The following is a 56,146-nucleotide window of genomic DNA, read 5'->3' on the forward strand; positions in this document are numbered from 1 at the left end:
ACGCGCGACAGCCCCTCTCCCGGCGCAATCCCGCCCGGGAAAGGGGCTGCCGAACCGATCCGCTGCCGGGTCCGGACCTGAATCCGGAACCGGCACCGGACTTGGCGCCGGATCAGGCGCTGCAGGAAGTGGTGCTGGTCGTGCTGGAGCAGGTGGAGGTCGAGGAGGAGGACGTCGAGCCCGCGAGGACGACCTCGACCGCGTCCGAGTAGTCCGAGATCTCGAAGGTCTCCGACTCCAGCTCCAGGATCTCGTCGGCGAGGGTGGCGAGCTCGGTCTTCGGGGCCATGGTGTTCTCCTTCGGTCACCGGGGCCCGCCGGCTCCTCCGGCGGTGCTCCCTTGCGCCGCCCCATTCCAGCCGCGCCCGCTGTCAGATCGGCCCGCCGGTCGCTGTCATCCCGCTGTCACCCGGTGACAGCGGGCAGACGCACCCCTGGGGACCGCGTAGCGCACCCTCGCGAAGAGGCTCCCCGCAGGCCCCGTCACCGCCGTCCGCCCGCCCGAAACGGAGGACCCCGTGCCGCACACCCCCGCCCCCGCCCCTGCTTCCGTCCCGACCCCGGACCCCCCTGACCCCGCCGCGCCCCCCTCCCTCCCGGCCTCCCTCTCCCTCCCCGCCGAGGTGCTGCGCCCCGCCCTGGAGTTCTACCTCGACCTGCACCTTCACCCCGAACTCTCCGGCGACGAGCACCGCACCGCGGGCCTCCTCGCCACCTGGCTGGAGCACCACGGCTGTGAGGTGGCCCGCGGGGTGGGCGGCGGCCACGGCGTCGTAGGCGTCCTGCGCAACGGCCCCGGCCCCACCGTCGCCCTGCGCACCGAACTCGACGCCCTCCCCGTCACGGAACGCACCGGCCTCCCGTACGCCAGCACCGTCCCCGGCGTGATGCACGCCTGCGGCCACGATCTGCACCTCGCCGCCGCGGCCGGAGCCCTCGCCCGCCTCGCCGCCGCGCGGGACGCCTGGCGGGGGACCGTCCTCGTGATCGGCCAGCCCGCCGAGGAGACCCTGGACGGCGCCCGGACGATGCTCGCCGACGGCCTGTACGAACGGTTCGGCACCCCCGCCGCCGTCCTCGCCCAGCACACCGCCCCGCTGCCCGCCGGGACCGTCGCCCACCCCGGCCCCGGACCCCTGATGCCCGCCGGCGCGACCCTCGATGTCGTCATCCACGGGCGCGGCGGCCACGGCGGCACCCCGCACCTCACCGTCGACCCGGTGCTGACCGCCGCGTCCGCCGTCGTGCGGCTCCAGTCCGTGGTGGCCCGCGAGACCGCCCCGGCCGAGCAGGTCGTCCTCACGGTCGGCGCCCTGCACGCCGGCGAACGGGCCAACGTCATCCCCGACCGCGCCGAACTCGCCGTTTCCGTACGGGCCTTCGACGACGCGGCCCTCGACCGGGTGCGGGCCGCCGTGGAACGGATCGTGCGCGCGGAGTGCGCGGCCTCCGGCTGCCCGGCCGGGCCCGAGTTCACCGTGACCTCCCGCTCGCCCGCCCTGACCCCCGACCCGGCCCTCACGGCCGCCGTGCGCGGCGCCCATGAAGCCGTCCTCGGGCCCGGCCGGGTGGCGACCGCCCCGCCCCTGACCGCCGTCGAGGACATCGCCCACTTCCGCCGGGACGGCGTCCCCCTGGCGTACTGGCTCCTCGGCGTCACCGGCGCGCGCCGGCTGCGGGAGGCCGCGGCCACCGGGGAGCCCGTCCCGTCCAACCACTCCCCGGAGTTCGCCCCCGAGGTGCGCACCGCCCTGCCGACGGGCATCACGGCCCTGACCACCGCCGCGCTCCATGTCCTGGACCCGGCCCGGTCGGAGGGCCCGGTATGACCTACGTCGACGTGGTCGCCGTCCGCCACGACGGGAGCGCCCCGGCCGGCCAGACGACGGTGATCCGGCTGCTGGGCCTCCTCCCGGCGCACTGGTCCTGCACCCCGGAGGTCAGCACCGACCGGGTCTGCCTGCGGATCGTTCCCGACGGCCGCACCGACCGCGCGGCGGTCCGCCGGGCGGTCGCCCGGGTGCTGGCCGACACCGCCCTCTGCGGCTGGTCCGAAGAACCCTGACCGCCCCTCCCCCTCCCTGTCTCCCTCCCCCTCCCTAGATCCAGCCGCGCTCACGGGCCAGCAGAGCCGCCTGCGCCCGGCTGTTGGCCCCCAGCGTCTGGAGCAGCTCGGCCACATAGCGCCGGTACGTGCGCACCGAGACCTCCAACTCCCGTGCCCCGGCCTCGTCCTTCCCGCCCGTACACATGAACACCAGGACCCGGCGCTCGCGTTCGGTCAGCTCCGACTCCGCCGCGCACCCGTCCCGCCGGTCGATCTCGGCGAGGTCCTCGGCCGCGTCCCAGATCTTCTCGAAGAGCGCGATGATGTTGGTGACCAGCCCGCTCCGGTGCGCGAGCAGCGCGCCGCGCGCGGTGTTCCGCGGGTCGAGGGGCACCAGCGCGGTGCTGCGGTCGTACACGATCATCCGCTCCGCCGCCTCACTCGTCACCCGGATCTCGGCCCCGTGCGCGGTGAGTTCCCTGAGATAGTCCGCGGTCGGCCCGTCCTCCAGCGCGCTGCGCACCACGACGTTCCGGATCCGCAGCCCCCGCCCCAGACAGCGCAGATCCAGCGGCCGGGACCGGGCGATGTTCTCGGGGGAGAGGCGGGGGTACGTCTCGACGGCCAGGATCTCGTCCCGCGCGAAGAAGGCGAGATCGTCGATCCGGTTGCGGATGTCGGCCAGCCCCTCCAGCTGCTCGATCCCGGCCGCGGTCTCCGCCCGGGCGGCGAACTCCGCGCGTAGACCGTCAACGACGTGCCGCGATCGGGTGACGCGGCGCAGCTCCTCGTGCAGCTCGTTGAGCCGCCGGTCCACCAGCCGGGCGAGCGCGCTGTCGGGGTCCGCCGGCGTCACCAGACCCTCGGGCCCCGGGGGATGGAGCAGCCCGAGCTCGGTGAGCCGGTCGAGGCATTCGCGGGTGTCGGCGGGGTCGGTGCCCAGCAGCAGATGCACGTCGTCGGCCGGGGTGGCGGGGTTCCGCAGGAAGTGCCGGTAGAACTCCTCCTCCAGCGCCGAGACCCCGAACACGCCCATCTCGTTCCCGGCCACGTCGGCACCGCCCCCTGAGAGTCGTCCCCCGGTGGCGTCGCGGGTCTCGCGGTGGGCCACCGATGTGGTCGTCCGAACACTAGAGGATCACCTGACAGTTGGGGACCCGCTGTGCGCAGGGCATGCGGAAGCGTGGATGAACTGTCGGTGCCGGCGGGGCGCGCCTGCGGCGGGAGCGCCACCGGGTCACCCACCCGTTCTCCCTGGGCCCGCGGGCCCGCATGCGGGGCGCGACCGCCGCCCTCGTCCTGCTCGCGGCCCTGCTCGGCTGGGCCCTCGACATGAAGGGCGGGGTGGTCCTCGTCGCGGCGGCCCCGTTCGTCGTCGCCTGGTTCGAGAACCAGCGCACCGCCTTCCAGTTCGACCCGGCCGGCGTCCGCGTCGGCGACGTCCTGCTCCCCTGGACCGACGTCACCCACCTCGTCGCCTCGACCCCACCGGACTCCCCCCACGCCCTCCTCGGCGTCCACCTCCGCCCGGGCACCGCCCTTCCTCCGGGCGCCACCCTCCCCCCCACCCCACCCGGACATGCCGGCGCCCCTGTACGTCGCGGTCCAGCGCCACAAGTTCGCCCTCCCCAAGCTCCTCGCCAAGTCCCGCAAGTACGCCCCGCCCCACATCCCGGTCACCCACGCGGACCGCACGGGGGAGCGGGGGGGGGGGCCTCGGTTGGCGCTCTCAGGACGCTTCGCACCCGATCCCGTCGCCGTTGCTGTCGAGCCGGTGCGGGTCGTCCTCGCCGACCCAGACGGGGCCGGAGAGATCCGAGCAGTCCAGATCGGGCACACCTGCCGGGGGCCCGGGAGGCAGTCCCGGAGGCCGGCGATTCGGCTCCGAGGTGTCCGGCGTCGTCTCCTCGGGAGTCTCCTTGGTGGTGGGAGTGGGGTCGCAAGCCGACCAGAGACCGGCATCCTCCTGCCGAGCGTCTGCCTGTGCCCGGGAGATCCGAGGCCAGTACTTGTCGTTGGGCGGGTACAGCACGCTCTTGGCGTGCCCACCCCGGACCAGTGACTCATTGACGAACACGCCGTCCTCATTCCACATGTACAGCAGATAGCGGCGGTACCGGTCCTTCAGTTCGTCGTCCCGTTCCACCCGTGCTGTGCTTCCCGGGGGCAGCAGGGACCGCAGTCGTGCCGTTGCGTCGCGGCTGAAACAGGCACCCTTCTCCGGGGAGTCGATCGCCAGCAGCCGGACCTTCGCGGTCGTCCCGGCGGGGATGATCGTGCCGTCCCCTCGGACCTCTACCGTGTCGCCGTCGATCACGTGCGTTATTACAACGGTGCGCGGGGCGGCCTCGGGATCGGGCTCCCGGGTGGGGGTGGCACGGTCGGGGGAAGACGGCTTCCCCGTGGGTGTCGGTGTGATCCGGGATTCCTGGCCGGAGGTCGACTCCGCGGCGGGGGTGGACTTCTGCTCTGCTTCCTTCGGCAGGTCGGCTTCTGGCCTTGGAGGATCCGCCGCGTCCGCCGTCGTATCCGCCGGGTCGGTCGTGTTCGTCGCGGTCGACCGGGACTCCTGGACATCGCTGCTTTCCCTGCCCAGGAGCGCTCCGAGCCCGAAGAGGAGTGCGAGCGAGAGAAGTACCCCCAGGACCACGGGGTGTTTCGGACGGCGAGAGCGCCGAGGAAGTGGCGAAGCCGACTCCGACGCCTGCCGCCGCCAGGCATCCCGGTCCGGCGAGGCCGGATCACCGGCAGGGCGCTCCTGGCGGGATCGGCGGCGCCAGGCGTCCGGATCGTGTGAGGGGGAGGGACTCATGACGTCCCCTCTCTGCATATGCCACCAGTACAGCACCTGCAGTTGGGGTTGTCTCGGTGTGCCAGACCTGTCCCAGGCAGCAGTCGAGGTGAGGTCAGCGCGAGATCTCGCGTCGGGAGTCAGACCTTGACGACGACGACACGCGGGCCACAGAGCGCGGCCAGGTCCTCGGCGTCCGAGGTGAGCACCGTCACGGGCCCCGGCGCGGCAAGGGCGGTCGCGCCGAGCATGGCGTCGATGGCGTACTTGTGGCCGTGCAGGCCGGCTTCCGCGAGCAGCTCGGCCGCGTGGCGGGCGATCGGCTCGGTGACCGGCTCGACGACGAGGCGGGACAGCGTCCACTCCAGAGCGGGCCGGTTGATACGCGGATGGACCACTTCCACCAGGGTGGCCGCGGACGTGATCACCCGCAGATCGTCGGCGCGGGCGAGGGCGAGCCATGCGGTGACCGTGCGGTCGCGCAGCACGGCCTTGGCGAGCCCTTCGCTGTCGAGCACCAGCGTCCCGCCCGGCGCGGCGGAGGAACGCGTCACGCCGCACTCTTCCCGTCCGCGTCCTGTTGCGCACGCGCCTGGTGGAGCTGGTCGCGCAGGGCCTGGATCTCCCCCTCGGTGACGGGCCCGTGTTCGGCCTCGGCGACCTGGATGAGCTCGTTGAGATTGTCGCGCTCGATCTGCCGGGCGACGGCAGCCGCCACATACGCCGAGAGGCCTGAGGGGCCACCACGGGCCCGGGCGGCTTCGGCGATGTCCCGGGGCATCGTGATCGAGTACTTCTGGGTGGGCTCGCTCATGCTCCTTATGCTACCTCTGGTACCACCAGCCCGCGTGTCATTGCGCTGGGCCGCGACTCTCGCCGTACCGCCCTGGTGGCCGCACCGCGCGGGGGGCAGCCAGCGGTGCGGCCGGTGATCACTCGCGATCGACCTGCTTGATCTCTTCGCGCACGGCGCGAACAGACCGGATCGCTGTGATCATCTTCTGCGACAGCGCCGGAACTTGGTCACAGAGGTGTCCGACAACGGTGACACCTCCCATGACCGCGCCCAAAGCGACTGCCGCCCAGCCCGCGATTTCCATTCAGCTCCTTCCGAGAGAGACCAGCGAAGGCGACCGCACCGGGTCGGCAGCGCCCCCCGTGGGTCCGCCACCCCGATGCCGGGCCTTCGTCAGGCCGGTCTCGATCTCGTTCAGAACTGTGCTCATCGTGGGCTGACTTCGAGCGTATCCGCACCGTCGGCCGCCTGTCCCCGGTTCAGGCTGGTTACTGCGCAGCCCGCTCGGGAGGCGACCAACCTTCCGAATGCGCGAGCGGCGAGAAGACCACGGGGCTCACGCTCCAGGTGACGAGTGTGCGGGCACGGGCGACCGACACCGTCCAGTTGTTCGCCTCGGCTTCGGTGTACGCGTCGTAGCAGCCGACGAGCGTCGGCGGCTCTTCGTCGCCCACGTGCCGCGTCCAGCATTCGCACCAGAATGCCGGATCTTGTCGTCGCCGTCAGCACGGGTGCCCGTGGGGAAGCCCGTCGGTGGACAGTTCCGCGGTGACGGTGTGGCCGGTGGCCGGCCTGGCAGCGCGGGATGACGCCCCGGCGCGCAGGGGAGTTGGCCATGCCGGGTCTGCGGCCGTGCTCGGCGTTCCGCCCTCGTAGACCGCCATGTGCAGCGGGTTCGGCCTAGACGAGCTTCACGCCGTCGTGGGCGCGGACAGCCGGCGGGGACATCGCGTCGAGCGCGTCCAGCACGCGGGGCGCGTATGCCTCGTCGGCGAGTCCGGAGACTTCCTCATGGGTGACCCAGCGCAGGGCGCGGGTCTCGTCCCCGGTGGTGGGGCGTTCCGTCGGCGACTTCGCAGCGGAAGACCAATGAAACGATCAGGCCGGTCATGTTCTTGTAGACGCCGGTCAGAGTCGCAGGGAGTGCGATCTTGATGCCGGTCTCTTCCAAGACTTCGCGTTGCAGGGCCTCCGGAATCGTCTCCTCACGTTCGAGGACACCACCCGGGGGCTCCCACTTGCCGTTGTCCCGGCGCTGGATCAGCAGGGCCCGGCCCCGGTCGTCCACGATGACTCCGGCCACGCTCACGGTGAAGTAATTCACCGTGAGTATGAAGGTTACATCTACGGGCAGGAGGGAGTTATGAATGAGAGAATAGAGACGGAGCGCAATCGGCATGCTTGAAGTGTCGACGCTCCGGTGTGAACTTTCGAGAATGGTGCTTGGTCTGCGAATCTTGGCCCCTGATCAGTGCGCACCAAATATCCTGACGGGGACGGTGGTCTCATCCACGATATTCCAGCCTGAACCAGTTTGGATTCTGGGATCTAGATGGATACTCCGCATCGCGGTCTCGCTTACCTCTCGCTCCGTCGGCATTCTTCCGGGTGAGCCTCGGTGTGAATTGAGCAGAATTGCATCAAAAGCCTCGCCGATGGCATCCGAGACGCGTTTTCCGTCGTCGATGGCCGGAAAGGTAAACGAAATCGAACCGAAGTCCACGAGCATGTGGATGAGAAGCTCTCGCGCATTTCGATTCAGGTAGCTGTCGCGCCACAAGGCGGGAATTTTTACATCTCTGGAGAGTAGTAGGAATGTTGCCTTCCAGATAGCTCCGCGAGTCCCCGTGACTGGTGCGCCCCGTGTCGGACGTTGGCCAGAGGGTCGGAGAGAGTAGGAGAGGTGGAAGTTCACCTCGTACTGGTCGCGAGCATGATTGATCAGCCGTTGGGCAGTTTCGTGCTCTCCTCGCCCCCAGGCGGCAACTACCGGGTCGTCAAGTTTGCTATCAGCTACCCGGTCCTCGTTGTAAGTTGAGTAGGCGGTAAATGCCCCTCCCTCGAGATCTCTCAGGGTTTGCTCCAGCCTATTTAGATCATCTGGGTGTGGTCGGCGTAGGTGACCCAGACGATTCCTGATGGACGTCAGTTCAGGGACGCGAGAGAATAGCACATCCTTGTCCATCAGTGAGGGCTCCACGAGATCCCAGTTGGCTTCTAGTAGAGGGAAGAGCTTGCTCACGTCGAGATAGCTGAGAGGGTCTTCCCAGTCGGCAGTAGCCATGTACCGGCGTGCCTTATCCTGTTCGCGTCGATGCGTGGCTCCCTGACCGATGTGGTTTATCCATTCCACGCCGTGACTGGCTCGCAGTTCGACGTAAAGCAAGGAACGTAGATAAGTTTCCAATTGCCACCAGCGGGAGTACAGTGCCAGTACTTCCTGTGGCATACCGCCAGCGTAAAGGGCACTATTGATCGCGGCTTTAGTTTCTCCATCGAATCGTTGCCACGTGCTACGGGCGCGCATCTTTTCCCTCGGTTCTGCGGAACCTGCTCTGACCGTGAATCAGAGGGTAGCCCGGGCGCCCCATGCCTTGCGGCAGTTTTGCTGGCAGCCAGGAGCACCTTGGGGCGCTACCAGCCACGTCGGTTGGCGCAGGTACACGTTTGTGGCTCTATCTCAGGTCTATCGCGATCGGCGCTCAGCAACGACAAGAGCCGGACCCAGCTTGACTGGGTCCGGCTCTCGATGTCTGGCACTTCCGCAGGTCAGCGGGTTGATCACGCTGGTCCGGCTTCTGTGCCCCCGGCAGGATTCGAACCTGCGCACACGGCTCCGGAGGCCGTTGCTCTATCCCCTGAGCTACGGGGGCGTGTGCCGCGCTGGTGCGTGGCGACGGGTAGAACCCTACCAGCTCTCGGAGGGTGTCCGTGAACAGGTATTTCGGGTGGCGCGGACACGGGGCGGAGAGGCGCGTGTGCGAGGCGTGAGGGGGCCGGGCGGGGCCAACGGCCCGGTCGGGTGCGGAGCTTGGGCCAGGGCTCGGGTTACGGGGAACGCGCCCGCGCGCCCCCGGCGCACTCCCGTGTCGCTCGCACGGGTCGGAAGTCGGGAAATCCCGGACGCGGGGGCGTCGGTCGACCTACTCTCGAGTTGTGTCCGGCGTGCCGCGCCGAGTGCTCGTTGTCGATGACAACCGGGTGATTCGGCAGTTGATCAGGGTCAACCTCGAGCTGGAGGGCTTCGAGGTCGTGACCGCGGCCGATGGTGTCGAGTGTCTGGACGCCGTGCACCGTGTGCAGCCCGACGTCGTCACGCTCGACGTGGTGATGCCCCGCCTCGACGGGCTGCGGACCGCCGCCCAGCTGCGGTCCGATCCGCGCACGAGTCACCTGCCGCTGGCGATCATCAGCGCGTGCACCCCCTATGAGGTCGAGAGCGGTGTCGGCGCCGGCGTCGACGCCTTCCTCGCCAAGCCCTTCGAGCCGGCCGAGCTCGTGAGGGTGGTGCGCCGGCTCGCGGCGGGGGAGGGGCGGCAGCGGGCGGAGGGACAGGACGCGCCCCCGCCGTCCACGGACGACGCGCAGAAGCCAGCCGCCCCCGATGAGCCGGGCGACGACGACTCCGCCGCCGGCCCCGCCGACCACGCCGGACGCACCCTGGGCTGAGCCCGGCCCCGGAGGGCACGCGGCCCTCCGCCCACATGGCGAAACCGGTTCGCGAGCCCACCCCCCTCCTCCCATACGCTGGTCCCGTGACTCCCGCAGAGCTCTCCCGGACCGTCCGGCACGCCGTGTGCCGTGCGGTCGAGGACGGTGCCCTGCGGGTGAACGTGCCCGAGGACGTCAAGGTCGAGCGGACCCGCCCCGGCGGGCGTGGCGACTGGGCCAGCAACATCGCCCTGCGGCTGGCCCGGGAGGCGGGGCAGCCCGCCGTGCGCGTCGCCGACGTGCTGCGCCAGCGGATCGCCGCCGAGGCCGCGGGCCCGGCCGGGGGGATCGAGAGCGTCGAGGTCACCGGCCCCGGCTTCCTCAACTTCACCCTCGCGGGCAGCACACAGCAGCGCCTCCTCGCGGAGGTCCGGGCGCAGGGGGACGCGTACGGGCGGCCCGCCGCCCCCGGCGGCCCCTTCGGCCACGCCGACGAGCTCCGGGCCCGGGTCTGGGCCGAGGCCCTCGTCGCCCTGGGGGCTGGAGGGAAGTGGGAAGGGCAGGGGGAGGGGCAGGGGAACGCCGGGGAACGCCCGGCTCAAGGAGCCCGCCCCGCGCCCGCCGACCGTGCCAACCCCGCCAACCCCGCCGACCGTGCCAACCCCGCCAACCCCGCCGACCGTGCCAACCCCGTCGACCGGGCCAACCCCGTCGACCGGGCCCGCCCCGGAGACCGCCCCGCACCCGCGCACCCCGACCGGCCCACCCCCACCCCCACCCCCACCCCAGAAACGATCGCCGTCACCCCCGCCCCCCTCACCGTCACCCCCTCCACCCTCGGCCCCGACGCCACCCGCTGGGCGCTGCTCGCCGCCGCCGCGCACGACCGGCCCCGCACCGAGGGGTTGCTCGTGCAGCACGAGCGCAATCCGCTCTTCCGGGTGAGATACGCGTACGCCCGCACCCGCGCCCTCACCCGGGCCGCCGCCGCGCTCGGCTTCGCGTCCGCGCCCGAGGTGCACGTGGACGCCCCCGCCCTCACCGCCGCCGTCGCCGACCACCCCGCCGTGGTCGAGGCGGCGGCCCGGCTGCGCGCCCCCGACCGGGTCGCGCGGCATCTGGAGGCCACCGCGGACGCCCTGCTCGCGTTCCAGCACAGGGTGCTGCCCCTCGGGGACGAGAAACCCTCGGCCGCCCACCGCTCCCGGCTCGCCCTCGCCGAGGCCGCCGGGACGGTGCTCGCCGGCGGCCTGTCCCTGCTCGGCATCAGCGCACCCGAACACCTGTGAGATGTGAGAAGAGACGATGAGCCGATCCGCCCACCCCGCCGGGCCCCGTCACGCCGACGTCCTCCCCGAGGGCCACTACACCGCCCCGCCGGCCGACCTCAACACGCTCGACGAGAAGGTCTGGTCGCGGACGGTCGCGCGGGACGCCGACGGCGTCGTGACCGTCGGTGGGATCCAAGTGACCCGGCTGGCCGAGGAGTTCGGCACCCCGGCGTACTTCCTGGACGAGACCGACTTCCGGGCCCGCTGCCGCGCCTGGGCGGAGGCCTTCGGCAAGGACGCGGACGTGTTCTACGCGGGGAAGGCGTTCCTCAGCCGGGCCGTGGTGCGCTGGCTCACCGAGGAAGGGCTCAACCTCGACGTCTGCTCCGGCGGTGAGCTGACCACCGCCCTCGACGCCGGGATGCCCGCCGAGCGCATCGCCTTCCACGGCAACAACAAGTCCGAGCAGGAGATCCGGCGCGCGGTCGAGGCGGGCGTCGGGCGGATCGTGCTCGACTCCTTCCAGGAGATCGTCCGGGTCGCGCACATCGCACAGAGCCTCGGGCGCCGCCAGCGGGTGCAGATCCGGGTCACCGTGGGCGTCGAGGCGCACACCCACGAGTTCATCGCGACCGCGCACGAGGACCAGAAGTTCGGGATCGCGCTCGCGGGCGGGCAGGCGGCCGAGGCGGTGCGCCGGGCGCTCACCCTGGACGGCCTGGAGCTCATCGGCGTCCACTCCCACATCGGCTCGCAGATCTTCGACATGGCCGGCTTCGAGGTCTCCGCCCGACGAGTCGTGCAGCTCCTCGCGCAGGTCCGCGACGAGCACGGCGTCGAGCTGCCCGAGATCGACCTCGGCGGCGGCCTCGGCATCGCGTACACCTCGGACGACGACCCGCGTGAGCCGCACGAGATCGCCAAGGCGCTCGGGGAGATCGTGAGCCGGGAGTGCGAGGCGGCCGGGCTGCGCACCCCGCGGATCTCGGTGGAGCCGGGCCGGGCGATCGTCGGCCCGACCGCGTTCACGCTCTACGAGGTGGGCACGGTCAAGCCGCTGGAGGGCCTGCGGACCTATGTCAGCGTGGACGGCGGGATGTCGGACAACATCCGCACCGCCCTCTACGACGCCGAGTACAGCGTCGCCCTCGTCTCGCGCACCAGCGACGCCGAGCCGATGCTGAGCCGGGTGGTCGGCAAGCACTGCGAGAGCGGTGACATCGTGGTCCGGGACGCGTTCCTGCCGGCCGACATCGCGCCGGGCGACCTGATCGCGGTCCCCGCGACCGGTGCGTACTGCCGCTCGATGGCCAGCAACTACAACCACGCGCTGCGTCCGCCGGTGGTCGCGGTGCGCGACGGCGAGGCGCGGGTGATCGTCCGGCGGGAGACGGAGGAGGATCTCCTGCGTCTCGATGTCGGATAGCTGAGATACTTGTCTCGTATGCCGGACAGAGGACAGAAACTCCGGTCCGGTGGGTGAGACTGGTCCAACCGTAGAAGTGAAGGAAACGAGGTCGGATGATGCGTACGCGTCCGCTGAAGGTGGCGCTGCTGGGCTGTGGAGTGGTCGGCTCAGAGGTGGCGCGCATCATGACGACGCACGCCGACGACCTCGCCGCGCGGATCGGCGCCCCGGTGGAGCTCGCCGGGGTCGCCGTGCGCCGCCCCCAGAAGGTCCGTGAGGGCATCCCCGCCGAGCTGATCACCACCGACGCGACCGCCCTGGTCAAACGGGGCGACATCGACGTCGTCGTCGAGGTCATCGGCGGTATCGAGCCCGCCCGCACCCTGATCACCACCGCCTTCGAGCACGGCGCCTCCGTGGTCTCCGCCAACAAGGCCCTGCTCGCCGAGGACGGCGCCACCCTCTACGCGGCGGCCGAGCGCCACGGCCGCGACCTCTACTTCGAGGCCGCCGTCGCCGGGGCCATCCCGCTGATCCGCCCGCTGCGCGAGTCCCTCGCGGGCGACAAGGTCAACCGGGTCCTCGGCATCGTCAACGGCACCACCAACTTCATCCTCGACAAGATGGAGCGCACCGGCGCCGGCTACACCGAGGCGCTGGACGAGGCGACCGCCCTCGGCTACGCGGAGGCCGACCCCACGGCCGACGTGGAGGGCTTCGACGCCGCAGCCAAGGCCGCCATCCTCGCCGGGATCGCCTTCCACACCCGTGTCCGCCTGGACGACGTCCACCGCGAGGGCCTGACCGAGGTCACGGCCGCCGACATGGCCTCCGCGAAGCGCATGGGCTGCACGGTCAAACTGCTCGCGATCTGCGAGCGGGCCGCCGACGGCCGCTCGGTCACCGCCCGCGTCCACCCGGCGATGATCCCGCTCAGCCACCCGCTGGCCTCCGTGCGCGAGGCGTACAACGCGGTCTTCGTCGAGGCGGAGGCCGCGGGCCGACTGATGTTCTACGGACCCGGCGCGGGCGGTTCGCCGACCGCGTCCGCGGTGCTCGGCGACCTGGTCGCCGTCTGCCGCAACAAGCTCGCCCGGGCAACGGGGCCCGGCGAGTCCGCCTACACCCAGCTGCCGGTCAGCCCGATGGGCGAGGTGGTCACGCGGTACCACATCAGCCTCGACGTGGCCGACAAGCCGGGTGTCCTCGCCCAGGTCGCGACGGTCTTCGCCGAGCACGGCGTGTCCATCGACACGGTGAGGCAGCAGGGCAAGGACGGCGAGGCCTCCCTCGTCGTCGTCACCCACCGCGCGCCCGACGCCGCCCTCTCCGGGACCGTCGAGGCGCTGCGCAGGCTCGACACCGTGCGCGGTGTCGCCAGCATCATGCGTGTTGAAGGGGAGTAAGGGACCCAATGACCACCAACGGAACCCACCAGTGGCGCGGCATCATCGAGGAGTACCGGGACCGCCTTCCGGTCACGGACACGACGCCCGTCGTCACGCTCCGTGAGGGTGGTACGCCGCTCGTCCCGGCCCAGGTCCTCTCCGAGCGCACCGGCTGCGAGGTGCATCTGAAGGTCGAGGGGGCGAACCCCACCGGGTCCTTCAAGGACCGCGGCATGACCATGGCCATCACCCGGGCCAAGGAGGAGGGGGCGCAGGCCGTCATCTGCGCCTCCACCGGCAACACCTCCGCCTCCGCCGCGGCCTACGCGGTGCGCGCCGGGATGGTCTGCGCGGTCCTCGTCCCGCAGGGCAAGATCGCGATGGGCAAGATGGGCCAGGCCCTCGTCTACGGCTCGCGCATCCTCCAGGTCGACGGCAACTTCGACGACTGCCTCGACCTCGCCCGGGGCCTCTCCGAGAACTACCCGGTCGCCCTGGTCAACTCGGTGAACCCGTACCGCATCGAGGGCCAGAAGACCGCCTCCTTCGAGATCGTGGACGCCCTCGGCGACGCCCCGGACATCCATGTCCTCCCGGTCGGCAACGCGGGCAACATCACGGCCTACTGGAAGGGCTACAAGGAGTACGCCCACCCGTCGCCCACCACCGCCCCTGCCGGAGGCGCTGCGCGCCCGCCCCTTCGCGGCGTCTCCACCCGGACGCCCCGGATGTGGGGCTTCCAGGCGTCCGGTTCCGCGCCGCTGGTGCGGGGCGAGGTCGTCAAGGACCCGTCGACGATCGCCACCGCGATCCGGATCGGCAACCCGGCCTCCTGGACGCAGGCGCTGGCCGCGCGCGAGGAGTCGGGCGGCTTCATCGACGAGGTGACGGACCGTGAGATCCTGCGCGCCTACCGGCTGTTGGCCTCCCAGGAGGGCGTCTTCGTGGAGCCCGCGTCGGCCGCGTCCGTCGCGGGTCTGCTGAAGGCCGCCGGGCAGGGCAAGGTCGACCCGGGGCAGCGGATCGTCTGCACCGTGACCGGCAACGGCCTCAAGGACCCGGACTGGGCCGTGGCGGGCGCGCCGCAGCCGGTCACCGTCCCGGTCGACGCGGCCGCGGCGGCGGAGCGCCTCGGCCTCGCCTGAGCCGTAGCCCCGCCCCGGACCCAAGCCGTCCGCCCCGGCCCGGTCCCGGAGCGAACCCTCCGGGACTCGGCTCAAAAGACGGTTGCGCGCGCATGGTTGCCCCGCCCCGGTGCGGGGCAACCATGAAGGCAGCCCGGTCGGGGGCATGGCAGGCGAGCGACACGCATCGTGCGCCTCCCGTGCGCCCTGTGTCGCAGGTGAACCTTCCTTCGATAGGCTGTGGCCGAGCCCGTCCCACCGCATGTGCCGTGGTGATGTCGCCGTCCAGGCCCGGGCGTTCCCCCCGAAATCCCGTACACCCCGCACGTATCGGAGCACCGCGCGGTCCAGAGCAACGCGCGGTTCAGATCAGAGACGTACCGAAACAAGGAGAGTCGTCGAGCGATGGCCGGTCCCGCGTTCCGCGCCGCCGCCGTCCGGGTGCGCGTTCCCGCCACCAGCGCCAACCTCGGTCCGGGCTTCGACGCCTTCGGACTGTCGCTCGGCCTGTACGACGACGTCGTCGTCCGGGTCGCGGACTCCGGGCTGCACATCGACATCGCCGGCGAGGGCGCCGACACCCTCCCGCGCGACGAGAGCCATCTGCTCGTGCGCTCCCTGCGCACCGCGTTCGACGTGCTCGGCGGGCAGCCGCGCGGCCTGGAGGTCGTCTGCGCCAACCGCATCCCGCACGGCCGGGGCCTCGGCTCCTCCTCCGCCGCCATCTGCGCCGGAATCGTCGCCGCCCGGGCCGTGACCATAGGCGGGGACACCCGGCTGGACGACGCGGCCCTGCTGGAACTGGCCACCGAGATCGAGGGCCACCCCGACAACGTCGCCGCCTGTCTCCTCGGCGGCTTCACCCTGGCCTGGACCGAGGCGGGCGGTGCCCGCGCCATCCGGATGGACCCCACGGACGCCGTGGTCCCCGTGGTCTTCGTCCCGGCCAACCCGGTGCTCACCGAGACCGCCCGCGGCCTGCTGCCGCGCACCGTCCCGCACGTCGACGCGGCCGCCAACGCGGGCCGCGCGGCCCTCCTCGTCGAGGCGCTGACCAGGCGTCCCGAACTGCTGCTCGCCGCCACCGAGGACCGTCTCCACCAGGAGTACCGGGCCCCGGCGATGCCGCAGAGCACCGATCTGGTCGCCAGGCTGCGCGCCGACGGCGTCCCCGCGGTCATCTCCGGCGCCGGACCCACCGTGCTGGCCCTGGCCGAGGACGGGGTGGCCGACAAGGTCGCCGCGCTGGCGGGGGAGGGCTGGGCCGCCAACCGGCTCGCCTTCGACGCCGCGGGAGCGAGCGTTCTGCCGCTGGCCCCGCAGTGACACACGATTGCCGGTCAGTGAGAGGGGGAATGTTTGTTGGAGCCGGTAGTGTTAACCTCATGTCTGCAACCGTCGTCGAAGCGGCGCGGTGCTGCGAGTCCCCTGTCGGGACCACCATTCTTCCGAGAGCCTCCCACACTGCCTGAGCAGCCCGCCTGAGCAGTTTCGAGCACGCTCCGGAACCGGCACGACACTCCCGCCCAGCCACCAGCGGGTCGAGCGGGGGGATCTCGCGCCGGACTTGCACGTCTTGCATGTACACCTCTCCGCCGTTGGTTCCGCACCGGCGGGACCATCGCTCCGACACGGTCCGTACCCCGGACCCGCTGCCGGACAGCACAACCGGTCGCCGAGCCAGAAGGCCGACGTCCGCTCCAGGGAAGGACCCTTCGTGAGCGACACCACCGATCTGATGGGCGTTACTGCCGACAACACCGTCGACACCGACGCGCCCGCCGCAGGTGCTGCCTCCGGCACCACCGCACGGCGCCGCCGCTCCGGCACCGGCCTCGAGGGCATGGTCCTGGCCGAGCTGCAGCAGGTCGCGTCCGGCCTCGGTATCAAGGGCACCGCGCGGATGCGCAAGAGCCAGCTGATCGAGGTCATCAAGGAGGCCCAGGCGGCCGGCGGCGCCCCCGCCAAGGCCGCCGACGCGGGCGCCGAGGCGCCCGCCAAGCCGAAGCGCCGCGCCACCTCGAAGGCCCGTACGGGTGACGAGGCCGCCGCGCCCGCCGCGGAGAAGGCCGACAAGGGCGACAAGGCCGAGAAGGCCGTCGCCCAGCAGCAGATCGAGATCCCCGGCCAGCCGGCCGGCGGCTCCCAGGCCGGCGCCGCGGGCGACGAGCAGCCGGCCGGTGAGCGCCGCCGCCGTCGCGCCACCGCGCAGGCGGGCAGCCCGGACACCCGTACCGAGGGCGGCGAGGCCCGCGCCGACGTGCGGACCGATGTGCGCACCGAGACCAAGGCCGAGCCCCAGGCCGACGCCAAGGGCGAGTCCGCCGGCGGACAGGACGGCGAGGGCCGCCAGGGCCGCCGCGGTGAGCGTGGCGACCGCGGCGAGCAGCGCGGCGACCGCCGTGACCGCCAGCGCGACCGCCGCGGCAAGGGCGACGACCAGCAGGGCGGCGGCGGGCAGCGTCAGCAGCAGCGCCAGGGCGGCCAGCAGGGCGGCCCCCAGGACGACTTCGACGACGACGGCAGCGGCCGCCGCGGCCGGCGCGGGCGTTACCGCGACCGCCGCGGGCGCCGCGGGCGCGACGACTTCGCGAGCGGCGAGCCGCAGGTCTCCGAGGACGACATCCTGATCCCCGTCGCGGGCATCCTCGACATCCTCGACAACTACGCGTTCATCCGGACCTCCGGCTACCTGCCCGGCCCGAACGACGTGTACGTCTCCCTCGCCCAGGTCCGCAAGAACGGCCTGCGCAAGGGCGACCACGTCACCGGTGCGGTGCGCCAGCCCAAGGAGGGGGAGCGCCGCGAGAAGTTCAACGCGCTCGTCCGCCTGGACTCGGTGAACGGCATGGCCCCCGAATCGGGCCGCGGCCGCCCCGAGTTCAACAAGCTGACCCCGCTCTACCCGCAGGACCGGCTCCGCCTGGAGACCGACCCGGGTGTGGTGACCACGCGGATCATCGACCTGGTGTCGCCGATCGGCAAGGGCCAGCGCGGTCTGATCGTGGCCCCGCCGAAGACCGGCAAGACCATGATCATGCAGGCGATCGCCAACGCGATTACCCACAACAACCCCGAGTGCCACCTGATGGTCGTCCTGGTCGACGAGCGTCCGGAAGAGGTCACCGACATGCAGCGGTCGGTCAAGGGCGAGGTCATCTCCTCGACCTTCGACCGGCCGGCCGAGGACCACACCACCGTCGCCGAGCTGGCCATCGAGCGCGCCAAGCGCCTCGTGGAGCTGGGTCACGACGTGGTCGTCCTGCTGGACTCGATCACCCGCCTCGGCCGCGCGTACAACCTCGCGGCCCCGGCCTCCGGGCGCATCCTCTCCGGTGGTGTCGACTCGACCGCGCTCTACCCGCCGAAGCGCTTCTTCGGCGCCGCGCGCAACATCGAGGACGGCGGCTCGCTGACCATCCTGGCCACCGCGCTGGTCGACACCGGCTCGCGGATGGACGAGGTGATCTTCGAGGAGTTCAAGGGCACCGGCAACATGGAGCTCAAGCTCGACCGGAAGCTCGCCGACAAGCGCATCTTCCCCGCGGTGGACGTCGACGCGTCCGGCACCCGCAAGGAGGAGATCCTGCTCGGCAGCGACGAGCTGGCGATCACCTGGAAGCTGCGCCGTGTGCTGCACGCGCTCGACCAGCAGCAGGCGATCGAGCTGCTGCTCGACAAGCTCAAGCAGACCAAGTCGAACGGCGAGTTCCTGCTCCAGATCCAGAAGACCACGCCGTCGGCCGGCAACGGCAACGACTGACCCGCCGTCCCGCGTCCTCGCCCCCGGGCGAGGGCCCCCCGGGGCGGCCGGGAGAGCTTCACCACAGCCGAGGGGCCCGTTCGCGGGCCCCTCGGCGCGTTCCGCCTCCCGGTGAAAGCCCTGGTGAGCGCCGTGGTTCCCGGCTTGTGGCGCCCGCCGCGCACCGCGTGGCGGGCGCCACGCGGTCTCAGGGCGCTTTGAGGGGCACGTGCAACCCTGATGGGCGCTCCGCCGTCTCCCCTGACGGAAACCGGGAGAGCCGAAGGGCCGGAGAGCCGACGAGCAGCAGCGCAGCAGAGCCGAGGAGAGCATGACCGAGCAGAGCAGCAGCAAGGGTTCCGGCGGCCGAATACGCGGCGGCGGGAAGCGCCGCAAGCCGCCCGGCCCCGCGCGCCGGGTCCGGACCGTCGTCGCCTGGTCCGCCGCCGCTCTGGTCCTCACCACCGGCGCCGGCCTCGGGTACGCGTACATCAAGTTCAACGGGAACCTGGACGGCGTCGACATCAACCAGGCCCTCGGCACCGAGCGCCCCAAGAACCTCGACAACGGCTCCATGGACATCCTGGTCCTGGGCTCCGACTCCCGCGCCGGCGCCAACGGCGAGTACGGCGAGGACGAGGGCGCGGCCCGCTCGGACACCGCGATGGTCGTCCACGTCCACCAGGGCCGCGCCAAGGCGTCCGTGGTCTCCATCCCGCGCGACACCCTCGTGGAGCGCCCGGACTGCACCCGCGCCGACGGGACGAAGGCCGCCGGGCAGCAGCGGGCGATGTTCAACACCGCCTACGAGACCGGCGGCCCGGCCTGCGCCGTCAAGGCCGTCGAGGCCATGTCCGGCATCCGCATGGACCACTACCTGGAAGTCGACTTCACCGGCTTCAAGAAGCTCATCGACGAACTCGGCGGCGTGGAGATCACCACCACCGAGCCCATCGACGACTCCGGCAGCCATCTGCGCCTCGCGCCCGGCACCCACCGGCTCGACGGCGAGGAGTCCCTCGGCCTGGTGCGCACCCGCAAGAGCGTCGGCGACGGCAGCGACCTGAGCCGCATCCAGCTCCAGCAGGCGTTCATCAAGGCCTTCATCGACCAGGTGAAGAACGTCGGCGTGCTGACCAGCCCCACCAAGCTGATGGACCTGGCCGACACCGCCACCAAGGCGATCACCCCGGACTCCGAACTGGACTCGGTGAACGAGCTGGTCGGCTTCGCCCGGGGCCTGGGCAGGCTCGGCGCCGAGGACGTCGACATGGCGACCCTGCCGGTCCGCTACGACCCCCGGGACCCCAACCGGGTCGTCCCCGTCGAGTCCGGCGCCGACCAGGTGTGGCGGGCGCTCAAGCAGGACCGGGCGATCCCGGCCTCCGCGTTCAAGGACTCCGCGGGCGACAAGGGCGACGCGGGCGAGCTGGTGCGCGAGGGCTGAACCCCGGGCGCGGAGGGTGACCGGACGGGCACCCGCCGAAGCGTCCGCCGCCGGGCCGCCGCCGTGGAATATCCGGGCCGCCACCCCGGTTTTGGGAGATACGGCCGGTCCTGGCAGACTGGTACGTCGGCCCCGGTTCACGCACCCGCATCCCGCGCGTGCGACCCGGCGCCCTCCGGAACCATGGGAGACACCTTGAAGCGCGACATCCACCCCGAGTACGTCGAGACCCAGGTGAGCTGCACCTGCGGCGCGGCGTTCACCACCCGCAGCACGATCGACGGCGGCACCATCCGTGCCGAGGTCTGCTCCGAGTGCCACCCGTTCTACACGGGCAAGCAGAAGATCCTCGACACCGGTGGCCGTGTGGCCCGCTTCGAGGCCCGCTTCGGCAAGGCTGCCGGCTCCGCCAAGAAGTAGCGAGCCACTGCGCCGGTCCTCGGCCGCCCCGTGTCAGGGGCGGCCGGGACCGGCGCTTTGTCCGTTCCGAGCGGCCACCCCGCGCACGCCGCGGTCCGCACCACCCCCGCGCACGCAGCCCGCGCCCGACGCACCGAAGCACGCGTACACAGACCAGGAGCCCGACAATGTTCGAAGCGGTCGAGGAACTGATCGGCGAGCACGCCGATCTGGAGAAGAAGCTCGCCGACCCTTCGGTCCACGCCGACCAGGCGAACGCTCGCAAGCTCAACAAGCGCTACGCCGAGCTGACGCCCGTCGTCGGCACGTACCGCTCCTGGAAGCAGGCCGGCGAGGACATCGAGACCGCGCGTGAATTCGCCGCCGACGACCCGGACTTCGCCGCCGAGGTCAAGGTGCTGGAGAAGCAGCGCGAGGAGCTGACCGAGAAGCTGCGGCTGCTGCTGGTGCCCCGCGACCCCAGCGACGACAAGGACGTGATCCTGGAGGTCAAGGCGGGCGCGGGCGGCGACGAGTCCGCCCTGTTCGCCGGCGACCTGCTGCGCATGTACCTGCGCTACGCCGAGCGCGTCGGCTGGAAGACCGAGATCATCGACGCCACCGAGTCCGAGCTGGGCGGCTACAAGGACGTCCAGGTCGCCGTGAAGACCAAGGGCGGCCAGGGCGCCACCGAGCCCGGCCAGGGAGTCTGGGCCCGGCTGAAGTACGAGGGCGGGGTGCACCGCGTCCAGCGGGTGCCCGCGACCGAGTCCCAGGGCCGCATCCACACCTCCGCCGCCGGTGTCCTCGTGACGCCCGAGGCCGAGGAGATCGACGTCGAGATCCACGCCAACGACCTGCGCGTCGACGTCTACCGGTCCTCCGGTCCCGGCGGCCAGTCCGTGAACACCACCGACTCCGCCGTGCGCATCACCCACCTGCCGACCGGCATCGTGGCCTCCTGCCAGAACGAGAAGAGCCAGCTCCAGAACAAGGAGCAGGCCATGCGCATCCTGCGCTCCCGGCTGCTCGCCGCCGCGCAGGAGGAGGCCGAGAAGGAGGCCGCGGACGCCCGCCGCAGCCAGGTCCGCACGGTCGACCGCTCCGAGAAGATCCGGACGTACAACTTCCCGGAGAACCGCCTCTCGGACCACCGGGTCGGCTTCAAGGCGTACAACCTGGACCAGGTCCTCGACGGGGACCTCGACGCGGTGATCCAGGCGTGCGTGGACGCCGACTCCGCCGCCAAGCTGGCCGCCGCGCAGTAGGACCGCGCCGCCCGGCCCGCTCCCGTACCCCATACACCCGCACCACCGCACCGGAGGACCAGCGTGCAGTCATCCTCTGGGGGGCGACCTCCAGGCCCCCGCAGTCTGCTGCTTGCCGAGGTGGCGCAGGCCACCCAGCGGCTGGCCGACGCCGGCGTGCCCTCGCCGCGTTTCGACGCGGAGGAACTCGCCGCCTATGTGCACGGGGTGAAGCGGGGGGAGCTGCACCAGGTCAGGGACGGCGACTTCGACGCCCGCTACTGGGAGGCGATCGCCCGGCGCGAGGCGCGGGAACCCCTCCAGCACATCACCGGCCGCGCCTTCTTCCGCTACCTGGAACTCCAGGTCGGCCCCGGGGTGTTCGTACCCCGCCCGGAGACCGAGTCGGTCGTCGGCTGGGCGATAGAGGCCGTCCGCGCGATGGACGTCGTCGAGCCCCTGATCGTCGACCTGTGCACCGGGTCGGGCGCCATCGCCCTCGCCATGGCGCAGGAGGTGCCCCGCTCCCGGGTGCACGCGGTGGAGCTGTCCGACGACGCCCTGAAGTGGACCCGGCGCAACGCCGAGGGCTCCCGGGTCTCCGTCCACCAGGGCGACGCGCTCAGCGCCCTCCCGGAGTTGGACGGCCAGGTCGACCTGGTGATCTCCAACCCGCCGTACATCCCGCTCACCGAGTGGGAGTACGTGGCGCCCGAGGCGCGTGACCACGACCCGCAGATGGCCCTCTTCTCCGGTGAGGACGGACTCGACACGATCCGCGGCATCGAGCGCACCGCGCACCGCCTGCTGCGGCCCGGCGGCCTGGTGGTCGTCGAGCACGCGGACACCCAGGGCGGACAGGTGCCGTGGATCTTCAACGAGGAGTCCGGCTGGGCGGACGCGGCCGACCACCCCGATCTCAACAAGCGGCCGCGCTTCGCGACCGCGCGCAAGGCGATGCCATGACCAGGCAGCAGCACGAGGAGGCTCGTTAGATGGCTCGGCGATACGACTGCAACGACACCACGGACCGTGCGACCGGGCTGCGCGAGGCAGCGGCGGCCGTGCGCCGCGGCGAGCTCGTCGTGCTGCCCACCGACACCGTCTACGGCATCGGCGCGGACGCCTTCACCTCCGAGGCCGTGGCCGACCTGCTGGCCGCCAAGGGCCGCGGCCGGAACATGCCCACGCCCGTCCTCATCGGCTCCCCGAACACCCTGCACGGTCTGGTCACCGACTTCTCCGAGCAGGCGTGGGAGCTGGTCGACGCCTTCTGGCCCGGCGCGCTGACCCTCGTCACCCGGCACCAGCCGTCCCTCCAGTGGGACCTCGGCGACACCCGGGGCACGGTCGCCATCCGGATGCCCCTGCACCCGGTCGCCATCGAACTGCTCACCGAGACCGGCCCGATGGCCGTCTCCAGCGCCAACCTCACCGGGCACCCCGCGCCCGAGGACTGCGACGCCGCCCAGGAGATGCTCGGCGACTCCGTCTCCGTCTACCTGGACGGCGGCCCGACCCCGGGCATCGTGCCCTCCTCGATCGTCGACGTCACCGGCGCGGTCCCGGTGCTGCTGCGCGAGGGCGCCCTCTCCGCCGACGAACTGCGCAAGGTCGTACCCGACCTGGAGGTGGCGCCGTGACGACGGCACACCCCTGGGGGCAGGCACGGTGACCGGCCCCGAGGAGCGTGGCATAGCGGACACCGCCGGCCCGGCCCCGAGCTTCCGCATCCTCCACGTCAGCACCGGCAACGTCTGCCGCTCGCCCATCACCGAGCGGCTGACCCGCCATGCCCTGACCGCCCGCCTCGGGGACCACCTCGCGGGCGGGCTCGTGGTGGAGAGCGCCGGCACCTGGGGCCACGAGGGCGCGCCGATGGAGGCCAACGCGGAGCTGGTCCTCGCGGACTTCGGCGCGGACGCGACCGGGTTCACGGGACGGGAGCTGCTGGACGAGCACGTCATCCGCGCGGACCTGGTCCTGACCGCGACCCGGGACCACCGGGCGCAGGTGATCTCCATGGGGCACTCGGCCGGTCTGCGCACCTTCACCCTGAAGGAGTTCACCCGCCTGGTGCGGGCCATAGACCCGGCGACCCTGCCCGACCCGCGCGAGGAGGGCGTGGTGGAACGCGCCCGCGCCCTGGTCCGCGCGGCCGCGGCGCTGCGCGGCTGGCTGCTGGCTCCCAGCCCGGACGCGGACGAGGTCTTCGACCCGTACGGGGCGCCGATCACCTTCTTCCGCTCCATCGGCGACGAGATCCACCAGGCACTGGACCCGGTCGTCACGGCGCTGACGGGCGTACCGGCGGAGCACTGACGCGGGGCGCGCCGGCGCGCGCGGACCGGGCCCCGGCGCGGGCTGACCGGGGCGCCGACCCGGGCCCGGGTGCCGGGGGCGCCGACCCGGTGCGTGGGCACCGACCCGGGTGCCGGGGGCGCCGGCTCGGGCGTCGAGGGCGGCCGGGTGCGCGGCGGAGCCGGACGCCGACGCGGGCTCTGACCCGGCAGCGGCGGGGTTCTGGCGCGGCGCCGACCCTCCGGCGCCCGGGTGCGCGGGCACCCGGGCGCCGGTCCGGGCACGACAGGAGCGCCGGTCCGGGTGCCGGGGGGCCTGGCGCGGCGCTGAGCCGGGGCAGCTGTAGGCGCTGACCCGGGCATCGACGGCAGCCGTGTGCGGCGTCGCCCCGGGTAGCGGCGGCGGCCGGATGTGCGGCAGGGCCGGTCCGGGGCAGGACCGGTCGGCTCCCGGGCGGGCCCGGACCACCCCCGGACCGCGCCCCGCGCGGAAACCGCGTGCGCACAGAGCGCGCACCGGGGGCCGCGGTCCTACATTGGAGGTGCCGCAGCTCCCTCCGAGGCCCGGAGCCGTCATGTCCGTTTCCCCCGAGGTCCGTCCCGCACCGGCCGCCCACGGCGGCCCGTCCCTCCCGGCCCCGTCCTTCGAGGTCGCCTCCTTCGCGGCGCTGCGCCGCCAGGACCCGCAGGCCGCCGACCTCCTCCTCGGCGAGGCCCGGCGGCAGGCGGAGGCCCTCCAGCTGATCGCCGCCGAGAACTTCACCTCGCCCGCGGTCCTCGCCGCCCTCGGCTCGCCGCTCGCGAACAAGTACGCCGAGGGCTACCCCGGCGCCCGCCACCACGGCGGCTGCGAGTACGCCGACGCCGCCGAGCGCCTGGCGATCGAGCGGGCGAAGGCCCTGTTCGGCTGCGAGCACGCCAATGTGCAGCCGCACTCCGGTTCCTCCGCGGTCCTCGCCGCGTACGCGGCCCTGCTGCGGCCGGGCGACACCGTCCTCGCGATGGGCCTCCCGTACGGCGGGCACCTCACCCACGGCTCGCCCGCGAACTTCTCGGGCCGCTGGTTCGACTTCGTCGCCTACGGGGTCGACGCCGAGACCGGGCTCATCGACTACCGGGCGCTGCGGGAGCTGGCCCGCCAGTGCCGACCGAAGGCGATCGTCTGCGGTTCGATCTCCTACCCCCGCCACCCCGACTACGCGGCCTTCCGCGAGGTCGCCGACGAGGTCGGCGCCTACCTCATCGCGGACGCGGCCCACCCGGTCGGCCTGGTCGCCGGGGGAGCGGCGCCCAGCCCCGTCCCGTACGCGGACGTGGTCTGCGCGACCACCCACAAGGTGCTGCGCGGCCCGCGCGGCGGGATGATCCTGTGCGGCGCGGACCTGGCGGACCGGATCGACCGGGCGGTCTTCCCCTTCACCCAGGGCGGGGCCCAGATGCACACCATCGCGGCCAAGGCGGTGGCCTTCGGGGAGGCGGCGGCGCCCGGCTTCGCGGCGTACGCGCACCGGGTGGTAGCCAACGCGCGCGAACTGGCCGAGGGCCTGGCGGCGGAGGGCCTCGCGGTGCTGACGGGCGGCACGGACACCCACATCGTGGGGGCCGACCCGGCCCCGCTGGGCGTCGACGGCCGCACCGCGCGGGGCCGGCTGTCGGCCGCGGGCATCGTGGTGGACACCTGCGCCCTGCCGTACGGGGAGGGCCGCGGCATCCGCCTCGGCACGGCGGCGGTCACCACCCAGGGGATGGGCCCGACGGAGATGGCCCGTATCGCCCGCCTCTTCGCGGCCGCGATCCGGGAGGACGGGCGGGTGCGCGAGCAGGTGGCGGAGATGACGGCGGCGTTCCCGCCGTACCCGGCGGGCGGCTGAGCGCGGCGGGTACGGCGCGGGAGGCGGGCGGGAGCGCCGGGGGGTGGGCGGCGCCCGGGGCGCGCGTGTGGCTTCCGGAGTGAACCGGTGAAGGCCGGGTAGGCGAGGGCCGGCCCGTGCAACCGTCGGCCGTTCACACCCGTCTCATGTCCTAAGGTGTGGATCGGCGCGTCGTCCCATCACATGGAGATTCAGTGCGCGAGTACCTGCTGACGCTCTGTGTCACGGCAGCGGTGACCTATCTGCTGACCGGGCCGGTGCGGAAGTTCGCCATCGCAGCCGGCGCGATGCCGGCGATCCGTGCGCGTGACGTGCACCGGGAACCGACCCCGCGGCTCGGCGGCATCGCCATGTTCGGCGGCCTCTGCGCGGGTCTGCTGGTGGCGGACCATCTCGTCAACCTCAACGACGTCTTCGAGCTGTCGAACGAGCCCAGGGCGCTGCTCTCCGGAGCGGCGCTGATCTGGCTGATCGGCGTCCTGGACGACAAGTTCGAGATCGACGCGCTGATCAAGCTCGGCGGGCAGATGATCGCGGCCGGTGTGATGGTCGCGCAGGGCCTGACCATCCTGTGGATTCCGGTCCCGGGCGTCGGCACGGTCTCCCTCACCGCGTGGCAGGGCAATCTGCTGACGGTGGCCCTGGTGGTCATCACCATCAACGCGGTCAACTTCGTGGACGGCCTCGACGGCCTCGCCGCGGGCATGGTGTGCATCACCTCGGCGGCCTTCTTCCTCTACGCGTACCGGATGTGGGTCGGCTACGGCATCGAGGCGGCGGCCCCGGCGTCCCTGTTCGCGTCGATCCTGGTGGGCATGTGCCTGGGCTTCCTGCCGCACAACATGCATCCCGCGCGGATCTTCATGGGGGACTCGGGCTCCATGCTCATCGGGCTGGTGCTGGCGGCCGGCGCGATCTCCATCACCGGCCAGGTCGACCCGGACCGGATCGCGAACAGCGTGGGGTCGGAGCGGGACGCGGTGCACGCGATGGTGCCGGTCTATATGCCGATCATCATTCCGCTGACGATCGTCGCGATCCCGATCGCGGACCTGGTCCTGGCGATCGTGCGCCGCACCTGGAAGGGGCAGTCGCCGTTCGCGGCCGACCGCGGGCATCTGCACCACCGGCTGCTGGAGATCGGCCACTCCCACAGCCGGGCCGTCCTGATCATGTACTTCTGGTCCGGCCTGATCGCCTTCGGCGCGGTGCTCTACTCGGTGCACGCGTACTCGACGTGGATCGTCCCGATGATCGTGATCCTCAGCGCGGTGGGCCTGGTCCTCCTGCTGATGCCCCGCTTCCGCCCGAGGGCGCCGCGCTGGGCGGAGTCCTTCGTCCCGCCCCGCTACCGCCGTCGCCGCCGCGCCTCGACGGTGGCCGCGGGGGGCACCCCGCAGCCCGCCCCCGCCCCGGACGCGCCCTCCGACGACGAGGAACGCATCCCGGTCGGCGTCGGCGTGAGCGGCGTCAACGGCGCGACAGCGATCGGCGGACGCTCACGCTTCGGCGACCGGCGGGTGGGGCGCTGACGCCCGCACCGTCCCGATCGCTGCTACCGGCTGATGCGAAGCATCAGCGTTTCGGACGCATAGTGACGCGAAACAGGCAGCGATCGGACATTGGCACTCCGTAGTCTCGATCTTGAGCGGCCGACCACCGCTCCTTCAAGATTGCGGAACTTGAGAGTGACTGCCACGTCTGCAATGAAGCGCACCGGTGTCGTCGCGGTAACGGCTCTGCTGGCCGGCGCCTTGGGCGCCGGCCCGGCATCGGCTCGGGCCCACAACTGCACCGGGGGCGGGAGTAACTGCATCACGGTGTCGGGCTCCGGACTCAGGGTGACCGACATCAGTGCCAGCTACACCCCGGCGCCGCGTACCGAATCGGGACGCATCGCGAAGCTGAAGATCGAGATTCCGGGCCAGCGGGCGAAGACCCACTGGGAGAATGCCAGCACTCGCCAGGGCCGTCCCGTCAGCCACGACTGGGGCCACTATGCGAAGCGGTACCCCAACGGCACCAAGCTGTGCACGGGCTGGAAGTTCACGAGCGGTCTGGCGTGCGCGACCGTTCACAACTGACGCACTAGCTTGATCGCAGGCGCCCGGCCCGACGGCTGGGCGCCTGTTGTGCTCAGTGCTCGTGCTCCGGGCGGGTGGGCGGTGCGCAACGGTGGGTCAACGGCGCGACAGCGATTGGCGGACGCTCGCGCTTCGGAGACCGGCGGGTGGGGCGCTGACGCGGGGGTGAGGGCGGGCGGTTGCCCGCCCGTGCTCGTGAACTCGGGGGCGATCTTGAGCCATTGAGCCAAGGTTTGCATGCGCACCGGAATCGGATGGACACCTAGAGCGCGCGCGTCATACGGTCTGATCACCCAGGGCGACGTGAAATGACCGTCCGTCGTCTCCGATTCAACCTTCTCAGGGGGAAGTATGCGCAAGGCAGCAGGTGCCGTGGCGGCCGCGGCCGTCGCCTTCGGCTCGATGGTGTTCACCGCCCCGTCCGCGATCGCCGCACCGCAGGGTCCGCAGGAGACGGCAGCGGCGCCGGCCAAGTGCGTCAAGGTGGTCCGCTTCTACAGCAAGCGTTTCAACAGGCTGGTCGAGGTGGAGAACACCTGCGCCCGCAAGGCCTGTTTCAGCGTGACGGTGGCTGCCCGCCGGGACCCGGAGTTCGCCATCGGGGCGAACAAGAAGGAGTCCTTCCGGTACGGCGGCACCCTGTGGACGCAGGGCACCGGCATCAAGAACATCGGCTGCTGAGCAGGCGGTGAACGGCGGGCCCCGCGCTTCGGCGTCGGGGCCCGCTTTGCATGCGCAGGCGGGCCCACTAGCAGACGCCGCCTTTTGTTCGTGTGCACACACGCGCGCGGTCACTCTCATGTGTGACAGTTGGCACACCTGCGGGTAAAGACCTCATCAAATAGTTTGTGATACCGTTCACGAGAACCGGAGACAGCGCCGAAGGACCGTAGTGCGACGGTCTGTTGGCCCGCCGAGGCCCAACTCGGCACCGGTCCATGCTCGTCCATGACGACACCACTGCCCCCACCCAGTTAGCGGAGATGCCGCCATGCCGTCCAACGACGCACGCACCCTTCTTGAGGCTGCCGTACCCACCGCAGCCGCAGGTGCCGTTGCGGCCGTAGTCGGCGCGATCTTCGCCGGCGGAAAGGGCGCCGTCGGTGCCCTGGTGGCGGCTCTGGTCGTGATCCTCTTCATGGGGATCGGGCTGTACGTCCTTCAGCGCGTCGCCAAATCACTGCCGCAGCTGTTCCAGGCCATGGGTCTGATGCTCTACACGGCACAGTTGCTGCTGCTGTTCGTCTTCGTCGCGGTGTTCAAGGACACCACGCTGTTCGAACCCAAGGTCTTCGCCATCACCCTGGTCGTGCTGACCCTTGTCTGGATCGGCGCACAGACGCGATCGCACATGAAGGCCAAGATCCTCTACGTCGACCCCGAATCCTCCAAGGGCGACAAGCCCGGGGGCAAGGGGCAGTCGTCGTGATACGTAGGGCCGGTATAAGTGCCTGTTCGGGATCCTGCTATCGTCCGGTGCCAACTGCGGCACTGCGGGCGCGGGCATCCGAGCTGACGCCTGTTCCGACGCGAGGCTCATCGCCTGACAGCCGCCCTCACATCCGTAACACCAGTCCAGTGCCGAATCGCGGCTGCGCGCCGCGCCGACACAACGAGGTTGCCGTACCTATGCGCCACGCTGAAGGAGCCCGCGGTGAGTGCTGACCCGATGACGCTCGCCTTCGAGGCTGACTGTCAGATCTTCTCCGGTTGCGGCTTCCCGGCCCCCAGCCTGTGGTCGTTCATCTTCGAGCCCATCGCCGGGGACGCCGACAGCTGGTACTTCAACAAGCCGATGCTCCTCGCCCTCCTGGGCACCGTGATCATCATCGGCTTCTTCTGGGCTGCGTTCCGCAAGCCGAAGATCGTCCCCGGCAAGCTGCAGATGGTCGGTGAGGCGGGCTACGACTTCGTCCGCCGCGGCATCGTGTACGAGACCCTCGGCAAGAAGGAGGGAGAGAAGTACGTCCCCTTCATGGTGGCGCTCTTCTTCTTCGTCTGGATCATGAACGTCTGGTCGATCGTCCCGCTGGCCCAGTTCCCGGTGACCTCGATCATCGCGTACCCGGCGGCGCTGGCCCTGATCGTCTACGTCATCTGGATGTCGCTGACCTTCAAGCGTCACGGCTTCGTCGGCGGCTTCAAGAACCTCACCGGCTACGACAAGAGCCTCGGCGCGGTGCTGCCGCTGGTCATGGTCATCGAGTTCTTCTCGAACGTCCTGGTCCGGCCCTTCACGCACGCGGTCCGTCTCTTCGCCAACATGTTCGCGGGTCACACCCTGCTGGTCCTCTTCACGATCGCCAGCTGGTACCTGTTCAACGGCTGGGGCATCCCCGCCGCGGGCGTGTCCTTCGTCATGGTCCTCGCGATGACGGTCTTCGAGCTCTTCATCCAGGCTGTCCAGGCGTACGTCTTCGTCCTCCTGGCCTGCAGCTTCATCCAGGGCGCGCTCGCCGAGCACCACTGACGCCCGTCTCCAAGCCCCCAATCGTCCGGTGGCCAACCCCCACCGGTCCGCACATGAAAAGGAAGAATCAGCATGGCTGCCACTGAGACCCTTGCTCAGGTCACCGGTTCTCTCAGCTCTGTCGGTTACGGTCTCGCGGCCATCGGCCCCGGCGTCGGCGTCGGCATTATCTTCGGTAACGGCACCCAGGCCCTGGCCCGTCAGCCCGAGGCCGCCGGCCTGATTCGTGCCAACCAGATCCTCGGCTTCGCCTTCTGTGAGGCGCTCGCCCTGATCGGTCTGGTCATGCCGTTCGTCTACAACTAAGACGAGCAGCGACCAGCAGTTCCGACGAAAGGCACTGATGTGAACCCTCTGGTTCAGCTCGCTGCGGAAGAAGCCCAGAACCCGCTCATTCCGCCGATCCCTGAGCTCATCGTCGGCTTCGTCGCCTTCCTCATCGTCTTCTACTTCCTCGCCAAGAAGCTCCTCCCGAACATCAACAAGGTTCTGGACGAGCGCCGCGAGGCCATCGAAGGCGGAATCGAGAAGGCCGACGCGGCCAAGACCGAGGCCGAGAGCGTCCTGGAGCAGTACAAGGCCCAGCTCGCCGAGGCCCGGCACGAGGCCGCGCGGCTGCGCCAGGAGGCGACCGAGCAGGGCACCGCGATCATCGCCGAGATGAAGGCGGAAGGCCAGCGGCAGCGTGAGGAGATCATCGCGGCCGGCCACGCCCAGATCGAGGCCGACCGCAAGGCCGCGGCCAGCGCGCTGCGTCAGGACGTGGGCAAGCTCGCCACCGACCTGGCCGGCAAGCTCGTCGGCGAGTCCCTTGAGGACCACGCCCGGCAGAGCCGCACCATCGACCGGTTCCTCGACGAGGTCGAGGCGAAGGCCGAGGCCGCCCGATGAACGGAGCCAGCCGCGAGGCGCTGGCCGCCGCGCACGAGTCCCTCGACGCGCTGACCGACTCCACGTCGGCCGACGCGGCGAAGCTCGCCGGCGAGCTGGCCGCCGTCACCGCGCTGCTCGACCGTGAGGTGTCGCTGCGTCGGGTCCTCACCGACCCGGCGCAGGCCGGCGAGGCCAAGGCCGAGCTGGCCGGGCGCGTGCTCGACGGGCAGATCGGCGGCCAGGCCGTCGACCTGGTCAAGGGCATGGTCCGCGCACGCTGGTCGCAGTCGCGCGACCTGGTCGACGCGCTGGAGGAGCTGGCGGCCACCGCCGAGCTCACCGCCGCGCAGAAGACCGGCCGCCTCGACAACGTCGAGGACGAGCTGTTCCGCTTCGGGCGGATTCTCGCCACCAGCACCGAGCTGCGCTCGGCGCTGACCGACCGGTCCGCCTCGGCGGCCGCCAAGGGCGAGCTGGTCGGCCGGCTCCTCGGCGGCAAGGCCGAGAAGGCCACCGAGCGGCTGATCACCAATCTCGTCACGCATCCGCGGGGACGTAGCCTGGAAGCGGGGCTCGACGCCCTGTCCAAGCTCGCCGCGGCGCGGCGGGACCGGATGGTCGCGATCGTGACCTCCGCGGTGCCGCTCACCGAAGCGCAGAAGACGCGCCTCGGTGCGGGTCTCGCGCGGCTCTACGGCCGTGAGATGCACCTCAACCTTGAGGTGGACCCCGAGGTCCTCGGCGGCATCTCGGTGCGCGTCGGTGACGAGGTCATCAACGGCACGGTCGCGGACCGTATCGACGAGGCCAAGCGCCGGATCGCCGGCTGACCCCGGTCGCCGGAGACAGTCGACAGCACAACAGCACAGGCAACACCACGGCAACACCAGCGGCCCGGTTGGGCCGTGCAGAGATTGCAGAAGATTCCTGGGGGTCGGCCCCCAGACCCCCAAAGAAACTTCGGGCCCAACAAGGAGAGCAGGGAACCCAGATGGCGGAGCTCACGATCCGGCCGGAGGAGATCCGGGACGCGCTGGAGACCTTTGTCCAGTCGTACCAGCCGGACGCGGCCTCGCGCGAGGAAGTCGGCACGGTCAGCCTGGCCGGCGACGGTATCGCGAAGGTGGAGGGTCTTCCCTCCGCCATGGCGAACGAGCTGCTGAAGTTCGAGGACGGCACCCTCGGCCTCGCCCTCAACCTTGAGGAGCGCGAGATCGGTGCCATCGTCCTCGGCGAGTTCAGCGGTATCGAAGAGGGCCAGTCGGTCACCCGCACCGGCGAGGTCCTGTCCGTCGCGGTCGGCGAGGGCTACCTCGGCCGCGTGGTCGACCCGCTCGGCAACCCGATCGACGGCCTCGGCGAGATCGAGACCTCGGGCCGCCGCGCCCTCGAACTGCAGGCCCCCACGGTCATGCAGCGCAAGTCGGTGCACGAGCCCATGGAGACGGGCTACAAGGCCGTCGACGCGATGACGCCGATCGGCCGCGGTCAGCGTCAGCTCATCATCGGCGACCGCCAGACCGGCAAGACCGCGCTGGCCGTCGACACGATCATCAACCAGCGCGACAACTGGCGCTCGGGCGACGTGAACAAGCAGGTCCGCTGCATCTACGTCGCCATCGGCCAGAAGGGCTCCACCATCGCGTCCGTCCGCGGCGCGCTGGAGGAGGCCGGCGCCCTGGAGTACACGACGATCGTGGCCGCCCCGGCGTCCGACCCGGCCGGCTTCAAGTACCTCGCCCCCTACACCGGCTCGGCCATCGGCCAGCAGTGGATGTACGAGGGCAAGCACGTCCTGATCATCTTCGACGACCTGTCGAAGCAGGCCGACGCCTACCGCGCCGTGTCGCTGCTGCTGCGCCGCCCGCCGGGCCGTGAGGCCTACCCGGGTGACGTCTTCTACCTGCACTCGCGTCTGCTGGAGCGCTGCGCCAAGCTCTCCGACGAGATGGGTGCCGGTTCGATGACCGGTCTGCCGATCGTCGAGACCAAGGCGAACGACGTGTCGGCGTTCATCCCGACCAACGTCATCTCCATCACCGACGGCCAGTGCTTCCTGGAGTCCGACCTGTTCAACGCCGGTCAGCGCCCGGCCCTGAACGTCGGTATCTCGGTCTCCCGTGTCGGTGGCTCCGCCCAGCACAAGGCCATGAAGCAGGTCTCCGGCCGCCTCCGTGTCGACCTCGCCCAGTTCCGTGAGCTGGAGGCGTTCGCCGCCTTCGGTTCCGACCTGGACGCGGCCTCGAAGGCGTCGCTGGAGCGCGGCAAGCGCATGGTCGAGCTGCTGAAGCAGCCCCAGTACCAGCCGATGTCCACCGAGGACCAGGTCGTCTCCGTCTGGGCCGGCACCACCGGCAAGATGGACGACGTCCCCGTCCAGGACATCCGCCGCTTCGAGAAGGAGCTGCTGGAGTACCTGCACCGTGACGAGAGCGGTCTGATGGCGTCGATCCGCGAGGGCGGCAAGATGTCGGACGACACCCTCACCAAGGTCGCGGACTCGATCGCCGACTTCAAGAAGCAGTTCGAGACCCACGACGGCAAGCTGCTCGGCGAGGACGCCCCGGCCGCCGTCAACGTCTCGAAGTGACGTAAGGAAGGGACCTGACTCATGGGAGCCCAGCTCCGGGTCTACAAGCGTCGCATCCGGTCCGTCACCGCGACGAAGAAGATCACCAAGGCGATGGAGATGATCGCCGCCTCGCGCATCGTCAAGGCGCAGCGCAAGGTGGCGGCCTCCACGCCGTACGCGACCGAGCTCACCCGCGCGGTCACGGCGGTGGCGACCGGATCGAACACCAAGCACCCGCTGACCACGGAGGCGGAGTCCCCGGCCCGTGCCGCGGTCCTGCTCGTCACGAGCGACCGCGGTCTGGCCGGCGGCTACTCGGCCAACGCCATCAAGGCGGCGGAGCGGCTCACCGAGCGGCTCCGTGGCGAGGGCAAGGAGGTCGACACCTACGTCGTCGGCCGCAAGGGCGTCGCCTACTACGGCTTCCGTGAGCGCAAGATCACGGACTCGTGGACCGGGTTCACGGACAGCCCCGAGTACGCGCACGCCAAGAACGTGGCCGCGCCGCTCATCGAGGCCGTCCAGAAGGACACCGCGGAAGGCGGTGTCGACGAGCTGCACATCGTCTTCACGGAGTTCGTGTCGATGATGACGCAGACCCCCGTCGACAACCGGATGCTGCCGCTCAGCCTTGACGAGGCCCAGGACGAGACCGGTGGCAAGGGCGAGATCCTGCCGCTGTTCGAGTTCGAGCCGTCGGCGGAGGACGTCCTCGACGCCCTTCTGCCGCGCTACGTCGAGAGCCGTATCTACAACGCCCTGCTGCAGGCCGCCGCCTCCGAGCACGCGGCCCGCCGCCGGGCGATGAAGTCGGCGACCGACAACGCGGGCGAGCTGATCACCTCGCTCTCCCGTCTTGCCAACGCGGCCCGCCAGGCCGAAATCACCCAGGAAATCAGCGAGATCGTCGGTGGCTCCGCAGCCCTGGCCGACGCGACCGCGGGGAGTGACAAGTAAAATGACTGCCTCTGTTGAGACGGCCACGGCCACGGGCCGCGTCGCCCGGGTCATCGGCCCGGTCGTCGACGTGGAGTTCCCCGTCGACGCGATGCCCGACATCTACAACGCCCTGCACGTCGAGGTCGCCGACCCGGCCGAGGAGGGCGCCCGGAAGACGCTGACCCTGGAGGTCGCGCAGCACCTCGGTGACGGCATCGTCCGCACCATCTCGATGCAGCCCACCGACGGCCTGGTCCGCCAGGCCCCGGTGACCGACACGGGCACGGGCATCACCGTCCCGGTCGGCGACTTCACCAAGGGCAAGGTGTTCAACACCCTCGGTGAGGTGCTGAACCAGCCCGAGGAGAACGCCAACGTCGGTGAGCGCTGGCCGATCCACCGCAAGGCCCCGGCCTTCGACCAGCTCGAGTCCAAGACCGAGATGTTCGAGACCGGCCTGAAGGTCGTCGACCTTCTCACCCCGTACGTCAAGGGTGGAAAGATCGGTCTGTTCGGTGGTGCCGGTGTCGGCAAGACCGTGCTGATCCAGGAAATGATCATGCGTGTCGCCAACCTCCACGAGGGCGTCTCCGTCTTCGCGGGCGTCGGTGAGCGCACCCGTGAGGGCAACGACCTCATCGCGGAGATGGAGGAGTCCGGCGTTCTCGACAAGACCGCGCTGGTCTTCGGTCAGATGGACGAGCCCCCGGGCACCCGTCTGCGCGTCGCCCTCGCCGGTCTGACCATGGCGGAGTACTTCCGCGATGTGCAGAAGCAGGACGTGCTCTTCTTCATCGACAACATCTTCCGGTTCACCCAGGCCGGTTCCGAGGTGTCCACCCTGCTCGGCCGTATGCCGTCCGCGGTGGGTTACCAGCCGAACCTGGCGGACGAGATGGGCCTCCTCCAGGAGCGCATCACCTCGACGCGTGGTCACTCGATCACCTCGATGCAGGCGATCTACGTCCCCGCGGACGACCTGACCGACCCGGCGCCGGCCACCACCTTCGCCCACCTCGACGCGACGACGGTTCTCTCCCGTCCGATCTCCGAGAAGGGCATCTACCCCGCGGTGGACCCGCTGGACTCGACGTCCCGCATCCTGGACCCGCGCTACATCGCGCAGGACCACTACGAGGCCGCGATGCGCGTCAAGGGGATCCTGCAGAAGTACAAGGACCTCCAGGACATCATCGCGATCCTCGGTATCGACGAGCTGGGCGAGGAGGACAAGCTGGTCGTCCACCGTGCCCGTCGTGTCGAGCGCTTCCTGTCCCAGAACACCCACGCGGCGAAGCAGTTCACCGGCGTGGACGGTTCGGACGTGCCGCTGGACGAGTCGATCGCCGCGTTCAACGCGATCTGCGACGGTGAGTACGACCACTTCCCCGAGCAGGCCTTCTTCATGTGCGGTGGCCTTGAGGACCTCAAGAAGAACGCCAAGGAGCTCGGCGTCTCCTGAGTCCGGTGACTCGCTGAGGGGGGCGGGCGCGTCCCGCCCCCTTCGTCACGCCATCGCTGCACCCCGGGGCCCCGCCCCGGGTCCCCGGCCGCACGGCCGGGGGTGGGTCGGGACGTTCCGGCGTTCCGGCCCCTATTAGACTTATGACCCAACACCCGGCGCATCCGCCGGGTGGTGACCCGAGGAGCCAACCTTGGCTGCTGAGCTGCACGTCGAGCTGGTCGCAGCGGACCGCAGTGTCTGGTCCGGTGAGGCCACCCTGGTGGTCGCGCGCACCACGTCCGGCGACATCGGCGTCATGCCCGGTCACCAGCCGCTGCTGGGTGTGCTGGAGTCGGGCCCGGTGACCATCCGTACGAGCGAGGGCGGGACCGTCGTCGCGGCCGTGCACGGCGGTTTCATCTCCTTCGCCGACAACAAGCTGTCGCTGCTGGCGGAGATCGCCGAGCTGGCGGACGAGATCGATGTCCAGCGCGCCGAGCGTGCGCTGGAGCGTGCCAAGTCGGACGCCGACGGCGCGGCCGAGCGCCGTGCCGACGTCCGTCTTCGCGCGGTGGCGGTCGGCTAGGGTCGGTCCTCCCGGTACGTCGTACGTCCGGGAGAACGGCCCTCGGCGGCACCGCCGACAGGTTTTCCCTCAGCCGCGGCCTGGTCCGGAGCTTCTCCGGAGCGAGTCGCGGCTGAGGCGATGCGGGTGCAGGTATTCGTGTACGGGACGAGGCGAGGAGGTCGGTGGAGATGTTCCTCGCTCTTTTCGTGAGCGGCCTGGTCGTCCTGCTGGTGGTGGTCGCGCTGTTGGTCTTCGGGCTGCGCAGGCGGCTGATCCAGCGGTCGGGGGGCACCTTCGACTGCAGCCTGCGCTGGAACGTCCCCGAGGAGGGCGACCCGTCCAGCAAGGGCTGGGTGTACGGGGTGGCCCGCTACAACGGGGACCGCATCGAGTGGTTCCGTGTCTTCTCGTACGCCCCGCGCCCCCGCCGCACCCTGGAGCGCGGGGCGATCGAGGTCCTGGCCCGGCGGGTGCCGGACAGCGAGGAGGAGCTGGCCCTGCTGTCGGACTCCGTGGTCCTGGGCTGTCTGCACCGGGGCACGCGTCTGGAGCTCGCGATGAGCGAGGACGCGCTGACCGGCTTCCTGGCCTGGCTGGAGGCGGCGCCGCCGGGGCAGCGGGTCAATGTGGCTTGAGTTCTGCCCCTCCCCCGGGGCGGAGTCTGGGGGAGGGTGAATATGGCTTGAGCTTTCGAGCACAGCGAGAAGCCCGGGAGGGGCCACCCCTCCCGGGCTTCTCGCCTGTGTGGACCGGGTGGTTACCCGAGTCCGCTGTTGATCGCGCTCACCAGCTCACCGTTGGAGGTGTCGCCGCTGAACTCCCAGAAGAAGGCTCCGCCGAGCCCCTGGTTGTTCGCCCAGCCCATCTTGGAGCCGATGGTGGCCGGGGTGTCGTAGCTCCACCAGTTGGTGCCGCAGTGGGCGTACGCGGTACCGGCGATGGTGCCGTTCGCCGGGCAGGAGTTCTTGAGGACCTTGTAGTCCTCGATGCCCTGCTCGTACGTGCCGGCGGCCGGTCCGGTGGCGGTGCCGCCCGGGGCGGACTGGGTGACGCCCGTCCAGCCGCGCCCGTAGAAGCCGATGCCGAGCAGCAGCTTCTTCGCGGGGACGCCCTTCGCCTTGAACTTGGCGATGGCCTCGGCGGAGTTGAAGCCCGCCTGCGGGATGCCGGAGTACGCGGTCAGCGGCGAGTGCGGGGCCGTCGGGCCCTGGGCCGCCCATGCGCCGAAGAAGTCGTACGTCATCACGTTGTACCAGTCGATGTACTGCGCGGCGCCGCCGTAGTCGGCCGCGTCGATCTTGCCGCCGGAGGAGGCGTCCGCCGTGGTGGCCGCGGTGACCAGGTTGTTCGCGCCGAACTGGGCGCGCATCGCCTGCATCATGTTCTTGAACGCGGCCGGGCCGCTGGAGTCGCAGGACAGACCGCAGGCGTTCGGGTACTCCCAGTCCAGGTCGATGCCGTCGAAGACATCGGCCCAGCGCGGGTCCTCGACCAGGTCGTAGCAGGACTTGGCGAAGGCGGCGGGGTTCTGCACGGCCTGGCCGAAGCCGCCGGACCAGGTCCAGCCGCCGAAGGACCAGAGGACCTTGATGTGCGGGTACTGGGCCTTCAGCTTGCGGAGCTGGTTGAAGTTGCCGCGCAGGGGCTGGTCCCAGGTGTCGGCCTTGCCGTCCACGGACTGGTCGGCGGTGTACGCCTTGTCGTAGTCCGCGTAGGAGTCGCCGATGGTGCACTTGCCGCCCTGGACGTTGCCGAAGGCGTAGTTGATGTGCGTGATCTTGGCGGCCGAGCCGGAGGTCACCAGGTTCTTCACGTGGTAGTTGCGGCCGTAGACGCCCCAGTTGGTGAAGTAGCCCAGCTTGACCTTGTCGCCGACGGGCGGCTCGCCGCCGCCGGTGGTGCGCACCGAGACCGAGGCGCTGACCGGGCCGGTCTGGTCGGCGGTGTCCCGGGCCTGGACGGCGTAGGAGTAGTCCGTGCCGGCGCTCAGGCCGTTGTCGGTGTACGTGGTGCCGGTGACCGTGGCCACCTTGGTGCCGTCCCGCAGGACGTCGTAGTTCTTGACGCCCTTGTCGTCGGTGGCCGCGCCCCAGCTCAGCCGGACCGAGGTGTTGGTGACGTTGGACGTGCTCAGGGCGCCGGGGGCGGAGGGCGGGTTGTCACCGGGGACGGACCCGCCGTCGCAGGAGCCGCCGTTGAGCCGGCAGTTGGACGGGGAGCCGGAGCCCTTGCCGTTGAAGCCGAAGGAGACGGAGGCGCCGGGGGCGAGGGTGCCGTTCCAGCCGACGTTCTTGGCGGTCCAGCGGTTGCCGGAGCTGGTGACGGTGGCGTCCCAGGCGGAGGTGACGGAGGTGCCGGAGGGGAAGTCCCACTCGACGGTCCAGGAACTGATGGACGTGGTGCCGGTGTTCTTCACCGTCCACTTGCCCTCGAAGCCGGTGCCCCAGTCGGAGGACTTGGTGTACGTGGCGGTGGCGGACGTGGCGGCCTCGGCGGGGGAGGCGAGGCCGACCATGGCGGCGAGAGGGAGGAACAGTGCGGTCAGTCCCGCGGTGACGCGGGAGGTGAACCGTCTTTCCCTGTGGGGAGTTCGAGTCGCCGGAGTGCTCAAGGAAACTCCTCGAGTCGTGTGCGGACAGATCGGGGTTGGTCCACACCGCTGCGTGGCTCACCGCAGCGTGCTCGGTGAGAGTAGGGAGGTCTGGACCAATCGTCAATAGGTCCAGACCAAAGACCCGGCGGGTGGGCGGGAGGAGCCCTCAGATCCCCAACTCCTGAGCCAGGACCGCCGCTTGGACCCGGCTGCGCAGCTCCAGCTTGCCGAGGAGGCGGCTGACGTGCGTCTTCACCGTGCCCTCCGCCATCGACAGCCGCTCCGCGATCTCCGCGTTCGACAGACCCTGCCCGATACAGGACAGCACCTCGCGCTCCCGCCGGGTCAGCGGCTCCAGCACCGCCGGGTCCGGGGCGCCGGGCGCCCGGGGCGCGGCGCGGGGGGCCGCGAACTCGGCGATCAGCCGGCGCGTGACCGCGGGGGCGATCAGGCCCTCGCCGCGGGCCACCGTGCGCACCGCCTCGATCAGGTCCCGGGCCTCGGTGTTCTTCAGCAGAAAGCCGGCCGCGCCCGCCCGCAGGGCCCCGAAGACGTACTCGTCGAGATCGAAGGTGGTCAGCACCAGGACGTCGGCCAGCCCCTCCGCAACCACCCGGGCGGTCGCCGAGACCCCGTCCAGCTTGGGCATCTGGACGTCCATCAGCACCAGGTCCGGGCGCAGTTCACGGGCGAGCCGCACCGCCTCCTCGCCGTCCGCCGCCTCGCCCACCACATCGAGGTCCGGGGCGCTGCGCAGGATCAGCACCAGCCCGGCCCGCACCGCGCTCTGGTCCTCCGCGACCAGCACCCGTACGCGCCGCGGCGCGCCCCCGGCCGAATCCGTCATGTCGCCGTCGGCTCCTCGTCGTCCCCGCGCACGGGCAGGACCGCCCGTACGCTCCAGATCTTGCCGTCTTCCGCTTCCGCGGCCTCCGCTGCCGCGTCCGCTCCGGGGTCGGGCGCCGGGCCCGCCTCGAAGGTGCCGTCGAGCAGGGTGACCCGTTCCCGCATGCCCACCAGACCGGCCCCGGAGCCCGGTGCGCGGGGGCCGGGGGTGTCCGTGAAGGGGCTGGTCACCGAGACCGTGAGGCCGCCGTCCGTACCGGCCACCCGGACGCGCACCCTCCCCGGCCCCGCGTGCTTGATCGCGTTCGTCAGGGACTCCTGCACAATGCGGTACGCGGCCAGCTCGACGGGGGCGGGCAGCTTCCGGGCCGGGTCGTGCGCGTCCTCCAGCACGAAGACGAGCCCGCTCGGCGCGCCGTTCACCCGGGCCTGCGCCACCAGGGCCTCAAGACCCGCGAGGGTCGGCGCCGCGGCGGGCTCCGGGTCGCCGCCCCCGCTGTCCCGCAGCAGCCCGATGAGCCGGCGCATCTCCGCCAGTCCCTCGACGCTGTTCTCCCGGATGACCCCGAGCGCCTGCCGGGTCGTCGCCTCGTCGTCCAGGGACAGGGCGGCCGTGGAGTGGATCGCGATGGCCGACAGATGGTTGGCCACCATGTCGTGCAGCTCCCGGGCCATCCGGGCCCGTTCGGCCGCCACCGCCTGGACCCGGTCCATCTCGGCGAGCAGCGCCGTCTGCTCCGCGCGCAGCCGGGCGGCGTCGGCGGCCTGGCGGTGGTTGCGGACCACCAGACCGCTGGCCGCGGGGAAGAACGTCAGCAGCGCGGTCACGGCCCCGATCAACACCGCCGCCGGGTGCCGGAACCAGGCCAGGAAGCCGATGGTGGTCGCGATCGTGAGCACCCCGGTGATCACGGGAAGCCGCCGGGCGGTGGCCGGGGGCCCGTACACCGCGGCCGCGTAGACCAGGTCCGCGAACATCACCACGGTCGCCAGATTGCCCCGGGTGAACTGGTCCGCGATCACGACGGCCGTCCCCAGCAGCAGGACCGTCCGCGGCAGGGTCCGGCGCAGCATCTCCAGCACCGACATCGCCGTCAGCGGCAGCAGGGTGAACCACGCGGGGTGCAGCACCCAGTCCCGGGGCCCCTGGGTGTAGAGGTCGAGGGACCACAGCAGCAGGCCGGAGAGCAGCCCGCCGGCACCGATGAGGACGTCGTCGCGGTGGGGGCGGGGGAGGGTCACGCCCCCATCAAACACAACGCGGACCGCCCGGGGCGTCCTCGTCGCGGCCGAGCTGCCACTACATCGAAGGATGCAGTCCCGGTTCCTCTTCCGCGACGACGAAAGCGGCGGGCGGGGGCGGGAGGCTGGACGGGCAGGAAGGGAGAGCTACCGTGATCGTCACGCTGATCGTCATCTGCGAGGTCGCCTTCTGGGTGCTGCTGGCGGCGGGCCTCGCCGTCCGGTACCTGCTCCGGATGCCGCGTACGGGCGCCGCGATCCTGCTGTGCGAGCCGCTGCTGGAGATCCTGCTGCTGGTCGTCACGGCGATCGACCTGAAGAACGGCGCCGACCCGGGCTGGAAGCACGGCCTGGCCGCCGTCTACATCGGCTACACGGTCGGCCACGGCCACCGCACGGTGAAGTGGCTCGACGGCCACGCCGCCCACCGCTTCGACGGCGTCCCGCTGCGGCGCCCGCCCCGGTACGGGATGGCCCGCGCCCGGCACGAGGGGAAGGTCTGGCTCGGCTCGGTGATCGGCGCGGCCGTGGCGACGGGGCTGCTGCTCGCGGCGATGTGGTACGTCGACGACCCGTCGCGCACCGGCTCGCTGCAGAGCTGGATCGGCTTCGCCTGGCGGGCGGTGGGCATCCACGGCCTGATCGCCCTCTCGTACACCCTCTTCCCGAAGAAGGACCCGGCGGGCGGGTCGGGGGACGGGGCGCGGGGCGGGCGGGAGCCGGTCAGCGTGGAGCGTCAGGGGTCGGGGGCCGTCGAGCGCCGTGAGTCGGGGACCGGCGCGGGGCGCTGACGAGGGGGAGCGGTGACATGGGGCCGGGCGCTTGCCCGGCCCCCGCGTCGGTGCCCGGTGCCTCAGCGCTCGCCGCCCGGCACCCAGAGCACGTCGCCGACCTCCTTGTTCGCCGTCCGCGCCAGGATGAACAGCAGGTCGGAGAGCCGGTTCAGATAGGTCGCGGTCAGCGCGTTCATCGTCTCCCCGTGCACCTCCAGCGCCGCCCAGGTGGAGCGCTCCGCCCGGCGGACCACCGTGCACGCCTGGTGGAGCAGGGCCGCGCCCGGGGTACCGCCCGGGAGGATGAAGCTGCGCAGCTTCTCCAGCTCCGCGAGGAAGCGGTCGCAGTCGGCCTCCAGCTTGTCCACATAGGACTGCTCCACCCGCAGCGGCGGGTACTTCGGGTCCGGGACCACCGGCGTGGACAGGTCCGCGCCGACGTCGAACAGGTCGTTCTGCACCCGGACGAGGACCTTCACGACCTCCTCGTCCAGCTGCCCCAGGGCGATCGCCGTGCCGATCACCGCGTTCGCCTCGTTGGCGTCCGCGTACGCGGCGATGCGCAGATCGGTCTTGGCGGTGCGGCTCATGTCGCCGAGGGCGGTGGTGCCCTGGTCGCCGGTGCGGGTGTAGATGCGCGTCAGATTGACCATGGCCCCAGCGTAGTTACGCGGCGGCCCGCCCGGCGGCGCGTGTGCCCGCCGTCACGGTGGCTCCCGGTGAGAGGGCCCCGGAACAGGTCGTTCCGGGGCCGCCGGTGTGATGTCCGCCATGTGGGACGTGACGCGCGTCTCTTGGCGGTCACAGCGGCCCTCACGGACGCTAACCTCCGGCAGAGAGCCGACATGTAAACAGGTGTTAAGGGGTGCCGCAGTGGCCAGGAAGCTCGCCGTCATCGGGGCCGGACTCATGGGGTCCGGTATCGCACAGGTCTCGGCCCAGGCCGGCTGGGACGTGGTGCTGCGCGATGTCACCGACGAGGCCCTGACCCGCGGGCTGGGCGGCATCAAGGGCTCCTACGACCGCTTCGTCGCCAAGGGCAAGCTCGAAGCCGCCGACGCCGAGGCCGCGTTGGGCCGCATCACCACCACGACGGACCTGGACGCGGTCGCGGACGCCGACATCGTGGTGGAGGCCGTGTTCGAGAAGCTGGAGGTCAAGCACGAGATCTTCCGCACCCTCGACAAGGTGGTGCGCGAGGACGCCGTGCTCGCCTCCAACACCTCCGCCATCCCGATCACCAAGATCGCGGCCGTGACGGAGCGCCCGGAGCGGGTCGTGGGCACCCACTTCTTCTCGCCGGTCCCGATGATGCAGCTCTGCGAGCTGGTGCGCGGCTACAAGACGAGCGACGAAACCCTCGCCACCGCGCGGGAGTTCGCCGAGTCCGTGGGCAAGACCTGCATCGTCGTCAACCGCGACGTGGCCGGCTTCGTCACCACCCGGCTGATCTCGGCCCTCGTCGTCGAGGCCGCGAAGCTGTACGAATCGGGCGTCGCCACCGCCGAGGACATCGACATCGCCTGCAAGCTGGGCTTCGGTCACGCGATGGGGCCGCTGGCCACCGCGGACCTCACGGGCGTGGACATCCTGCTGCACGCCACGAGCAACATCTACACCGAGTCGCAGGACGAGAAGTTCGCCCCGCCGGAGCTGATGCGCCGGATGGTGGACGCCGGTGACATCGGCCGCAAGAGCGGGCAGGGCTTCTACAAGCACTGACCGTATCGACCGATTCGTTGTCGCCCCTGCGGGTGAATTCGGTATCGGTTCGCTTACAAACAGCAACTGTGCCGCACGTACGGCAGTCAGTTGTTGCGAGTACGGAAGAAGTGACGGACACCGGACACGGGGCATCCAAGAGTTCTCGGGGAGCGCATATGCACATCAGGGGCGACCATGCCGAGCTGGTCGTCGGGGGCCGCCTCGACGTCCGCAGCGCGGCGGACGCCCGTACGGTCCTCCACTCGGCCGTCGACGACGGAGCCGGCGACCTGGTGCTCGACCTGACGCATCTGGACTCCTGGGACGCGACGGGGCTCGGCGTCATCATGGGCGCCCACCGACGGGCCGGCCGGTGCGGCCGCCGCCTGGTACTGCGCGGGGTCCCGCCGCAGATGCAGCGCCTCCTGGTCGCGACCCGGCTCCACCGCATCCTCGCGATCGAGGGCGGCCTCGCTGCGGAATCGCTTCCGCGGGTCTGACCCGAGGAAGCGATTCGGCCGCGGGCACCGGGCCCCGCCTCCACGGCGTCCCGCACCGACCGCACGACAGGCCCCCGCCGCCCCGGTGATCCCACCCGGGGCGACGGGGGCCGAGTCCGTCGTGCCGTCAGCCGGTCACCGGCGGCACACCCGCACCCCGCCGTCGGTGAGTCCGTGCGGCTCGCTGCCCACGCCGTTGGTGATCACCGAGGTGACGCGGTCCCGGTAGGGGCTGATCACCGAGAGGCTGTCGCTGCCGGCGTTCGCCAGGTACACCCGGGAGCCGTCGGCGGTGAAGGCGATGTCCTCCGGGTTGACGCCGATCCCGGCGGTGATGACCGTCTCGACCCGGGCGCGCCAGGTGTCGATCACCGCTACCCGGCCGGGGTCGGCCGAGTCGGCGGCGTCGAGGCTGACGTACAGCTTCCCGCCCTTCGGGCTGAGCGCCAGGTCGTCCGGGTTGAGGCCGAGGGGGACGGTGTCGCGCACCACGAGCCGCCGGGCGTCGATCACCACGACGGAGTCGTCGCCGGGGGCCGTGACGTAGACGCGCCGGCCGTCCGGGGAGACCAGGAGGTCCTCGGCTCCGTTGACGCCCTGGACCACGGCGGTCACCGTGTTGGTGGCCGTGCTGATCACCGAGACCGTGTCGTCGGCGCCGTCCGCGACGTAGACGCGGCGGCCGTCCGGGGACGCGGCCACTCCCTGGGGCAGGGTCCCGAGCCCGGTCGTGATCGTGTCCACGACCGTGTTGGTGCGGGTGTCGACGACCGAGACGCTGCCGTCGGCCGCGTTGGTGACGTACAGCCGCCGCCCGTTCGGCAGGACGGCGCCCTCGGTCGGGAATTCGCCCACCGGGACCGTGTCCACGACCGTGTTGGTGCGGGTGTCGAGCACCGACACGCTGTCGCCGCCGCGGTTGGCCACGTAGACGCGCCGGCCGTCCGGGGCGGAGGTGACTCCCCGGGGATCGGCGCCGACCGCCACGGTGTCCACGACCCGCCCGGTCGCGGTATCGACTGCGGACACCGTGTCGTCGGCGCTGTTGGTGACGTACATGAACGAGCGGCACTGCCGGACGCCGTCCGCCGCGGAGGCCTCGGCGGCGGGCACCAGGGCCGCGACCGCGGCGGCCGCCAGCACGGGCGAAGCGACGGCGGCGGCGCGGCGGGCGAGCCGGACACGGGAGCGGACGGACGACCGGGGGTTCCGGCCGGAGGGAGAGGTGTGCACGACGGTCCTTCCTTCGAGGGGGAGTGGGGGTGCTGCGCGGACCAGGTGGCCGGGGTGCCTCGTGCTCGGGGCGGTGGGCGCTCCGCTCGCTCCGGTGGGGTGTGGGACTCCGGCGACACGCTTCTACGTTCCGTGTGGCGCGCGCTCCACGACCTGGCCACGGAGAAGATCCCCTGAACGGCACAGTCGGCACCGCGCGACGCCGCACCCGAGCGGGTGCGGCGTCGCGCGGGCGGATCGGCGCGCGGGCGGGGCGCTGTGCGCGCGGGGCGGCGTACCCCGGACCCGGCCGGCCGCGCGCCCGTGTCCGGGGCCCCGGGGCGAACGGGGCGAGGGGTGCGAAAGACCCCGAGGGGTCCGAGACCATGACGTCCCCGGCGGGGAGGGGACCCGGCGGTTCCGCTCTTGGCGCGCAGCGTCTAGGGTTCGATCGCCCACCCTTTCGAACGACCCACCGGGCGGGCACCGGACCGAAGCGACGGCGAGCGTGCGGAAAGGCCGGGAGGGCATCCGCACATGGCTCCGGCCCCAGGGCGACGCACCTGGCGGAGCGAGGCCGGGCAACCGCATCTGGGGGCTTTCAGCATGGACAACGACAGCTTCGCCGACGGCGCCGGACCGGCGCGGCCGCCACGCGACGCCGTCATGCCGGCCGGGCAGTCCGCGCCCGCGCCCGTCCGCACCGCCAAGGTGGTCACCGGCGACCTCCTCCTCACGGTCAACCCCGTCGACGGCAGCGAGATCGAGCCCTGCCCGCCCGGACAGCAGCCGCCCCGCCCCGCCCGGCGCACCGCCGCCGACCGCGCCGACCGGACCCGCGCCGCACAGCCCCCCGTGCCGCCGGGCCCCGCCGCCCCGCCGCTGCCGCTCCTCGAACGGGACGAGGAGCGCGAGCGCCTGGTCCGCCTGCTCGGCCAGGGCCGCTCCGTGCGGCTCACCGGCCCCGCCGGCTCCGGCCGCTCCGTGCTCCTGGACGCCGTCGCCGAGGAGTGCGCGGGCCTCGCCCCCGACGGCGTCGTCCGCCTCAACGGCCTGCACCGCACGCCCGGTGAGCTTCTCCACGAGCTGTACGCCGCCGTCTACGCCTCGCCCGAGCAGCGCCCCGACCGCAACGCCCTCGCCGGTTTCGTCCGCGACATCGGCGCGGTCGTGGTCCTCGACGACCTCGAATTCGGCGGCGGCGCCCTCGACGAGTTCCTGGACGCCGCGCCCGAGTGCGCCTTCCTCCTCGCCGCGACCCCCGAGATCGCCGCGCCCTCCCCGGACTCGCCCCTGGAGGAGGTCTTCCTCGGCGGACTCGGCCGCGCCATGGCGCTGGACCTGCTCCACAAGGGCGTCGGCCGGGCGCTCACCGAGGAGGAGACCAACTGGGCCGGGGACCTCTGGTTCGAGTCCGAGGGGCTGCCCCTGCGCTTCGTCCAGGCCGCCGCGCTGCTGCGGCAGTGCGACGAACTGCGCGGCGACCCGGAGGCCTTCGAGGAGTTCGCGCCCTTCGACGCCGCCCAGGGCCGTGACGTGCCCCTGCCGACGCTGGGGGAGGGGGCCGCCCCCGCCCCGCTGCTCGCCTCCCGGCTGAGCGAGTCCGCGCGGGGCGCCCTGCGGTTCGCCGTCGCCCTCGCCGGCGAGGTCCCGCACCAGGCGCACCTGCCCGCGCTGATAGGCGACACCCACGCCGACGCCGCCCTCGGCGAGCTGATGAGCTGCGGCCTCCTCTCGCCCGTCGGCCCCCGCTACCGCCTCGCCGCCGGCGTCCTGGCCCAGCTCCGTGAGAAGGGCTACGACGAGGGCGCCGACGCCTGCGTCCACACGGCCGCCCAGCACTACGCCTGGTGGTCCGCCCACCCCTCGGTCACCCCCGAGCGCGCCGTCGCCGAGGCGGACGCGCTGCTCGCCTCGCTGACCTCGCTGGTGCCGGGCACGGAGCCCGGCCACCCCAGCACCGCCGTGCTGCTCGCCCGCAGCGCCGCCCCCGCCTTCGCGGCCGGTCTGCACTGGGGCGCGTGGGAACGGACCCTGCGGGTCGGCTCCGAGGCCGCGCGCATCGTCGGGGAGGTCGCCGAAGAGGCGTACTTCCACCACGAGTTGGGCATTCTGGCGCTCTGCACCGGCAACCTCGACCGGGCCCGGGCCGAGCTGGAGGCGTCCATCGGCATGCGCGGCGCGCTCGCCGACAAGAGCGGGACGGTGTCCGGGCGGCGCGCCTTGGCCCTCGTGGAGGATCGTTCCGCCGGTCCCACGCCCAAGCCCGAGACGCTGACGCCGGCGCCCACACGCACCGAGGACCCGGTCTCCCCGCCCCGGGGCGTCCCGGCCGCCCTGCCGCTGTCGCTCTCGGCGGCCGCGGTGACGGCCAAGCTGTCCCGGTCCGGCGCGGAGCCCGAGCCCCCGCCGGAGGCCGCGAAGGAGTCGAAGGCCGCCGGGCGGCGTCTCGCCGTCCTCGGCGGGGCCCGGCGCAACCTGGTCGCCGCCGGCGCGGGCGTGGTGCTCGCCGCCGTCCTCGGCACGGTGGTCACCCTCGGCGCGACCTCCGATCAGGAGAACGTGCCGACCGACAACGTCCGCAACGGGCAGCAGACCGAGGACGACTCCTTCGAGGAGGACTGGGACGACCCCCAGGACCCGGCCGCCGGTGAGGAGTCCGGTACGCCCGACGGAAAGAAGCCCTCCGGCACGCCGTCCTCCACCGGCCCCTCGGGCACGGCCTCCACCGGCCCCTCGTCCCCGGGCACGTCCACCGGCCCGCGGCCGTCCACGAGTTCGTCCCGCCCCGGCAGCCCCTCGGGCTCCACCCGGCCGACCAAGCCCACGCCGACGAAGTCGTCCCCGAAGCCGACGAAGAGCCAGACGCCCTCGTCGTCTCCCTCGCCCTCCCAGAGCCCGGACCCGACTCCCTCCGGGTCCGAGTCCCCGCCCGAGGAGCCGCCCGGCACCGAGACCTCGGCGGGCGGTCCGTCCGGCCCGGAGAGCGCGTCCGCGTCCGTGCTCTGACGTCGGCCGGGTTCAGCGGCCCCGTGCCCCTGAGCCGGCCGTCATACCTCGCCGCGGCACCCGGCGAGGAGGAGGGCGACCCATGCCCCTGGCGTCCGCCCGGCCGCAGCCGGGGCCGGTGATGCAGAGGTTCCCGACGGCGCGCAGGAGCGTGTAGGCCCTCACACCGGGGCGGAGTTCCCCGGTGGCGGCGCAGGCGTCCAGCAGTGACGCGCAGGCCGGGACCAGGGTGTCGAGCATGAGGGCGTGGAGGTTCTCCAGCCCCGGGTCACCGGACCCGAGCGCCGCGCCGAGGCCGAGCACACCATGGGCGGAATCGCGGGCGAGAGGTCGCCGAGACCACCGACGAGGACCCCGCCCGGGTCGCCCTCACAGCCGACGCGATCGCCGCCTGCCTCCGCGCGGCCCTCGGCCTCGACGACACCGAGTGGACCGCCCTCAACGGCACGGCCGAAGCCGGCGACGGTACCTGGAGCCTCACCGGCAAGTGAGCGCCCGGGAGTTCCGGGTTCGCGACGCCGGGCATCGTGGCCCGCCCCAACCGCCCCGGCGCACGCCGGGGTGGGCCGCGCCGGAACAGGTGGCGTCGGAACAGGCCGGGTCAGAACAGGCGGAGCTTGTCGTCCTCGATGCCGCGCAGCGCGTCGTAGTCCAGGACCAGGCACCCGATCCCCCGGTCCGTCGCGAGGACGCGCGCCTGGGGCTTGATCTCCTGGGCCGCGAAGACGCCCTTCACCGGGGCCAGCAGCGGATCGCGGTTGAGCAGGTCCAGATAGCGGGTGAGCTGCTCGACGCCGTCGATCTCGCCGCGCCGCTTGATCTCGACGGCCACGGTCGCGCCGTCCGCGTCACGGCAGAGGATGTCCACGGGGCCGATGGCGGTGGGGTATTCGCGCCGGATCAGGCTGTAACCCTCGCCCAGTGTCTCGATCCTGTCGGCCAGGAGTTCCTGGAGGTGCGCTTCCACGCCGTCCTTGATGAGGCCGGGGTCCACGCCGAGTTCGTGCGAGGAGTCGTGGAGGATCTCCTCCATCGTGATGATCAGTTTCTCGCCCGCTTTGTTCACCACGGTCCAGACACTGTCGTCGCCCTCCTTCAAGGTGCAGGGAGGTGACATCCAGTTCAAGGGTTTGTACGCCCTGTCGTCGGCATGGATGGAGACACTCCCGTCGGCCTTGACCAGGATCAATCGGGGTGCGGACGGCAGATGGGCGGTGAGTCTGCCCGCGTAGTCCACGGAGCAGCGGGCGATGACGAGACGCATGGTCGGCAACGCTACTCGACGGGCGCCACCGTGCGCGATTCGCCCCGGAAGCCCCCTTCTTGTTTGGCCGGTTGTGTTCCCAATCTCCTGGTGCCCTCAAGACAGCGCACTTACCGTGGAAGCAGGAGGTTGCCGTGCGTGCACTCAGCGTCGTCCTGCGCGTTGCCGACGCCGTCGTTCCGCCCGGTTCCTCCTTCCCTGCCCGTAAGGCCCCGTTGGCCCGGGGCCGCGAGAGGAGAACCCATGTCGCTCGACGTCTCACCGGCTCTGTTGGAACAGGCCGAGCGAGGCGAGGTCGACGAAGCTGCCTTCGTCGACTGCGTCCGGACCTCCCTGCCCTTCGCATGGGAGATGATCAGTTCTCTGGTGGCTCAGCTGAAGGTGGACGGCGGCGACTTCGCCGACAACCAGACGCCTCCGCCGGACGAGCAGGCACGTGGTCAGCTTCTGCGCGCGCTCGCGAGTGATGCCATTCGCGGAGCGCTCCAGCGGCATTTCGGTGTGCGTCTGGCTTTCCAGAACTGCCACCGCGTCGCGGTGTTCCCCCTGGACCCTGCGGTGGACGAGCGGCTCGCCCGCTTCACCTCCATCAGGGGCCAGCTTCTGAACCAGTCTCCTGAACTGCGCGACTGCTGAGATCTACCCGCTGCCGCCCCGGGTCATGCGAGACGCTCCGAGCCACGCGAGCCGCGCACGCCTCAGCACACGCTGCCCCCGGGCACAGGGGCGGTGGCACCCCACACCGCTGTACGGACGACCCCGGCCGGATCGACGGGACCGGTCGGGGACGGACGCGAGGAACGGAGCACGGGTACCGCCCCCGTACCACCCGTACCACCCGTACGAACCGCGCGCCCCGCACGACCTGTACGTCCGCACGACGCGCCCTGCCCGCCGGACGTGGTGCCCGCCCGCCCGGCGGTGCGCCGGGCTCCGGCGGGCCCGCGGCCGTGGGGCCGCGCGGCCCTCACACCAGCAGCGGCAGCAGCTCGGCCCCCGCCCGCCGGATGTTCTCCTCCGTCGCCGCGAGATCGCCCGAGCCCTCGGCCAGCAGCGCGAACCGGGTGATACCGGTCCGCTCCGAGGTCGCCGCCAGCCGGTCGGCGGCCAGCCGCGGCGGGCCCACCGGGTGCAGGGAGCAGAGGAGTTCGGTGTACGCCACGGGATCGCGCATCGCGCGCTGCCGCCCGTCGACGGTGACATGGGCGTCCAGCCCCTGCCGCAGCCAGCCGGGCATCGCCTTCACCAGCGTCTCCCGGGCCTCGGGCGCGCCGTCGGAGATCTGGAGCACCCCGGCCGACACATGGGCGGCCGCCGCGACCTCCCCGGGCGGACGCCCCGCGTCGAGGGCGTGCCGCCGCCACAGGGCGACCATGCCCGCCTTGTCCTCGTCGCCGCAGTGCATCCCGAGCAGCATGGGCAGGCCGCGCTCGGCGGCGAGTTTCACACTTTTCGGGGACGTGCAGGCGACGACTACCTCCGGTCCGCCCGGCTCTCCGCCGATCAACTCGTCCGGCCGCGGGACCACTTCCACCTCGCGGAAGGCGTACCGCTCGCCTGCCGCGCCCACCCGGGGCTCCCGCAGCCACCGCAGCAGCAGGTCCAGCGACTCGGGGAACTCCCGCTCGTACGCGGCCAGTCCGCCGCCGAAGACCTCCAGATCGACCCAGGGGCCGCCCCGGCCGACCCCGAGGGTGAACCGCCCTCCGGAGGTGAGGTGCAGCAGGGCGGCCTGCTCGCCGAGGGCCACCGGGTGCGCGCTCGGCAGCACACTGACCGCCGTGCCGACCCGGATCCGGCGGGTCCGCCCGAGCAGCAGCGCCGCCAGGGTCACGGCCGACGGGCACACCCCGTACGGTACGAAGTGGTGCTCCGCCAGCCACACCGAATCGAGGCCCGCCTCCTCGGCGACCTCGGCGGACCGCACCGCGCGGTGCAGTGCCTCCCCCTGTCCCTGGCCCGGGAACTGGGCCCCCAGTACGAACGTGCCAACGCGCATCGCCTTCTGCCTCCTTGCGGCCGACGCGGCTCTCCCCCTACCGGCAACAACGCCTGACAAGTGCCAAGGGCACGGCCGGAACGGAAATTGTTGCGATTGTCCGGTAACCGGGCGCCGCGGGTCCGTTTCCGGCACGGCGCGTACCGGCCCCGGGACGCCGGGTGCCCCTGTCCGCGCCCCTTAGGCTTGAAGCACCTGTCCGGCCCCAGCACCGTGAGGTGAGACGTGTCCCCGCGCCGCAACCGCCCCCGAGGCGGCGACAACCCGACCGGCCGCGCAGCCGAGCCGGCCGACCGGTACGGCGGGTTCGGGCGCCGCGAGACCTGGCAGGACGAGGACTGGTCGGTGCGCCATGTGGCCGGGGCGAGCGCCGCGGGCAAGACGTACCGCTGCCCGGGCTGCGACCAGGAGATCGCCTCCGGGGTCCCGCACGTCGTGGCCTGGCCCGAGCACGGCGGCGTGGACGACCGCCGCCACTGGCACAAGGCGTGCTGGAACGCGAAGGACCGCCGCACCACGAAGGTGCAGCGGTCCCGCAACGCGCCGCGCCACTGACCCGGCCGGGCCGGACCCGGTCAGACGTCCCGGCTGTTGATCACGGTCAGCGCGCCGCCGAGCGACAGGGCCGCCAGGCCGAACATGATCCAGACCGGGGTCCAGCCGACCGCCCCGGAAGAGCCGCCGGACGCGGCCTCGCCGTAGATGCCGATGAGCTGGCTGGGGATCGCGTACTCGAACAGGAACTCCTGGACGTCCGCCATGGTCTCGCTGAACATGAACAGCGCGGCGACCAGCGGCATCAGGATCACGCCGATCATGGTCGTGATCGCGCCCGCCGAGTGGCGGAGCATGCCGCCCACGCCGAGGGACACCAGGCCCAGCGCCGCCACGAACAGACCCACGCCCACGGTGGCGCGCAGCCACTCGTCGCCGGTCGGCTCGGCCGCCTCGACCATGCCGTACTGGATACCGGCGACGATCGCGGCCACCACGGTGGTGATCACGAAGACGAGCAGGAAGAAGACGATCGCCTTCGCCGCGAGCACCCGGGCCCGGCTCGGGCAGGCCGTCAGCGTCGTGCGGATCATCCCGGTGCCGTACTCGGAGGCGATGGTCAGCACGCCCAGGGTCACCACGCAGATGGAGCCGGGCAGCACGCCGAAGAAGCCCATCCCGAGGGCCGACACCTCGCCCATCCCGGCGGATTCGCCGGCCGCCGCGACGAGTGCCGCGACGCCCAGTCCGATGCCGAACATCAGCAGGATCATCACGCCCAGCGTCCACACCGTGGAGCGCACCGAGCGGATCTTGGTCCACTCGGAGGCCAGGGCGTCGCCGAGGTGGGCGTCGCGGACCGGGATCGGGGAGGTGTACGCGCCCAGCGGGGCACCCGGCTGCTGGTAGGGGGTGGTCATCGGGAGTCCTCGGGCTTGGTCAGGTCGGTCGGGGCGGCGGAGGGAGCGGGCGCGGCGGCCGGGGGAGCGGTCGGCGGGGCAGCGGGCGCGGCCGGCGGCTGGGGTGCCGGGGCGGGCGCGCCGGGGGCCACGGCCGCGTACGGGTTCTCGCCGGGCGCGGGCGGCGGCGGGGCGTACCAGCCCTGCTGCGGCACCTCGGGGATCTGCGGCTGCGGCGGCACATGGCCCGCCGGCAGCGGCTGCATCAGACCCGCCTTCTGGTCCTCCGTCGAGCGGTAGTCCACGGCGCCCTGCGTCAGCCGCATGTACGCCTCCTCCAGGGACGCCTGGTGCGGCGACAGCTCCCAGAGGCGGACGCCCGCCTCGTGCGCCAGATCGCTGATGCGCGGCAGCGCGAGCCCGGTGACGCGCAGGGCGCCGTCCTGCTCGGGCATGACCTGGCCGCCCGCCTCGGAGAGGGCCGCGGACAGCTTCTCCCGCTGCTGCGGCTCGGTCTCCGGGGTGCGCACCCGGGCGAAGCCGGCCGAGTTGTGGGCGATGAAGTCCCGCACGCTCATGTCGGCCATCAGCTGACCGCGGCCGATCACGATCAGATGGTCGGCGGTCAGCGCCATCTCGCTCATCAGGTGCGAGGAGACGAAGACGGTACGGCCCTCGGCGGCGAGCTGCTTCATCAGGTTGCGGACCCAGAGGATGCCCTCGGGGTCGAGACCGTTGACCGGCTCGTCGAAGAGGAGCACCTGCGGGTCGCCGAGCAGGGCCGCGGCGATGCCCAGGCGCTGCCCCATACCCAGCGAGAAGCCCCCGGAGCGCCGCTTGGCCACGTCCTGGAGACCGACCACGCCGAGCACCTCGTCGACCCGGCGGGCCGGGATGCCGGAGAGCTGCGCCAGGGACAGCAGATGGCTGCGGGCGCTGCGGCCGCCGTGGACGGCCTTCGCGTCCAGCAGGGCGCCGACCTGGCGCGGGGCGTTGGGCAGCTGCCGGTAGGGCAGCCCGCCGATGGTCACCTGACCGTCCGTGGGCCGGTCGAGCCCCAGGATCATCCGCATCGTGGTCGACTTGCCGGCGCCGTTGGGTCCGAGGAACCCGGTGACGGCGCCGGGCCGCACCTGGAAGGAAAGGTTGTACACGGCCGTCTTGGCGCCGTAGCGCTTCGTCAGGCCGACTGCCTCGATCATTCTCCAGCCCCATCGACTGTCGGTCGTCTCGGGGCCCTGGCCGTGCTGCGCGCAACGCCCCCCGTATGAGTGAGGAGGATATCCGGGTACCGACGGTTCAGGCCAAAGCTTTGGGCAGGGGTGGGCGGGCCGGACCCGGTCCGGGGTTCGTCAGGCGTCCCGCTTCCGCATCACCAGGTAGCCGCCGATCAGCGCGGCCGCCACCCAGATCAGCATGATGCCCAGACCGCCCCACGGGCCGTACGGGGTGTCGTCGCTGTCCAGGGCGTTGGGGACGACCTGCATGATCTTCGACCCCGCCTGGTCCGGGAAGAAGCGGGCGACGTCCTTCGCGCCGGGCACCGAGATCAGGATCTGCGAGACCAGGAAGAAGAACGGCATCAGGATGCCGAGCGACAGCATCGAACTGCGCAGCATCGCCGCGACGCCCATCGAGAAGACGGCGATCAGCCCCATGTAGAGGCCGCCGCCGACGACCGCCCGCAGCACGTTGTCCGCGCCGATCGTGGTGCGGTGCTCGCCGAGGAGCGCCTGCCCGACGAAGAAGGTCAGAAAGCTGGTGATCATGCCGACCACCAGGGCCAGCACCCCGGCCACGGCGATCTTGCTGAAGAGGAAGGTCGCCCGCTGCGGGACCGCGGCGAGGGAGGTGCGGATCATGCCGGAGCTGTACTCGGTGCCGACGACGAGGACGCCGAAGACCACCATCGCCAACTGGCCGAGAATCGTCCCCGAGAAGCTGATGAACGTCGGGTCGAAGGTGAGCCGCTCCGCCTCCGACAGATCGTCGAAGGACGCGTTCATCACCGCGCACAGGGCGGCGCTCATGGCGACCGTCACGGCGAAGGCACTGATCAGCGTCCAGGTCGTCGACGAGACCGTGCGGATCTTCGTCCACTCGGACGTCAGGACGGCGGGTACGGATGCCATGGGTCAGGCTCCCTCGTTGCGCGGGGCCCACTGCGGGGCGCCGGGGCCGGCGGCCGGGGGCGCGGCGGCGGGGTCGTCGTGGTGGTCGCCGCGGTGGTCGTCGGCGTGCGCGTGGTACTCCACGGCACCGGCGGTCATCTGCATGAACGCCTCTTCGAGGGAGGCGCGCTGCGCGCTCAGCTCGTGCAGGACGAGCCCGTGCCGGGCGGCCAGCTCGCCCAGGTCCTCCGTCGTCGCCCCGTCCACCTCCAGGGTTCCGCCGTCCGCCTCGACGGCGGTCAGCCCGGCGCCGTGCAGGGCGTCGAGCAACTGCTCGCGCTGCGGCGAGCGGAGCCGCACATAGCTGCGGGAGTTCTCGTGGATGAAGTCGGCCATCGAGGTGTCGGCGAGCAGCCTGCCCTGGCCGATCACGATCAAGTGGTCCGCGGTGAGGGCCATTTCGCTCATCAGATGGGAGGAGACGAAGATCGTCCGCCCCTGGCCGGCGAGGGTCTTCATCAGATTGCGGATCCAGTGGATGCCCTCCGGGTCCAGCCCGTTGACCGGCTCGTCGAACATCAGGATCTCGGGGTCCCCGAGGAGGGCGGAGGCGATGCCGAGCCGCTGGCCCATGCCGAGGGAGAAGCCCTTGGACTTCTTCCGCGCCACCGCCGACAGCCCCACCACGTCCAGTACCTCGTCGACCCGGCGGGCCGGGATGCGGTTCGCCTGGGCGAGGCAGAGGAGGTTGTTGTACGCGGTCCGCCCGCCGTGCATCGCCTTCGCGTCCAGCAGGGCGCCGATGTGCTTCAGGGGTTCCTGGAGCTCCCGGTAGTGCTTGCCGTCAATGCGCACCGTGCCGCGGGTCGGGTTGTCCAGATCCAGCATCATCCGCATGGTCGTCGACTTGCCGGCGCCGTTCGGTCCGAGGAAGCCGGTCACCACCCCCGGGCGCACCGTGAAGGAGAGACGGTCGACGGCGACCTTCCTGCCGAAGTGCTTGGTGAGTCCCTCAAGCTCGATCATGCGTTCACGCTAGAGGGCCGCCAGAGCACGCGCCACCGGGT

At 71.6% G+C, this 56,146-nt stretch carries 54 protein-coding genes, 1 tRNA gene and 3 pseudogenes; 36 read left to right on the top strand and 22 right to left on the bottom strand.

Annotated features, from left to right (window positions below; genetic code table 11):
* Window positions 1-112 precede the first annotated feature (112 nt).
* Window positions 113-289, bottom strand: a complete 177-nt coding sequence (locus ABZ457_RS12420; protein ID WP_018515646.1) for a thiazolylpeptide-type bacteriocin — start codon at window positions 287-289, stop codon at window positions 113-115.
* A 334-nt stretch (window positions 290-623) separates the two neighbouring features.
* Here ABZ457_RS12420 and ABZ457_RS12425 point away from each other — a divergent pair, with 334 nt between their 5' ends.
* Both ABZ457_RS12425 and ABZ457_RS12430 read left to right on the top strand, forming a co-directional pair.
* Window positions 624-1,829, top strand: a complete 1,206-nt coding sequence (locus tag ABZ457_RS12425; protein ID WP_359156957.1) for an amidohydrolase — start codon at window positions 624-626, stop codon at window positions 1,827-1,829.
* Window positions 1,826-2,065, top strand: a complete 240-nt coding sequence (locus ABZ457_RS12430) for a hypothetical protein (RefSeq protein WP_359156845.1) — start codon at window positions 1,826-1,828, stop codon at window positions 2,063-2,065. The genes ABZ457_RS12425 and ABZ457_RS12430 overlap by 4 nt, the downstream gene beginning before the upstream one ends.
* Window positions 2,066-2,099: 34 nt before the next feature.
* On the opposite strand, the gene ABZ457_RS12435 is transcribed toward ABZ457_RS12430, so the two are convergent.
* The 9 genes and pseudogenes from ABZ457_RS12435 to ABZ457_RS12475 all read right to left on the bottom strand — a co-directional run bounded on the left by ABZ457_RS12435 (window position 2,100) and on the right by ABZ457_RS12475 (window position 8,507).
* Complete coding sequence (locus ABZ457_RS12435; RefSeq protein WP_359156847.1) at window positions 2,100-3,098, bottom strand: LuxR C-terminal-related transcriptional regulator; 999 nt, start codon at window positions 3,096-3,098, stop codon at window positions 2,100-2,102.
* Window positions 3,099-3,776: 678 nt separating this feature from the next.
* Entirely contained in the window at window positions 3,777-4,697 is a 921-nt protein-coding gene (locus ABZ457_RS12440) for a thermonuclease family protein (RefSeq protein WP_359156849.1), read from the bottom strand.
* Between the two features lie 281 nt (window positions 4,698-4,978).
* Window positions 4,979-5,392: a PIN domain-containing protein gene (locus ABZ457_RS12445; RefSeq protein WP_359156851.1), complete on the bottom strand. Its 414-nt coding sequence runs from the start codon at window positions 5,390-5,392 to the stop codon at window positions 4,979-4,981.
* Window positions 5,389-5,652 (bottom strand): CopG family transcriptional regulator, encoded by a 264-nt coding sequence (locus ABZ457_RS12450; protein WP_359156853.1) that lies wholly within the window; start codon window positions 5,650-5,652, stop codon window positions 5,389-5,391. Before ABZ457_RS12450 ends, ABZ457_RS12445 begins: the two co-directional genes overlap by 4 nt.
* Before the next feature lie 118 nt (window positions 5,653-5,770).
* A complete protein-coding gene (locus ABZ457_RS12455) occupies window positions 5,771-5,938 on the bottom strand; it encodes a hypothetical protein (protein WP_359156855.1) in 168 nt (55 codons plus the stop codon).
* Window positions 5,939-6,122: 184 nt separating this feature from the next.
* Window positions 6,123-6,308, bottom strand: coding sequence for a hypothetical protein (locus ABZ457_RS12460; RefSeq protein WP_359156857.1), 186 nt, complete (start codon window positions 6,306-6,308; stop codon window positions 6,123-6,125).
* A 226-nt stretch (window positions 6,309-6,534) separates the two neighbouring features.
* Window positions 6,535-6,943, bottom strand: a pseudogene (locus tag ABZ457_RS12465) (NUDIX hydrolase).
* A gap of 159 nt (window positions 6,944-7,102) precedes the next feature.
* Entirely contained in the window at window positions 7,103-8,083 is a 981-nt protein-coding gene (locus ABZ457_RS12470) for a Swt1 family HEPN domain-containing protein (protein ID WP_359156859.1), read from the bottom strand.
* A 352-nt stretch (window positions 8,084-8,435) separates the two neighbouring features.
* Window positions 8,436-8,507 (bottom strand) — tRNA-Arg (locus tag ABZ457_RS12475).
* A 283-nt stretch (window positions 8,508-8,790) separates the two neighbouring features.
* Here ABZ457_RS12475 and ABZ457_RS12480 point away from each other — a divergent pair.
* The 27 genes from ABZ457_RS12480 (at window position 8,791) to ABZ457_RS12610 (ending at window position 37,067) form a co-directional block, all read left to right on the top strand.
* The gene (locus ABZ457_RS12480; RefSeq protein ID WP_359156862.1) at window positions 8,791-9,303 is read left to right on the top strand and encodes a response regulator; all 513 of its coding nucleotides are present in this window, start codon (window positions 8,791-8,793) and stop codon (window positions 9,301-9,303) included.
* An 86-nt stretch (window positions 9,304-9,389) separates the two neighbouring features.
* Window positions 9,390-10,574 (top strand): ArgS-related anticodon-binding protein NrtL, encoded by a 1,185-nt coding sequence (gene nrtL / locus ABZ457_RS12485; protein ID WP_359156864.1) that lies wholly within the window; start codon window positions 9,390-9,392, stop codon window positions 10,572-10,574.
* Window positions 10,575-10,590: 16 nt separating this feature from the next.
* The gene (gene lysA, locus ABZ457_RS12490; RefSeq protein WP_359156866.1) at window positions 10,591-11,982 is read left to right on the top strand and encodes a diaminopimelate decarboxylase; all 1,392 of its coding nucleotides are present in this window, start codon (window positions 10,591-10,593) and stop codon (window positions 11,980-11,982) included.
* 95 nt (window positions 11,983-12,077) lie between these two features.
* Entirely contained in the window at window positions 12,078-13,370 is a 1,293-nt protein-coding gene (locus ABZ457_RS12495) for a homoserine dehydrogenase (RefSeq protein ID WP_359156868.1), read from the top strand.
* An 8-nt stretch (window positions 13,371-13,378) separates the two neighbouring features.
* Window positions 13,379-14,497, top strand: coding sequence for a threonine synthase (gene thrC, locus ABZ457_RS12500; RefSeq protein ID WP_359156870.1), 1,119 nt, complete (start codon window positions 13,379-13,381; stop codon window positions 14,495-14,497).
* Between the two features lie 384 nt (window positions 14,498-14,881).
* On the top strand, window positions 14,882-15,802 hold the full coding sequence (gene thrB, locus ABZ457_RS12505; RefSeq protein WP_359156872.1) for a homoserine kinase: 921 nt from the start codon (window positions 14,882-14,884) through the stop codon (window positions 15,800-15,802).
* Window positions 15,803-16,193: 391 nt separating this feature from the next.
* Window positions 16,194-18,239, top strand: coding sequence for a transcription termination factor Rho (gene rho / locus ABZ457_RS12510; RefSeq protein WP_359156874.1), 2,046 nt, complete (start codon window positions 16,194-16,196; stop codon window positions 18,237-18,239).
* Between the two features lie 310 nt (window positions 18,240-18,549).
* A complete protein-coding gene (locus ABZ457_RS12515; protein WP_359156877.1) occupies window positions 18,550-19,665 on the top strand; it encodes an LCP family protein in 1,116 nt (371 codons plus the stop codon).
* Window positions 19,666-19,860: 195 nt separating this feature from the next.
* Window positions 19,861-20,085 carry a 50S ribosomal protein L31 gene (rpmE, locus tag ABZ457_RS12520; protein WP_026277234.1) on the top strand — a complete coding sequence of 75 codons (225 nt, stop codon included), beginning with the start codon at window positions 19,861-19,863 and terminating at the stop codon, window positions 20,083-20,085.
* A 167-nt stretch (window positions 20,086-20,252) separates the two neighbouring features.
* Window positions 20,253-21,332 (top strand): peptide chain release factor 1, encoded by a 1,080-nt coding sequence (gene prfA, locus ABZ457_RS12525; protein ID WP_359156879.1) that lies wholly within the window; start codon window positions 20,253-20,255, stop codon window positions 21,330-21,332.
* A 63-nt stretch (window positions 21,333-21,395) separates the two neighbouring features.
* Window positions 21,396-22,277, top strand: coding sequence for a peptide chain release factor N(5)-glutamine methyltransferase (gene prmC, locus ABZ457_RS12530; RefSeq protein WP_359156881.1), 882 nt, complete (start codon window positions 21,396-21,398; stop codon window positions 22,275-22,277).
* 29 nt (window positions 22,278-22,306) lie between these two features.
* Window positions 22,307-22,954 (top strand): L-threonylcarbamoyladenylate synthase, encoded by a 648-nt coding sequence (locus ABZ457_RS12535; RefSeq protein ID WP_359156883.1) that lies wholly within the window; start codon window positions 22,307-22,309, stop codon window positions 22,952-22,954.
* 28 nt (window positions 22,955-22,982) lie between these two features.
* Entirely contained in the window at window positions 22,983-23,633 is a 651-nt protein-coding gene (locus ABZ457_RS12540) for a protein-tyrosine-phosphatase (RefSeq protein WP_359156885.1), read from the top strand.
* 553 nt (window positions 23,634-24,186) lie between these two features.
* Window positions 24,187-25,482: a serine hydroxymethyltransferase gene (gene glyA, locus ABZ457_RS12545; RefSeq protein WP_359156887.1), complete on the top strand. Its 1,296-nt coding sequence runs from the start codon at window positions 24,187-24,189 to the stop codon at window positions 25,480-25,482.
* A 194-nt stretch (window positions 25,483-25,676) separates the two neighbouring features.
* Window positions 25,677-27,014, top strand: a complete 1,338-nt coding sequence (locus tag ABZ457_RS12550; RefSeq protein WP_359156889.1) for an MraY family glycosyltransferase — start codon at window positions 25,677-25,679, stop codon at window positions 27,012-27,014.
* A gap of 174 nt (window positions 27,015-27,188) precedes the next feature.
* Window positions 27,189-27,566, top strand: coding sequence for a hypothetical protein (locus ABZ457_RS12555; protein ID WP_359156891.1), 378 nt, complete (start codon window positions 27,189-27,191; stop codon window positions 27,564-27,566).
* A gap of 351 nt (window positions 27,567-27,917) precedes the next feature.
* Complete coding sequence (locus ABZ457_RS12560) at window positions 27,918-28,247, top strand: hypothetical protein (RefSeq protein ID WP_359156893.1); 330 nt, start codon at window positions 27,918-27,920, stop codon at window positions 28,245-28,247.
* Window positions 28,248-28,557: 310 nt separating this feature from the next.
* Window positions 28,558-28,995, top strand: coding sequence for a hypothetical protein (locus ABZ457_RS12565; protein ID WP_359156895.1), 438 nt, complete (start codon window positions 28,558-28,560; stop codon window positions 28,993-28,995).
* A gap of 225 nt (window positions 28,996-29,220) precedes the next feature.
* Window positions 29,221-30,036 (top strand): F0F1 ATP synthase subunit A, encoded by an 816-nt coding sequence (gene atpB, locus ABZ457_RS12570; RefSeq protein WP_359156897.1) that lies wholly within the window; start codon window positions 29,221-29,223, stop codon window positions 30,034-30,036.
* 72 nt (window positions 30,037-30,108) lie between these two features.
* Window positions 30,109-30,342: an ATP synthase F0 subunit C gene (gene atpE / locus ABZ457_RS12575; protein ID WP_359156899.1), complete on the top strand. Its 234-nt coding sequence runs from the start codon at window positions 30,109-30,111 to the stop codon at window positions 30,340-30,342.
* Window positions 30,343-30,381: 39 nt separating this feature from the next.
* Window positions 30,382-30,927, top strand: coding sequence for a F0F1 ATP synthase subunit B (locus tag ABZ457_RS12580; protein WP_359156901.1), 546 nt, complete (start codon window positions 30,382-30,384; stop codon window positions 30,925-30,927).
* Window positions 30,924-31,739 carry a F0F1 ATP synthase subunit delta gene (locus ABZ457_RS12585; protein ID WP_359156903.1) on the top strand — a complete coding sequence of 272 codons (816 nt, stop codon included), beginning with the start codon at window positions 30,924-30,926 and terminating at the stop codon, window positions 31,737-31,739. Before ABZ457_RS12580 ends, ABZ457_RS12585 begins: the two co-directional genes overlap by 4 nt.
* 161 nt (window positions 31,740-31,900) lie before the next feature.
* Window positions 31,901-33,499 (top strand): F0F1 ATP synthase subunit alpha, encoded by a 1,599-nt coding sequence (atpA, locus tag ABZ457_RS12590; protein ID WP_018845404.1) that lies wholly within the window; start codon window positions 31,901-31,903, stop codon window positions 33,497-33,499.
* 21 nt (window positions 33,500-33,520) lie between these two features.
* On the top strand, window positions 33,521-34,438 hold the full coding sequence (locus ABZ457_RS12595) for a F0F1 ATP synthase subunit gamma (protein WP_359156905.1): 918 nt from the start codon (window positions 33,521-33,523) through the stop codon (window positions 34,436-34,438).
* Window position 34,439: 1 nt separating this feature from the next.
* On the top strand, window positions 34,440-35,882 hold the full coding sequence (gene atpD / locus ABZ457_RS12600; RefSeq protein ID WP_018845402.1) for a F0F1 ATP synthase subunit beta: 1,443 nt from the start codon (window positions 34,440-34,442) through the stop codon (window positions 35,880-35,882).
* A gap of 193 nt (window positions 35,883-36,075) precedes the next feature.
* Complete coding sequence (locus ABZ457_RS12605) at window positions 36,076-36,450, top strand: F0F1 ATP synthase subunit epsilon (RefSeq protein ID WP_018845401.1); 375 nt, start codon at window positions 36,076-36,078, stop codon at window positions 36,448-36,450.
* A gap of 170 nt (window positions 36,451-36,620) precedes the next feature.
* Complete coding sequence (locus ABZ457_RS12610) at window positions 36,621-37,067, top strand: DUF2550 domain-containing protein (protein WP_359156908.1); 447 nt, start codon at window positions 36,621-36,623, stop codon at window positions 37,065-37,067.
* A gap of 122 nt (window positions 37,068-37,189) precedes the next feature.
* Here the strand turns inward: ABZ457_RS12610 and ABZ457_RS12615 are convergent, their stop codons facing one another.
* The 3 genes from ABZ457_RS12615 to ABZ457_RS12625 all read right to left on the bottom strand — a co-directional run bounded on the left by ABZ457_RS12615 (window position 37,190) and on the right by ABZ457_RS12625 (window position 41,113).
* Window positions 37,190-38,947, bottom strand: a complete 1,758-nt coding sequence (locus tag ABZ457_RS12615; RefSeq protein ID WP_359156910.1) for a glycoside hydrolase family 18 chitinase — start codon at window positions 38,945-38,947, stop codon at window positions 37,190-37,192.
* 244 nt (window positions 38,948-39,191) lie between these two features.
* Window positions 39,192-39,872: a response regulator transcription factor gene (locus ABZ457_RS12620; RefSeq protein ID WP_359156912.1), complete on the bottom strand. Its 681-nt coding sequence runs from the start codon at window positions 39,870-39,872 to the stop codon at window positions 39,192-39,194.
* Entirely contained in the window at window positions 39,869-41,113 is a 1,245-nt protein-coding gene (locus ABZ457_RS12625) for a histidine kinase (RefSeq protein ID WP_359156914.1), read from the bottom strand. The genes ABZ457_RS12620 and ABZ457_RS12625 overlap by 4 nt, the downstream gene beginning before the upstream one ends.
* Before the next feature lie 152 nt (window positions 41,114-41,265).
* Here ABZ457_RS12625 and ABZ457_RS12630 point away from each other — a divergent pair, with 152 nt between their 5' ends.
* Window positions 41,266-41,904: a hypothetical protein gene (locus ABZ457_RS12630; protein ID WP_359156916.1), complete on the top strand. Its 639-nt coding sequence runs from the start codon at window positions 41,266-41,268 to the stop codon at window positions 41,902-41,904.
* 62 nt (window positions 41,905-41,966) lie between these two features.
* On the opposite strand, the gene ABZ457_RS12635 is transcribed toward ABZ457_RS12630, so the two are convergent.
* Window positions 41,967-42,539 (bottom strand): cob(I)yrinic acid a,c-diamide adenosyltransferase, encoded by a 573-nt coding sequence (locus ABZ457_RS12635; RefSeq protein ID WP_359156918.1) that lies wholly within the window; start codon window positions 42,537-42,539, stop codon window positions 41,967-41,969.
* 220 nt (window positions 42,540-42,759) lie between these two features.
* Here ABZ457_RS12635 and ABZ457_RS12640 point away from each other — a divergent pair, with 220 nt between their 5' ends.
* Both ABZ457_RS12640 and ABZ457_RS12645 read left to right on the top strand, forming a co-directional pair.
* Complete coding sequence (locus tag ABZ457_RS12640; protein WP_359156920.1) at window positions 42,760-43,608, top strand: 3-hydroxyacyl-CoA dehydrogenase family protein; 849 nt, start codon at window positions 42,760-42,762, stop codon at window positions 43,606-43,608.
* 158 nt (window positions 43,609-43,766) lie between these two features.
* Entirely contained in the window at window positions 43,767-44,090 is a 324-nt protein-coding gene (locus ABZ457_RS12645; RefSeq protein WP_018845393.1) for an STAS domain-containing protein, read from the top strand.
* Between the two features lie 135 nt (window positions 44,091-44,225).
* Here ABZ457_RS12645 and ABZ457_RS12650 read toward each other — a convergent pair whose 3' ends face one another.
* Complete coding sequence (locus ABZ457_RS12650; protein WP_359156923.1) at window positions 44,226-45,323, bottom strand: beta-propeller fold lactonase family protein; 1,098 nt, start codon at window positions 45,321-45,323, stop codon at window positions 44,226-44,228.
* A 585-nt stretch (window positions 45,324-45,908) separates the two neighbouring features.
* Between ABZ457_RS12650 and ABZ457_RS12655 the strand changes: the two genes are divergently transcribed.
* The gene (locus tag ABZ457_RS12655; RefSeq protein WP_359156925.1) at window positions 45,909-48,311 is read left to right on the top strand and encodes an ATP-binding protein; all 2,403 of its coding nucleotides are present in this window, start codon (window positions 45,909-45,911) and stop codon (window positions 48,309-48,311) included.
* A 41-nt stretch (window positions 48,312-48,352) separates the two neighbouring features.
* On the opposite strand, the pseudogene ABZ457_RS12660 reads toward ABZ457_RS12655, so the two are convergent.
* Window positions 48,353-48,608: pseudogene (locus tag ABZ457_RS12660) on the bottom strand (TetR/AcrR family transcriptional regulator); the annotation flags it as partial.
* Between ABZ457_RS12660 and ABZ457_RS12665 the strand changes: the two are divergent.
* A pseudogene (locus ABZ457_RS12665) lies at window positions 48,603-48,802 on the top strand (chlorophyllase); the annotation flags it as partial. The pseudogenes ABZ457_RS12660 and ABZ457_RS12665 sit on opposite strands and share 6 nt — an antisense overlap.
* Before the next feature lie 110 nt (window positions 48,803-48,912).
* Here ABZ457_RS12665 and nucS read toward each other — a convergent pair.
* Window positions 48,913-49,575 carry an endonuclease NucS gene (gene nucS, locus ABZ457_RS12670; protein ID WP_359156927.1) on the bottom strand — a complete coding sequence of 221 codons (663 nt, stop codon included), beginning with the start codon at window positions 49,573-49,575 and terminating at the stop codon, window positions 48,913-48,915.
* Window positions 49,576-49,818: 243 nt separating this feature from the next.
* Between nucS and ABZ457_RS12675 the strand changes: the two genes are divergently transcribed.
* Window positions 49,819-50,211 carry an SCO5389 family protein gene (locus ABZ457_RS12675; protein WP_018845390.1) on the top strand — a complete coding sequence of 131 codons (393 nt, stop codon included), beginning with the start codon at window positions 49,819-49,821 and terminating at the stop codon, window positions 50,209-50,211.
* A gap of 331 nt (window positions 50,212-50,542) precedes the next feature.
* Here ABZ457_RS12675 and ABZ457_RS12680 read toward each other — a convergent pair whose 3' ends face one another.
* Window positions 50,543-51,574: an LLM class flavin-dependent oxidoreductase gene (locus tag ABZ457_RS12680; protein WP_359156930.1), complete on the bottom strand. Its 1,032-nt coding sequence runs from the start codon at window positions 51,572-51,574 to the stop codon at window positions 50,543-50,545.
* A gap of 225 nt (window positions 51,575-51,799) precedes the next feature.
* Between ABZ457_RS12680 and ABZ457_RS12685 the strand changes: the two genes are divergently transcribed.
* On the top strand, window positions 51,800-52,129 hold the full coding sequence (locus ABZ457_RS12685; RefSeq protein WP_359156932.1) for an ATP/GTP-binding protein: 330 nt from the start codon (window positions 51,800-51,802) through the stop codon (window positions 52,127-52,129).
* A 20-nt stretch (window positions 52,130-52,149) separates the two neighbouring features.
* Here ABZ457_RS12685 and ABZ457_RS12690 read toward each other — a convergent pair whose 3' ends face one another.
* The 4 genes from ABZ457_RS12690 to ABZ457_RS12705 form a co-directional block, all read right to left on the bottom strand.
* Window positions 52,150-52,989, bottom strand: coding sequence for an ABC transporter permease (locus ABZ457_RS12690; protein WP_359156934.1), 840 nt, complete (start codon window positions 52,987-52,989; stop codon window positions 52,150-52,152).
* The gene (locus ABZ457_RS12695) at window positions 52,986-54,170 is read right to left on the bottom strand and encodes an ABC transporter ATP-binding protein (protein ID WP_359156936.1); all 1,185 of its coding nucleotides are present in this window, start codon (window positions 54,168-54,170) and stop codon (window positions 52,986-52,988) included. The genes ABZ457_RS12690 and ABZ457_RS12695 overlap by 4 nt, the downstream gene beginning before the upstream one ends.
* Before the next feature lie 150 nt (window positions 54,171-54,320).
* A complete protein-coding gene (locus tag ABZ457_RS12700) occupies window positions 54,321-55,100 on the bottom strand; it encodes an ABC transporter permease (protein WP_359156938.1) in 780 nt (259 codons plus the stop codon).
* A 3-nt stretch (window positions 55,101-55,103) separates the two neighbouring features.
* Window positions 55,104-56,105, bottom strand: a complete 1,002-nt coding sequence (locus ABZ457_RS12705; protein WP_359156940.1) for an ATP-binding cassette domain-containing protein — start codon at window positions 56,103-56,105, stop codon at window positions 55,104-55,106.
* Window positions 56,106-56,146: the final 41 nt, after the last annotated feature.

Source organism: Streptomyces sp. NPDC005805 (assembly GCF_040630445.1).
Lineage (GTDB): Bacteria > Actinomycetota > Actinomycetes > Streptomycetales > Streptomycetaceae > Streptomyces.

Excerpts from the sequence above, each read along its gene's own strand:
- ABZ457_RS12420 (WP_018515646.1), bottom strand. The coding sequence starts at position 289 with ATGGCCCCGAAGACCGAGCTCGCCACCCTCGCCGACGAGATCCTGGAG.
- ABZ457_RS12430 (WP_359156845.1), top strand. The coding sequence starts at position 1,826 with ATGACCTACGTCGACGTGGTCGCCGTCCGCCACGACGGGAGCGCCCCG.
- ABZ457_RS12450 (WP_359156853.1), bottom strand. The coding sequence starts at position 5,652 with ATGAGCGAGCCCACCCAGAAGTACTCGATCACGATGCCCCGGGACATC.
- ABZ457_RS12455 (WP_359156855.1), bottom strand. The coding sequence starts at position 5,938 with ATGGAAATCGCGGGCTGGGCGGCAGTCGCTTTGGGCGCGGTCATGGGA.
- ABZ457_RS12470 (WP_359156859.1), bottom strand. The coding sequence starts at position 8,083 with ATGCCACAGGAAGTACTGGCACTGTACTCCCGCTGGTGGCAATTGGAA.
- lysA (WP_359156866.1), top strand. The coding sequence starts at position 10,591 with ATGAGCCGATCCGCCCACCCCGCCGGGCCCCGTCACGCCGACGTCCTC.
- ABZ457_RS12495 (WP_359156868.1), top strand. The coding sequence starts at position 12,078 with ATGATGCGTACGCGTCCGCTGAAGGTGGCGCTGCTGGGCTGTGGAGTG.
- thrC (WP_359156870.1), top strand. The coding sequence starts at position 13,379 with ATGACCACCAACGGAACCCACCAGTGGCGCGGCATCATCGAGGAGTAC.
- thrB (WP_359156872.1), top strand. The coding sequence starts at position 14,882 with ATGGCCGGTCCCGCGTTCCGCGCCGCCGCCGTCCGGGTGCGCGTTCCC.
- ABZ457_RS12515 (WP_359156877.1), top strand. The coding sequence starts at position 18,550 with ATGACCGAGCAGAGCAGCAGCAAGGGTTCCGGCGGCCGAATACGCGGC.
- prfA (WP_359156879.1), top strand. The coding sequence starts at position 20,253 with ATGTTCGAAGCGGTCGAGGAACTGATCGGCGAGCACGCCGATCTGGAG.
- ABZ457_RS12535 (WP_359156883.1), top strand. The coding sequence starts at position 22,307 with ATGGCTCGGCGATACGACTGCAACGACACCACGGACCGTGCGACCGGG.
- glyA (WP_359156887.1), top strand. The coding sequence starts at position 24,187 with ATGTCCGTTTCCCCCGAGGTCCGTCCCGCACCGGCCGCCCACGGCGGC.
- ABZ457_RS12555 (WP_359156891.1), top strand. The coding sequence starts at position 27,189 with ATGAAGCGCACCGGTGTCGTCGCGGTAACGGCTCTGCTGGCCGGCGCC.
- ABZ457_RS12560 (WP_359156893.1), top strand. The coding sequence starts at position 27,918 with ATGCGCAAGGCAGCAGGTGCCGTGGCGGCCGCGGCCGTCGCCTTCGGC.
- ABZ457_RS12565 (WP_359156895.1), top strand. The coding sequence starts at position 28,558 with ATGCCGTCCAACGACGCACGCACCCTTCTTGAGGCTGCCGTACCCACC.
- atpE (WP_359156899.1), top strand. The coding sequence starts at position 30,109 with ATGGCTGCCACTGAGACCCTTGCTCAGGTCACCGGTTCTCTCAGCTCT.
- ABZ457_RS12585 (WP_359156903.1), top strand. The coding sequence starts at position 30,924 with ATGAACGGAGCCAGCCGCGAGGCGCTGGCCGCCGCGCACGAGTCCCTC.
- atpA (WP_018845404.1), top strand. The coding sequence starts at position 31,901 with ATGGCGGAGCTCACGATCCGGCCGGAGGAGATCCGGGACGCGCTGGAG.
- ABZ457_RS12595 (WP_359156905.1), top strand. The coding sequence starts at position 33,521 with ATGGGAGCCCAGCTCCGGGTCTACAAGCGTCGCATCCGGTCCGTCACC.
- atpD (WP_018845402.1), top strand. The coding sequence starts at position 34,440 with ATGACTGCCTCTGTTGAGACGGCCACGGCCACGGGCCGCGTCGCCCGG.
- ABZ457_RS12610 (WP_359156908.1), top strand. The coding sequence starts at position 36,621 with ATGTTCCTCGCTCTTTTCGTGAGCGGCCTGGTCGTCCTGCTGGTGGTG.
- ABZ457_RS12615 (WP_359156910.1), bottom strand. The coding sequence starts at position 38,947 with ATGGTCGGCCTCGCCTCCCCCGCCGAGGCCGCCACGTCCGCCACCGCC.
- ABZ457_RS12620 (WP_359156912.1), bottom strand. The coding sequence starts at position 39,872 with ATGACGGATTCGGCCGGGGGCGCGCCGCGGCGCGTACGGGTGCTGGTC.
- ABZ457_RS12635 (WP_359156918.1), bottom strand. The coding sequence starts at position 42,539 with ATGGTCAATCTGACGCGCATCTACACCCGCACCGGCGACCAGGGCACC.
- ABZ457_RS12645 (WP_018845393.1), top strand. The coding sequence starts at position 43,767 with ATGCACATCAGGGGCGACCATGCCGAGCTGGTCGTCGGGGGCCGCCTC.
- ABZ457_RS12655 (WP_359156925.1), top strand. The coding sequence starts at position 45,909 with ATGGACAACGACAGCTTCGCCGACGGCGCCGGACCGGCGCGGCCGCCA.
- nucS (WP_359156927.1), bottom strand. The coding sequence starts at position 49,575 with ATGCGTCTCGTCATCGCCCGCTGCTCCGTGGACTACGCGGGCAGACTC.
- ABZ457_RS12675 (WP_018845390.1), top strand. The coding sequence starts at position 49,819 with ATGTCGCTCGACGTCTCACCGGCTCTGTTGGAACAGGCCGAGCGAGGC.
- ABZ457_RS12680 (WP_359156930.1), bottom strand. The coding sequence starts at position 51,574 with ATGCGCGTTGGCACGTTCGTACTGGGGGCCCAGTTCCCGGGCCAGGGA.
- ABZ457_RS12690 (WP_359156934.1), bottom strand. The coding sequence starts at position 52,989 with ATGACCACCCCCTACCAGCAGCCGGGTGCCCCGCTGGGCGCGTACACC.
- ABZ457_RS12695 (WP_359156936.1), bottom strand. The coding sequence starts at position 54,170 with ATGATCGAGGCAGTCGGCCTGACGAAGCGCTACGGCGCCAAGACGGCC.
- ABZ457_RS12700 (WP_359156938.1), bottom strand. The coding sequence starts at position 55,100 with ATGGCATCCGTACCCGCCGTCCTGACGTCCGAGTGGACGAAGATCCGC.
- ABZ457_RS12705 (WP_359156940.1), bottom strand. The coding sequence starts at position 56,105 with ATGATCGAGCTTGAGGGACTCACCAAGCACTTCGGCAGGAAGGTCGCC.